We start from the raw sequence: 57,671 nt of genomic DNA, 5'->3' as shown, positions 1-57,671 counted from the left end.
TTGCTTGGCGCTTAATTTCGTTGATTGTAACGCCACTTGGGACTGTATCGTTCGGAGCGCCAATCATGCCTCTTAATAACTGTTCAGCAGAGGAGGTTAAAATAAGCGCCTCAATCCGACGATTAGCCGCCGCAGCAGTATCCGAAGTGATGTAAGGAACCTGATCAGCCATACCCGTCACCTGAATAACCTGATCGCGTTTAACACCGCCACGCTCAAGCACTCTTCGTGCTAATAGTGCTCTTTCACTCGATAATTCCCAATTGGTAAATAAACTGCCCGCATAAGGCGTTGAATCCGTATGACCAGAAATAACCATGCTATTAGTTATATTTTTTAAAATAGGCCCTAAAGATAAAAGTAATTCTTCAAAATAGGGCTGCATCTGTGCACTGCCCCGCGTAAACATAAATTGATTCACATTATCGTGAATTAAGATGCGTATGCCTTGAGGCACAATAGTCACAGAAATGTTCTCAGCCATGCTCGAGCTTTGCACGACTCGATTCAATTCTCTGGCGAGCACAGTTAATTGCGCCTGAGTATCAAATTGCCCGGGGATGAGCGCACCTTCCTCTAATCCTTCTGACTCTGAACCTCTAGGCATAGAATTGGAAGGTATGATTGGAGGAGCAATAGACATATTTCCTTCTAAATCAATAATCGAAGATGACTGACTTAGCTCAAATGGATTCATTGGACCAGTGGGATTCATATCTCCACGTAAATACTGCACTATCATGGTTCGCTCTTTTTGATCAGCGATTTGCATGATCCACAGCACCATAAAGAGCGCCATCATAGCAAGCGTGAAATCGGCAAAAGCGACTTTCCACGCACCACCATGCCCATGATTACGCTTTCCTCGCTTTCGCCGCTTGATAATAATCGGCTCATTTTTATGGAGCATTAGCTTCTCTGCCCTTCCATCCAACGTTCTAACTCGATAAATGAAGGACGATTTTCACTTTGTATTTGTTTCCGTCCCGCATCAATAGCCATCATTGGTGGTTTACCTTTTGAAAAGGTCACTAAAATAGCGGCTATGCACCGAAGCTGTGCCGATTTACGATCAACCAGATGTTCTAATGCCTTTGACATTGGGTCGAAGAAACAATAACACGCGAAAATACCAATAAATGTACCGACTAATGCCGCGGCAACTTTGACACCAATCATAGTAATTGGGCCATCAATATTAGACATAGTAATGATAATACCGAGTACAGCAGCTAAAATACCAAAGCCAGGCATAGCCTCACCCACTTTACTAAAAGCTTCCGATGGCCGTAATCTGTCCTCTTCTATACGATGAATTTCTTCTTCTAGGATATGCTCTAAGTCATGGGGAGATATTTTCCCAATAGACTGCACTCGTAAGTTATCAATTAAAAACTGTAAAACATTTGGGTGATTGAGCACAGCTGGGTACATTAGAAAAATAGAGCTCTGATGAGGATTTTCTAAATGTTCATCGAGCACTTTTAAGCCTTGAGATTGGATCTGAGCCATTAAAGTGCCCATCAAAGGAAATAACTGAGGATATAATTCAGGATCTTCTTTGCCCTTATTAAATAATTCTTTTAACTGCTCAAGCATTTCTTTTAACACTGATTGTGGGTTAGCAATAATGAGCGCTCCAACTCCGGCCCCCATAATGATTAAAATTTCAGCAGGCTGCCACAATGCAGACAAAGCTCCACCCGCCCAAACATATCCGCCAAACACAGAAGCTAAAATGATTAACAGCCCAACTAGTTTACTCATTACGATCTTCTCACTTTTAAACTTTAGCGCTGCAATATTGTTTTTAACTGTGAAATAGCTGATTTATGCAGCTGGCAAATACGCGTTTCAGTCAATCCCAATGCCATAGCTATCTCTTTTAAATTCAGCTCATGATGATAGTAAAGCGACAGAATTAGCTGTTCTCTTTCATTTAATTTTGAAATAACTTTGATCAAAGTTTGCTTCAGCATTAACCGCTCAACATCATTACTTCTGTCTACTGGATGATCACCACCCAATAGCAACTCATCTAAGCTTTTCATCGACTCTGCTTGCGTCGAGTATAAACGTTCCCGATAATCCTCCGCGCTCAGCCCAAGCGCACTGGCCACTTCAAGATCGCTTGGTTCACGTCCCATCTCTCGACTCAAACGTCTAACTACATCATTAAGCTCATGGGCCTGCTGTCTAACAGGTCTAGGACGCCAATCCTGCCGCCTCAGCTCATCGAGTATTGCACCGCGAATCCGTTGCCCAGCGAAGGAAATAAATCCATTATCCAGCTCGCCAGGATACCGACGTGATGACTCAAGCAAGGCCATCATGCCAATTTGCTCCATATCCTCGAGTGATAACATCACGCCGCAGTGACTGCGCATTTGCGAGACTATACGTTTGATTAATGGCAAGTATTGTCGAATAATCTGTTGTTCAGATTGACGCTCTTCGGCTGGATAATCACAGGTTTGTTGATATGCGAGTTGGCCCGCTGCTGTCATGATAAGGCCTCTTACTGGATCACCATGCGAGTAAAGAGTACTTCATCAATATCTGAAGGTAATTGGTTATCTGACAGCACTTTAACCATCAATATCAACGCCTCTGATTGTAAACTGTCAAGCTGATCTAAGTGGTTCAACTGCTCAAATGTTTTACGTGAGAACATCTTCATCATAGCGTTTCGTATAAGTGGATCTGACTCCAGCAACACCGTTTTCATATTGGGATTACGGCTTTTTAATGACATTTCAAGCAGCATGTAATGGGGATACTTATCCCCAGGAATCGATATCACAAACTTTTCTAACGGGTAAAACTTGGCAACTGGTACAGGTTCGACTTCAGGTTCCGATGCAAAAAGCTCTGCTAGCTTCCAATCTCCACTACTTGTCCCAATCCAAAATGCACCTGCGGTCGAACTAATGAGCACAAGTAACGCTAAAATTATCTTTACTAAACGAGATTTTAAAATTGCCATTAAACGACTCCGGCACTTAAGCCAATAAATCTAATTGAGATTTCTCTCTCGCCATCACATCGACTACATTATCCGTTGTAGTTTCAGCCGCTATCGACGAGGAGAATAATGCAGTTTCCTGTTGATGCTGTTGCGATTCTCCTTGGCCAATATCGACATCAATTTGACCGCCATGATCCATTGCTAAATCCACTCTCAAACGATCCAAACCATTGAGTAATGCATCTCGAATTGCCGGATTTACTGCATGCATTTGCACCTGTAAACGATCGCCCTCTAAACGAATATTGAGCTCAATCTTGCCCAGCTCTGGCGGATCTAGCCTTAATTCGGCTTTCTTAATATGTTGATCGACTTGGAAACGAAGATGCTCTCTTAAGGGAGTAAGGATCTCCTGAGAGTGCTGCGCTAAAGAAGCCATGGGAGTGAGAGATACAGGGCCCCATTGAGTAGCACTTGCAGCCTGCGTACCCGCAACCTGCTGAGATCCTATCGCATTAATATCTTTAACTTCATGCCCCCTAAGTTCTGCCAACACACGCTGAAACACTGACGAGTCAGATTTCAAATGCTCAAAATCCCCAGAGAAAGTTGCCAGCGTTGAATCCTGCGTAAATACGCCGCTCATTTTCAAGGATTCGCCACTCATACCCGCAGGCTGAGTACGACTTCCTGCAAGAGCCATAGATGAGGTCATCCCTGAACTAAATAGCGTTCCTCTTTGATCTGTGGCTGAAAGCCCAATTAAAGACGCAGGAGTTCGACCTATCGGATCCGTTTTAACCGTTTCTGCAGGAAAAATCACAGGAACAAACGGCGCGACAGCAGTCGGTGAAACGAGACTGTTCTGAGGCGTGGCGGCTAAGCCATCTTGAATAATAGGCGCTGAGTTAATCTCAGTATTTAACAGTGACGGAGATACTCCTGGTACAACAGGAACAAAAGATACTGAGTCAGATAAATTGCTATTAACATATTGATTTAAAAAAGTATCAGCATCTCTTTCTAAAGCATGTTCGGCATTCTGAGTCCACTGAGTCCCCTCTAACGGGAGAGGCGCTGCAGACAATCCGACTGGCAACCCCAACAAGGTAAATGACTCTGATTTATCTTGATCAACTGCACTTGCCACTTTAGTCGTCAAGCTGGTATTTGTGCCAACAGGACGAGTTGAAAGAAGATCAGAGATCATCCAAAGCTCCACTTACTTGTGTTAATTGATAGGCGGCTAAACCTGGTTGTTGCGCCTTAAAGCGACCCATTTCAGCGGCTAATTCATCACGAGCCAAGATCAACTCTTGTAGCACTTGGGAATGAACCCGCTTTAATTCTGCACGTGCCAATTTCTGCTCAATATCATGAGCCTCACCAGCCTGTTGCAGTGCTTTGATCAAAGCGATGTTCACTTTTCGGACGCTTTCCCAATCCTGAGCATCTGCATATTGGCGTAAAGCATTCGCAAAACGCGCCCACTGCTTAATTGAGATTTGTCCATCCTTCTCTGACATTAGTAATCACCTGAGTCACTGGAACTAGCGCTTCAGCACTGTTTTCGACACTGGCGCTGACAAGCTGACGGCTACAAAAGTCATAGAGACGATGTAAACTCACGGCAACCTCACCACCATTTTCAAGGTCAAGCATAGAGTCCAAGCCATGCACGATATTAAGGCACTTATGGATACTCATTCCTTTCGCCTCAAACCTTTGGTATTCCATATGGCCAGCGGTCCGCTCTAGTTCTTCCAATAAACCATCAAGTAGCATACGCACCATGTCATGGGTTGTTGCTGCCGCTACTTGTGCATCTAAAGCGGTTTGCTTGTAGGCATTAAATGGATCGTACTCATTTAACATTTTTTACTGCTTCCTATGAAAACAACTGACTTGCGGAATTAAACTGATTAATGGTGGATTCCATTGCCGTAAACTGGGTTAAATAAATCTGATACTTTTGATTCATTTGATAATCATGGCGCGCCATACTGTCATTCACACTTTTAATCTGCTTATTTAGCGCTTCCTGCTTTTGATCGATATAGCCATTGAACTGTGTAAAAGGTTTTAGGGTCTTTTCTATGCTTTTGATATAACTGTCAGGACCAGTAAACATGGCTTGTACTTTTTCTGGATCACTTTTAAAGCTATCGGTCAGCTTAGCATCATCAATTTTTAGTTTTCCGTCTCGTCCAATCTCAATCCCGATATCAGACAAACGCATGCCATTAGCAGCCGTTGCAAATACAGAATCACGTAATTTAGACTGGAGAAGGCGAATAGAGGTATCCCCCTTCAACACTCCAATTTGCGCTTCACTCACTGCAGTGGTTTTGTCTTCCTTATCTTTATCGGAAGAGCCAGAGTCAGAGGTCTTAACGCCCATAGAACGAGTTAATTGATTAATTTGCGTCATTAAAGAATTAAATGAATCGACAAAATCCTTAACCGCTTTCTTATTCGCTTCAAAATCGTCTGTGACTTTAATCATGCTGCTTTCACCAACCGCATGCACCTTGACTAATTCGAGGCTTACACCATCAACAACATTTTCTAGATAGTTACTACTGCTGGTAATACTGATACCGTTTAATGTAAGTTCCGCATCTTGTGCTGCACGACGTTCTGTCATGCCCCAATCGGCACCGTTAAACTCAACCTTCACTTGATTCGCGACACCCGATTCCTTTGAAGACAGCATAAATTCGATTTGGTTACCTGTGCGCACTAATGACGCTTGTACACCAGGATTACCCACTTGTTTATTGATCACATCGCGTAACTGAGACACAGAAATAGCCGCACCGCCATTAACCGTTGCCAAATCAATTTCCATGCGCTTAGTCGGATCACTACCAACTTGAATACTGATAATGCCCGACGTTGGCAACAATTCACTTTCAGAGGAATAGGCTTTAGTCAGTTGATGCGCTTGCGCAAGTTTATGCACGCTCAAATCATAGTTGCCCTTAGGCGCATCAGATTTAACTGTCGCGGTCGCATTCTCGCCCGTAACCGTAGCAATTTTGCCTTTAGCTGCATCGCCACCCATTTCACTCAGCTTAGTGGCCATTTTCTTCATATTATTTTCGAGCAACGTATAAGCATCTAACTGTGTTTTGCTGGCAGTTAGCTTACCTTTGTAAAGCGTATCTTTACCTGCGCGGTCTGCGCCAATCAGTTGCTGAGCAAATTGTGCTGCATTCATACCTGAAATCATGACTACCTCCACTCGTTCTAGAGCAAAACGCATGCCAAAAACAAGTTACTGTTTTTAAAGAGATTTAAATAATTAACTGGCCCAAACACAGCTAAATACTTCCGCATGGACACTTAAACAGGAAAACCATCTTCCACTTTGTGTTATCGAAAATTACCCACTAAAACATGAACCTTATAGGTTTCAATCTCGGGTTTAGCGACTACCGCCCAATACATAAACCGTGGCTAAAATAAAAATGCCAGTCAGCGCAACTAACTGGCATTTTAGCTGTGACCAAAACATCACCAGTCCAATAACATTAACGCAATAGACCCATGACTAAACCTGTATTTTGGTTAGCTGAAGACAGTACCGTTGTACCCGCCTGAACTAATAATTGGTTGCGCGTCATATTGGCTGACTCAACCGCGAAATCGGCATCCATAATACGGCCGGCAGCGGCTTTAGTATTTTCAGTTACGCTGGCAAGGTTAGCCGCAGTATGGCCAAGACGGTTAATGTTGGCACCTAAGGTTGAACGTTCTGCACCTACTTTGGCTAAGAAAGAATCAACTGCTGTAATTGCGGTATTGGCGTTTGCAGATGTAGTTAAATCGCCTGTGATTGTTGTATCAATAGCGCCGAGTTCAACCTTCAATGTCTCATCTTTACCAGCGCCAATCTGGAAGGTAACACCATCAGTTTTAACAAGTACGCCTGTAGTATCTTTGAATAAATTATTACCTGCATAAGTTGTATTTTCGAGGATACGGGTAATTTCTTCGTTCAACTGTTTAAACTCAGCATCCAATGCAGTTAAATCATCAGTAGAGTTAACGCCGTTAGCCGCTTGGGTTGCCAATTCTTTCTGGCGATTAGCAATGGTCGTCAACTCTTCTAACGCACCATCAGCAGTTTGCAGCATAGAGGTCGCATCGGAAATATTGCGTGAAGCCGTTTCCATACCTTTCACGTTAGCGCTCATGCGATTAGCGATTTGCAAACCCGCAGCATCATCAGATGCGCTATTGATACGCAAACCCGTCGACAAACGCTCCATGGCGTTAGTTAGTAAGTTATTGCTTTTGTTAACAGCACCTTGTGCAACGATTGAAGCGTAATTAGTGTGAACACCTAACATATCAGTTCTCCTGAAAAATAACGGTTATCTTGGCAATGCCTGAATCTCAGCATCGCTCCATAACTAACTAAGGCGACAGCAACAGCGCAAAACTAAAACTTATTTAAAAATAGATGGGATCACCTCTATAAAAACAGACTTAAATGGCATCCACAAAACGCCATAAAAAATGCCAGTAAGCTAAGCTCACTGGCATTAAAACTAAACTGACTGGCTTAACTGTAATTAGCGCAGTAGACCCATGACTAAACCCGTATTTTGGTTAGCTGAAGACAGTACCGTTGTACCCGCCTGAACTAATAATTGGTTGCGGGTCATATTAGCTGATTCAACCGCGAAATCGGCATCCATAATACGACCAGCTGCGGCCTTAGTGTTTTCAGTCACACTGGCAAGGTTAGCCGCTGTATGGCCAAGACGGTTAATGTTGGCACCTAAGGTAGAACGCTCAGTACCGACTGCTGCTAAAAAAGTATCCACAAGATCAATGGCATCATTCGCAGCAGTATTTAAATCACCAGCAGCCAATGCGGCGGCATCTATGACGGTTGTTTTAACGAGCAATTTTTCACCCGTACCCGTACCTGCACCAATTTGAAAAGTAACACCAGTCTCTAATGTGCTGAATAGGTTATTACCGGCGTAAGTTGTATTATCGAGAATACGGGTAATTTCGGTGTTTAATTGCTTAAACTCATCATCCAGCGCTTTTAAATCAGCTGTTGAGTTAACACCGTTAGAGGCTTGAGTCGCTAATTCTTTCTGGCGGTTAGCAATGGTCGTTAATTCTTCTAGCGCACCATCAGCGGTTTGTAGCATAGAGGTCGCATCAGAAATATTGCGTGAAGCTGTTTCCATACCTTTTACGTTAGCGCTCATGCGATTAGCGATTTGCAGACCCGCAGCATCATCAGATGCGCTGTTGATTCGTAAACCCGTCGACAAACGCTCCATGGCATTAGTCAGTAGGTTATTACTTTTGTTAACAGCACCTTGTGCAACGATTGAAGCGTAATTAGTATGAACACCTAACATATGTAGTTCTCCAGAAAATAACGATTGTTTTGGTTAGGCCTGAATCCAGGCATAACTAACTAAAGCGACTACACAAGCCCACAACTAAAACCGATTTTAAAATGAGTGCATTAGCGCTGTAAAAATCAGACTGAAATGGCATGCTCAAAACGCCATAAAAAATGCCAGTAAGCTAAGCTCACTGGCATTAAAACTAACAAGCTGACTAATTAATTGTAATTAGCGCAGTAGACCCATCACTAAACCTGTATTTTGGTTAGCTGAAGACAGTACCGTTGTACCTGCTTGAACTAATAATTGATTGCGGGTCATATTGGCAGATTCAACCGCAAAATCGGCATCCATAATACGGCCAGCAGCGGCTTTGGTGTTTTCAGTTACGCTAGCTAAGTTAGCCGCAGTATGGCCAAGACGGTTAATGTTGGCACCTAAAGTTGAGCGTGAAGTGCCCACAGTTTTAATAAAATCATCAACTGCAGTAATTGCTAACCTTGCATTATCGCCAGAATCCAGTTTCACAGTAGCGGCCAACGCAACTGGGGCTGCACTTGTCACTGTCATCGTTTCAGCCTTGTCTGCACCAATTTGGAAAGTCACAGTACCAGCTATAGCAGTGAATAAGTTATTACCCGCATAAGTCGTATTTTTTGCGATACGATCAACTTCCAAACTTAGCTGTTGAAATTCAGCATCCAGCGCAGTTAAATCATCAGCAGAGTTCACACCGTTTGCCGCTTGAGTGGCGAGTTCTTTCTGACGATTAGCAATGGTCGTTAATTCTTCTAACGCACCATCTGCAGTTTGTAGCATAGAGGTCGCATCAGAAATATTACGTGAAGCGGTTTCCATACCTTTAACGTTAGCGCTCATGCGGTTAGCAATTTGCAAACCCGCAGCATCATCAGATGCGCTATTGATACGCAAACCGGTAGACAAACGCTCCATGGCGTTAGTCAGTAGGTTATTACTTTTGTTAACAGCACCTTGAGCAACGATTGAAGCGTAATTAGTGTGAACACCTAACATATAAGTTCTCCATTAAATAACGAGTAGCGGGGTTAGACCTGAGTTCAGGGATAACTAACTAAAGCGACCACACAAGCGCTTAACTAAAACCTATTTAAAAATAGAGTGTATGACATTATAAAAACTAGACTGAAATGGCATGCACAAACACCATAAAAAATGCCAGCAAGCTAAGCTTACTGGTATTAAAACTAACACTGACTAATTGAATAAAATTAGCGCAGTAAGCCCATAACTAAACCCGTATTTTGGTTAGCTGAAGACAGTACCGTTGTACCTGCTTGAACTAATAATTGATTGCGCGTCATATTGGCAGATTCAACCGCAAAGTCGGCATCCATAATACGGCCTGCAGCGGCTTTAGTGTTTTCGGTAACGCTCGCTAAGTTAGCGGCAGTATGGCCAAGACGGTTAATGTTGGCACCTAAGGTAGAACGCTCAGTACCCACTGCGGCTAAGAAGGTATCCACAAGAGCAATGGCAGCATTGGCAGTACCACCAGTTAAAGTACCTGCAACCGTTTTAGGAATTGTGCCTAATTTAACAGTCATGGTTTCCGTTGTTCCGGCGCCAATTTGAAATTTAACACCAGTACCAGAGGTCAATACACCAGTATCGAATAATTTATTACCAGCATAAGTGGTATTTTCTACAATACGCGTTATTTCGGCATTCAATTGCGTGAACTCAGCATTCAGAGCAGTTAAATCATCCGCTGAGTTAACACCGTTAGATGCTTGAGTAGCCAATTCTTTTTGACGATTGGCAATGGTCGTTAACTCTTCTAACGCACCATCAGCAGTTTGCAGCATAGAGGTCGCATCTGAAATATTACGTGAGGCAGTTTCCATACCTTTCACGTTTGCATTCATACGGTTAGCAATTTGCAGACCCGCTGCATCATCTGATGCACTGTTGATACGTAAACCTGTTGATAAACGCTCCATCGCGTTAGTCAGTAGGTTATTGCTTTTGTTTACAGCGCCCTGTGCAACGATTGAAGCGTAATTAGTGTGAACACCTAACATATTAATTCTCCAGAAAATAACGGCTATCTTGGTTAAACCTGAATTCAGGCATAACTCAATAAGGCGACACAAATCCCTCAACACTAAAACCCAAAATCGTATTTTCAAAAATTAAATGCGCTAACTTGGGATTCAACTCAAAAAATTAGAGTAGCAATGCGCTAACTTGCTCACGGTTGGTATTTCCCTGCGCCATTAAAGATGTCACTTGATAGGAAAAAGGATAGGGTTGCATAAATTTATGCAAATGCTGGAGTTCAACCTTAGGCTGACTGGATGCGGTCAATTGCTTAACCTTTGCGAGTAATAAGCGATGGGAAGCGTTAATTTCCTCTATTTGTAATGTCACTTTTTTCTCAACCTTAGCGATTTTAGCTAAGGTGATTTTTAACTTTTCAGTATTATCAAAATGCCATTCACGGGGATCTTGCCAACTAAATATCTCTTCAAGTGGAATATTTCTTGGCTCACCAGCAGGGAGTCTTTGGCCCTCACCGACCATTAAAATCCCACCGCAAAGCTTTGTCCAAGTGTCATCCTGCGCCATAAATACAGTGTCATGGGGGGATGAACGATCAATACCAATCCCGATCGAAGCTAATACGGGCCCTATTATCTCTTGTAGCGCTAGGCGATTTTTATTTGCTGGTAAAAGCAAATGCAATGTTTGCTTTTCAGTAAATAGCGTTATGCGTTCATCGCGGTTCTTAGGCGAGGTGAGATCCACCCGCCTAAACTTAAAAAGATGCAAAGCGGCAGGCTGGGATACTGAAATCAAATTGAGATGATGATCGAGTAAACGCTTGCCTTGGTAGTGAGGTTTTATTTCAATAAGTTGACGCCTCACTTCTTCAGCTCTGTTTAAGGTATCCTCAATAATCGTATTCTTATTAAACAGGCAGGTTTGTAACTGCTTATTAAGCTGCCCCATTAACTGCTTAGCTAAGATTAAACTCTGTAATACAACTTGCGAAGCACTGATATTATGCTGCTCTTGAGTCACTTTAGCCCAACGACCATAGGCTTCTAACCTATGTTTAGGGATAGGCCGCGCCTTAGGGATGCTGCGCGGTGAAGCCGATATTGGTGCAACATATTGAGACGTTACCGTCTGACTTTGGTGTAACTGAGTAAGCGACTCACCGATCCCTTTGATCATTTAACTCATTACCTACATATGATTGAAAAGGGACAATTGACTAATCTGCACAAACGTTTGTTGAGTGATTTTTAATGCGGTTAGCTTCACATTAAACTCCGCGGTAGCGGCAGCATAATCAAGCTCCTGCGTTTCACCGATCACTTGCTTGCTAAATAACACCATCTCTTCATGGGAGCTTTTCACTAACGCAAGATTATTCTGCTTGCCACCAAAATCCGTAATGGCTGCGCCTATGCTATCTAAGGTTTCACTTAAGGCGGTTTGTATTCCATTAGCGGCGGCGCTAAAGGCAGGATCGCTTGGCGACAAACTCGGATCCTTCAACACACTAATATAATCCATTGTTTGGTTTAGAATATCTTGCCCTGCATTAGAAAATAATAACTGCTCAGCGGTGACATTAGCCGTTGTCCATGAAGAATTTGAGGTTTGCACTGTTCTCTGATTGGCATCACCTTGATACACATATCGACCAGTAGCATCTTTAACAACGGGGATTTTATCAATCACATTACCTGAAAACAGATAATTACCTGACTCATCTGTAGCATTAATATTATCCACTAAGCCTTTTAAGAGTTCTTCCATTTCAGAAGCATAGGAAGCTCTATCTTCTGCCGAAAGGTTTGAGCTATTGGTGGCAATACTGATCTCTTTCATCCGTTGCTGCGTCTCAACCATACTGGATAAATAGGTTTCAGAGCGGCTCATACTGGTACTTAACGAGTCGATATTTTTAATGTATTGCTGCACTAACGCTAAATCGCGCTGGTTATCCATTACCCTAACAACGCCGATAGGATCGTCAGAAGGCGCTAATATCGAAACGCCTTTAGAAAGCATTTGATTCAAACGTGCGACATCATACGTTGTGTTCTGCAAACTGTTTAAATTATTAGTGTAGAGATTTTGCATTGTTACACGCATGGATAATGTCCTTAAAAGCTACTTAGCATAGTTTGAAACAGCTGATCCGCAGTGGAAATCACCTTGGCATTGGCCATATAAGACTGCTGATAAATGATCAGATTAATCCCTTCTTCATCGGGATTAACACCGCTGGTACTCGCCCACTGGACTTGTGCATCTTTTTGCAAATCCACACTGGTTTTGGCAAATGAAATAGCCTGGCGAGAAGCAGAACCCAATTGGCCGACTTTGCTGGAAAAGGATTCCGCTAAGCTGGTACTACTACCAAGGCTAGTAAAACTCAGTTCCTTATTGGCCAACTGCACTAAGGCTTTCAAGTTTGTGTTATCTCCTTGGGTGCCATCCTGACCAAAGGCAAGTTTATCAGGTGTAAAACCAGCAGTTAGCGATAAACTCCCACCAGGATTATTGGCTTGATACGTAAAGAGATCCTGTGATGGTGTTGCACCATTTAAATCAGTACCAGAAGCGAGAATGGAATTGAACTCGGTTGCCAACATCACCGCTAATTCATCAATATAGGCTTGAGAGTCAGCAAGTTGAGTATCACGATAGTTAAGTAATGCCCCTAAACTGCCGCCCGCAGTCTGATCGACGTTAAACTGACTCGCCCCAAATTGAATCGATACTAGATTATTTTTAGGGTTAGCAGGATCAGGTGCGCTGGTCAGTTTAGCCGCGGTATTTCCAGTCAATAACGGCTCACCTCGGGCCAGCGAGATATTGAGCATACCTTGGCTATCTTCAACGACACGAATATCGATAATAGCGGCTAAGTCATCAATGGCCGCATCGCGGCCATCCTGCAGTGCAGGTGGAATTGTACCTGTCACACTGGCAGCCTGAATATCTCGATTGAAATTAGCAATAATCGCAAGTTGTGCGTTTATCTCTTTGACCGATGTCCCCAGTTGCCCATTGATCTGATTACGCTGCGAGTCAATATTATCGTTAATCGCATTCACTCTTTGAGCGACGGCCTTAGCCTCATTGAGCACACTTTGTCGGTAAGCGATTAAATTAGGCTGCTCCATAGAGGAGTTTAATGCTGCAAATAATTGGTCAAGACCTTTTGAAATATTATTTCCATCTGCACCAAATACTTGTTCAGCCTGACGCAAATAGCTGCTTTGCACTTTAGAAAAGCCAACGGCACTCGTGGTTTGCCACAATTGGGCGACCTCGTACTGATCTGAGATCCGCCGAACACCATCCACAAACACACCCGCGCCAGAGCCATATGCGCCACCACCAACTGAACTTAGCATGACTTGCTGACGTGAATAACCTGCAACCATAGCATTAGCGACGTTATTTGACGTCGCATTCAATGCCGCCATACTTGCCAGTAAGCCAGACTTACCAATATTCAACATGCTCATTTAAAATCCTTCACAATGGGCCGCATTATAAGCGCAGGCTGCATTGCTGTAGTTGTCATCTGTTGAGGATCAAAGGCGACCGGATCTTTCTCGGACTGAAATGAACGTGATAGCTGCTTAGTCATCACTTCAGCTAATCCCATACCATTGACTTGGCTCAAGCGATTTGCCAACTCCGCATCATGTAAGTCTTGATAAAGGCCATTATTACTTTTGGTCGTTAAAGGATTATCTTCATCGGCCATAGCGTCGGTGGCGGAACGCATCTGTTTAAGCACTGTTTGCAGGAACTGGGCTTCAAATTGCTGGCTAACCATCTTTAGCGCGCCCTGCTCACCATTAGCCTTTATCAGCTCATCGGCATTGAGCTTACTTAAGTAACCGTTTGGATTTTCAACTTTCATTAGATCACCACCAAATCAGCTTCTAAGGAACCCGCTTCGGATAAGGCTTCCAGGATAGCCATCAAATCCATTGGAGTAGCACCTAAACTATTAACTGCTCTCACAATCTCCTCGATTGACGTGCCCTCTGGCCACACAAACATCCGTTTATTACCTTGCTCAACCAGCACTTGGCTATCGTTAGTGACGACGGTTTCTCCCGCTGCATTGCCAAGATAAGCGCCATTAGGTTGGCTGACATTTTCCCGTTCAACAATAGTCACTGTCAGATTGCCATGGCTCACAGCGGCTTTACGAACCACAACATCGCCCCCTAATACCACAGTGCCCGTGCGGCTATTAAACACGATTCGAGGTGAACGTCGACCTTGGTCAATCTTGAGTTCTTCAAGCATTGACATAAAAGTCACACGCTCTCGATTCGACTTAGGCGCGTGTATCAGAACCTTGGCATGATCTTGCGCACGTGCAACATCGGGTCCAAATAGTTCATTCACAGCCCGTTCGATATTTCGGGCGGTTTTAAAGTTGGGATCCTTAAGGTTTAATATGATGTCTTCATTATCACTAAAGTTACTTTTGATTGGTGCCTCAAGTAAGGCACCATTGGGGATAGTGCCAACAGTTGGCACATTCACAGTCACAGATGATCCATTACGACCGGCGGCAGAAATACCGCCAACAACTAAGTTGCCCTGCGCTACCGCGTAAACCTCACCATCGACAGCCCTAAGAGGCGTCATTAATAAGGTTCCGCCCTGAAGACTTTTTGCATCACCAAGGGATGAAACCGTCACATCTAAGGATTGTCCTGGGCTCGCCAGAGATGTAATAGTCGCATGCACAGCAACAGCGGCGACGTTCTTTAACTTAGGATCGGTTTTATCATCAATCTGTACACCAAACTGTTTAAGCATATTGACGACAGATTGACTGGTAAATTTAACTTGAGAGCGGTCACCCGTCCCATTTAACCCGACGACTAAGCCATAACCCACGAGTTGGTTATCACGCAGACCTTGCACATCGACAATATCCATCAAGTAGCGGCTTTGCTCTTCCGCTTGCAGTGTACCAGTAGCCAAAAGTAACAATAATAAACAACGTAGCATCAAAATATCCTTTGCTAGAGCGGGAACCATGGACTATTGAAATAGCGAGAAGCCCATCCCATAGCATTACTGTCAGCAATAGCGCCTTGACCACCATAGATAATTCGGGCATCGGCAATACGTTGCGACGATATCGTATTGTCATTACCTATATCATCAGCACGTATAATGCCAAGTAAGCGTAAATACTCATCGCCCTGATTCAATCGCAGCCATTTTTCACCACGGATCAACAAGGTACCATTAGGTAAAACCTTAGAAACAGTTACAGTGATTGAACCTGATAACTGGTTTTGCTGTGTACTTGAGCCTGCACCATTAAACCCTCTCGAAAAAGAGGTTTTACCGTCAGCATTGGCCGTTTTATCACCAATATTGCCCGCAAGCCCCATACCCATATCTTGTTCTTTGTTGGTCTTGGTATCCGCTTTCTTACTCGAATAGGTTTTTTCATCTAACGCGACGGTTAAAATATCGCCCTCACGGAAAGCACGTTTATCCTTAAAAAGTGTCAACATGAAACCGGGACGATAAAGACTGCCATCCTTTGCATCTGGCAGGCTGTAGTCAATCTCAGGCGGTGCCCACTCTTTAGTGCCAGGTTTAGTCTCCTTATCTGGAATATGCGACATACAACCCGATAACAGTGCAAACCATAAAAACCATAACCAACGCATGATTGCCTCTCTAAACCGATTGATTGAGGAACTTGAGCATATCGTCTGAGGCTGACACAACTTTGGCATTCATCTCATATGCTCTCTGCGTGGAAATCATTTCGACCATTTCTTCCACCACGTTGACGTTTGCGCCCTCTAGCGCACCCTGTCTTAAAGCACCTAAAGCTTGATCACCCGCCACACCTTCAACCGCCACACCCGATGCAGCCGTTTCACGGTAAAGGTTGTCACCGCGAGCTTCTAACCCTGCTGGATTAGTAAAGTTAACAAGCGTGATTTGACCTAAATCTTGAGGTTCAGCTTCACCCGCCATTTTCGCTGTGACTACACCATCGTTGGCAATAGTAACGGTTAGCGCATCTTCAGGGATCACGATATTGGGCACTAAAGGTAAACCTTGTGATGTGACCATCATGCCTTCGCTGCTGCGATAAAACTGACCGTCACGGGTATAAGCAAGATCGCCATTTGGCTCTTCTACTTGGAAAAAACCATGACCTTCGATCGCTAAATCCAACTGCTGACTAGTATTTTGCATATCCCCAGTAGTGAATATTTTTTGAGTACCAACGACTCTCGTTCCTGCACCTAATTGCAGACCCGATGGCAGATTATTCAGTGCATCAACCTGTCCACCTGGCTGACGTTGAACCTGATAAAACAGATCATTAAACGCAACACGGTCACGCTTAAAACCAGTGGTATTCACGTTTGCCAAGTTGTTGGCAATCGCAGTCATTTTCGTATCTTGTGCTGTTAGGCCGGTTTTACTTACCCATAACGCTGATTGCATACCAATAACCCTTAAACATTGCCCAGCAGACGATTACCAGCCTCGGCCAGCTTTTCTGCACTTTTCATTAACTTAACTTGAATCTCAAATTGACGACTCAAATCCATAGATGCAATAAGCTCTGACACGGCCTGCACGTTACTCGACTCAAGGAAGCCACTATCCACTAACACACCTTCATCTTGTGGCACTGCTTGGCCATCACGACGATAGAGCAACCCATCTTGCCCTTTTTGCATTAAGGCAAAGTCAGGATTCACTAGCTTTAATCGACCCACTTCCTCAATGATCCCGCCTTCAGAGGGTAAAACACTGACGGTGCCGTCTTCACCCACAAAGACATCTTTATGCTCAGGCAGCGCTATTGGCCCATCAACGCCTAATACAGGCCGGCCATCGATAGTCAGTTGCCCCTCGGCATTTGTCTCAATTGCACCTGAACGGGTGTATGCTTCAACACCGTCAACAGCCACACTGAACAAGCCACGATCGCGAATCGCTAAATCCAATGAACGGCCCGTAGGATTGATCACCCCACTTTGCTGGCTAAAACCACTACTCTCAGTCTGTGCCATAACCCTTGTGTTCAAACTATTACCTTGAACAGCTAAAGGCACGGCATTAACGCGCTCAAGGTCGGCTTTAAATCCTGCAGTTTCAGCGTTAGCCAAGTTATTCGCGCGAATACTTTGCGCCTCAAGAATACGAACTGCACCACTGGCGGCGGTATAAAGCATCTTCTCCATGTCAGTGTCTCTTCTTAAATGGCATTAAGTAATGCTTGTTGCATAGTCGAGTTCACATCAAGAACTTTGGCGTTAGATTGATAATTACGTTGTGCCGACATGAGGTTAACCATTTCAGCGGTCGTATCCACATTCGAGCCCTCTAAATACCCCCCCGTTACAGTGCCCATAGTTCCTGTAGATGGCGCCCCCATAATCGCTTGCCCAGCGGTATTTGTAGCCACCCAAGCATTGTTACTCACGGCCGATAAACCGTTGGGATTACTAAAGTTTGCGAGGACGACCTGACCCTGTAATTGATCTTGGCCGTTAGTATAAGTGCCATACAACATACCATTGTCATCCAGACGCACACCTTTCAATTCACCCGAGGTGTAACCGTCTTGAGATAAGCTGGAGTTGTTATATTTGGCGGCATACTGAGTGCTTTTATCAAAATTGATATCAAATTTAAGCGGTGATGCCCCATTACCCAATGTAAGGTCGAAGGTATCCTTTGTTGTAGTTGGATCTAAAATGCCTTTTGAATCAAATTTTAATGTTGTTTGGTCTGGCAGAAGAGTCCCATCCAGAGTGTAATTAACCGTCCACTCATTCGGCGCTGTTTTTACATAATACTGAGTCACCACATGCTCTGTACCCAAAGAGTCGTAGACACTGGTGGTACCAATAGAGTGATAACTATCAATATTTTTAGGATCAAATGGCACGGCTGGGACCGCTGGAGGAATAACATCGACTCTCGCATCGAGATTTGAAACCATGCTGACATTCGTTGTGGCTTTGGCCGCTAAAGAAGCCGTTTGTACCTGTAAATCACCCGCATTACCAGTTTGCAATCTTCCCGTCGCATTCACAGAATATCCCTGTAAACGATTACCGACTGGATCGGTTATAAAGCCTTGATTGTCCTTATGGAACATCCCTGCTCTAGCATACATGGCGCCGCCATCATTCCCCTTGAGAACAAAAAAGCCTTCGCCTTGGATCCCCATATCAAGCTGACGACCGGTATAAGTTAAGCTGCCACCTTTAGAGAAGTTTTGGCTCGTTGACATCACGCCAACGCCACCCGCCTGACCACCATTATAAATTGATGCAAATTCACTACGGCCACCGCGAAACCCACTCGTTGATGCGTTAGCAATGTTATTACTGATAGTGTTGAGGTCTTGAGTCGTCGCCTGTAAACCACTTAAAGCTATGTTAAATGACATCTTAATATCCTATAAAAATAATTTACGAAACTTCAGAAATATTGAGCACAGAAACAACCCCAACACCATGACCCATTTCAGCCATCATCATGCCGGATGCACTGGAGAAATGGATTCTCTCGATCGGTGCCTTAATATACGTTGGCGCAACTAAACTATTTTCACCTAGTGTCGCCTTAGCTTTGATTTCATATTTGCCTGCAGACAACCCCAGCTCAGCAGGATCGATAGAGAACCGAACATCACCAACATCCTGAGCACCGAGTTGAATAGTGCTAACGACCTGACCTTGTGCATCGATAATTTCAAGATCTAAGCCTTCAGCTGCATTCTCTAAATACACTTTGCCTTCAACCGCTTCACCATCGAGCTGAAACTCAGACACAGGCACCATGGCATTCTTACCAATCAAAGATGCCGACTGTACTATGCCCAAATTTTCCATCATGACCATTTGGCTTGATTGATTCTTCCGCATTCCCTCTAAGCTTTCGACCTGCGAAAACTGCGCTAATTGAGAGATATACTCAGCACTGTTAAGCGGTTTAGTGGGATCTTGATTCTTGATTTGTGCAATCATTAAGGTCATAAATTCATTCTTTAATGACGCAGCATCATTCCCTGGTGCCGCTAATGCACCTGCAGGATTCTGAATCGAGTTGTTACCAGAGCGAGCCAATTCCATTGCTATTTATTCCCTAGTTGCAATAAACCTTGCTGCATAGAACGCGCACGATTCATGATTTCAACACTGGTTTCAAATGAACGACTTGCCGCCATCATGTCAGCCATTTCTTCAATCGTGTTCACATTAGAGTAAGCAACATAGCCTTGTTCATTGGCAAAGGGATGATTCGGCTCATAACGCATATCCAATGGGGCATCCGCTTGGACTATGTCGCTCACTTCAATCGAAGCACCAATCGCACCTTGTTGAGTCGCATCGTAAATAGTCGCAAATACGGGTTTTAATGCTCGATAGGCCGACTCAGGGTTTTCGGCGGCAGTTCCAGCGTTAGCTAAGTTACTCGCGACCGTATTTAAACGTATGGTCTGAGCATTCATGCCAGCACCCGCTATTTGATAAATATCGCCAAATGACATACAGGCTCCTAACGACCTTCAATAGCAGACTTTAGACCGGCTATTTTCATGTTTAAAAATGTCAAACTCGTTTGATAATCCATCGCATTCTGTGAATATCTTGCCTGTTCCTTACCGAGTTCCACGGTATTATCATCGGCAGAATTTTGATAAGGCATGCGATAAGCGAGGCTGTACTCTTGATTCATCTGCATGCCTGCTTCAACTTGCTTCATGGCCGCTTTGAAATCCAAATCTCTCGCTTTGTACCCCGGAGTTTCGGCATTGATTAAATTACTCGCTAATACCTTGCTTCTCTCCACTCTAAAATCGAGTGTCTGAGGATGTATTCCTAATGCTTTATCAAGGTTGATAGCCATCTCAACTCCTAGTACTGTATGCGTAATTAATTTAGATGGCCGAGCAGCTTACAATTAGCATGCCAATATACTTATTCATATAAAACAGTTGGTTAAATGAAATCGCTATTGATATACGGAAAGTTCTTTTCCCTCACTTTCTTACTGAGCATAGGGTTACTTCCGCTCAATGTGCACGCGAAAGGGAAGATCACGGCGACAGAACAAATATCTCAGCAAATGACAAACTCCGTAGCCGCAGAGATAGCTAAGTGGCAACAATCGCAAGAGATAAAAAAAGTCAGCAAAAAAATCACACTGCACATTCCTTCCAGCACTGCCAAGCTAAAAACGTGTAGCACAGCGCTCCAAGTCGAGGCTGCTAAAGGGCTCCCATTCGGTCGGATCCAACGAAAAATAAGCTGTGCCTCTGAAGGCTGGTCACTCTATGTTCGGGCCAAGGTTGCTCTCAGCGCCTACATTCCTGTTGCCAACAAAACGCTTAAGAGAGATGAAGTTGTCACATCAGAAAATCTACAATGGCAAATGTTGCCCTTAACTGCGTCAGATCAAGACATTATTACTGATGAAAAACACATTTTAGGGCAAGCGGTTGCCAGAAAAATAATCAAAAACAAACCCATAAGAGCAAGCAATTTAAGTGCACCAGAACTCGTGAGCATAGGGGATGAAGTGATTATCGAAGCAGTCAGTGCCACCTTTTATGCCAATATGATTGGGATTGCTATGGATGCGGGTAAACAAGGTGATGCCATTAGAGTGAGGAATAGTAGTTCAGGGAAAATCATTACCGCTTACCCCATAGCTAAGGGGAGAGTTGAAACCCGTTTTTAACATTTAAGCCACCTTAGAATAAATTTAAAAATTTATTTTAGATTTATCCTATTTAGGTCGCCTATATCTAATATCTAGCCATTTATGACGATGAACATCTATGGAAATTAATAAAATTAGCAGTGCCTTGAGCACTGAGTTCAGCACGAGTAAGAGCGCTAATACGCCCAGAAAGCCCGTTGAATCAGAAAATCTATCAACGCCAACACGACAAGATATTAGTCACGACTGGCAATTGTTAGAACAAACCCAGAAAGAGTTACATACCATCTCCGACGTTGACACAGATAAAGTTGCTGCTATACGTCAGGCTTTAAGTAATGGCAGCTTTGAGCTGAGCTTAGATAAAATTGCAGATAAGATATTGATACAGCATGGATAATAGTCAAGTAAATAAACGCGAACTTGTTCAAAGTTTAATTCGCGATATTCGTCAAGATCTTGAGGGATATAGTCAATTAAAATCAATGCTTAAGCACCAACGTGAATTAATGCAACGCAGGGATAATGATGCGCTCTTAGCCCATAACGAGCGTCAAACTGCACTGTGTAACAAGTTGGCTTTGAGAGCCAAACAGCGAAGCGAAAATCTCGCGACACTAGGTTTTAATAGTGACAATAGTGGCATGAGACGCTTAATCACGGCGCTACCTGATCACCTAAGACCGCAAATAAAAATGTCATGGGACAACTTGCAGCTGTTAGTTAAAGATAGCCAAACAGCCAATGAAACCAACGGCAGATTGCTCGTAATACAGCAAGAAACGATTAACCGTATCCTGAATCAAGATGGCCAACACCATGAAATTGATTACGGTGCCAAACGCTAATTAAACTGAATTATTGAGAGTTACCAAAGCCCTCGCTAATGGGACATAGTTTAAAAGGTGGCTCTCAGCTGTAATGACACAGCGCCTATTGGCCTTTATTCTTGTAATAGAAACCCGCCATATCATCAACAATTGCCTGTTCACGGCGCGCCACTTGTGCTTGTTCTTGTATATGTGTTTGTTTTTCAAGCCACTTCAAACCTTGCTGACGCCCTAATTGCTTACGCCATAGGCGATCAATACGCAGTTGTTCCTGTTGTAGAAAAACCTCCTTTTGAGCTAACTTCACCCGCATAGGCTCTAACACTTGCGCCATACTTGCGGAATTTTGCCAGAGCAAAACATTTGAGCCCTCTTTCGCACCACGATAAGTCAATATCATTTGGGCTAAGGCTTGATTTTGTTGTTGATTTAGTTGGACGCTTAGGCTGGAATCATCGCGTTTTTGCCCTAGCTGCGCTAATTTCTTTTCAGCTTGAACACGTAACTTAGAGAGATGACGCTGGCTCATATCCCATAACTCCCATCAACTGTTCCAATTGCACTAAACTTTCAGCCAGATTGACTTTACTGTGTGTGGTCTGGCGTAAAAATCGTGCCATTTCTGGATACACTCGCACAGCAAGATCCATTTCAGGATCTTGGCCAGCTTGGTACCCACCTAAAGGTAATAAGTCTCTAACCTCATTGTAACGACTCAAAAGATGTCTAAAGATCTGACTCTGTTCAATACTGCTAGAGGTCGCTATGTGCATGGCTAAGCGGCTCACTGACGCATTAAGATCAATCGCAGGGAAATGTCCTTGCTCGGCCAATTTACGACTTAGCACTATATGGCCATCTAAAATAGCTCTCGCTGCATCTGCAACAGGATCCTGCTGATCATCACCCTCGGCCAATACGGTATAAAACGCGGTTAACGTTCCCGTCGGATGTTCACCATTGCCCGCCATTTCCACCAGTCTAGGTAACTGTGCAAATGCCGATGGCGGATAGCCTTTGGTTGCTGGAGGCTCACCTAAACTCAAGGCGATTTCACGCTGTGCCTGAGCATAACGAGTCAATGAGTCGACTAATAGCAACACTTGCTTACCTTGATCTCTAAAAGCACAGGCAATTGAGTGGGATAACCGCATTGCACGTAATCGCATGAGCGGTGTGGTATCTGCAGGGGCTGCAATAATCACAGCCCGTTTACGCCCTTCTTCACCGAGTGTTTCTTCAATAAACTCCCTGACCTCACGGCCACGCTCACCAATTAAGCCAACCACCACGACATCTGCTTCAGTAAAACGAGTCATCATGCCTAATAACACACTCTTACCCACACCAGAGCCCGCAAAGAGCCCGAGTCGCTGGCCTCTACCGATGGGCAACAAACTATTGATGGCGCGAATACCGACATCTAGCGGCTGCCGAATAGGCTGGCGCAGCAAAGGATTGTAACTCGTGTGAGATTGCGGGACTTGTGAAACACCGGTTAAATCGCCCAGTAAGTCGAGTGGCTGTCCAAGTCCATCAAGCACCCTGCCAAGCAAACCATCACCAATAGCAATTGTTTGCTCATCCGTAATAGGCAGCACTCTGGCACCTGGCATCAAGCCCTGTGTAGGCTCAATCGGCATAAGGCACAATACGTCCCGATGAAAGCCAACGACTTCAGCCTCAATTAAACGACCATTTCGCCCTTCAATCTGGCAACGATCCCCCATGCCAAGCTGACAGCCAACAGCCTCAAGCAATAGACCATTAACTCGAATGAGACGTCCATAAACCCTTGCAACTGGAACCTGAGGCCAATCGTCATGAAATACATCAGACTCCAATCTCAGCCTCATTCAACTTGGTTTCAACCTGCTTCATGCAAGCATCGAGTCGTGTCTCGACTGAAGCATCTGCATCGGATTTATCACTCACAATTCGACAACTGCCCGCTGAAATACTGCTATCAGCGATGAGATTCCAGCCACGGATTTTATCTTCCGAGAGCTCTTTTAATTTAGTCACGGCACTCGGCTCTAAATGGATTTTGATATCCGCTTGGTCATCGGGCAACGCACTCAAGGTTTCTTCAACGAGTTTAAGAATTTGTTGTGGCTGCAGGGTTAGCTCGCAGCGAATCACTTGTTGTGACACTCGGCGTACTAATTCAAGGATCAAATTTTGCTGTTCACGAACCTGCTTTGCATGACCATCTTCGAGTAGCTCTCTCAAAGCACCTAGCGGTACGAGTAAACTGTTGAGCTGCTCATCGATGGATGCTCTACCCGCTGACTGCCCATCTAACCGACCTTGATGAAAACCAGCTGCATGTCCAGCAATGCGCCCTTCTTCTATGCCAGCCTCATAACCCGCACTCTTACCTTGAATAACACCTTCGTCATAACCCTCATCGAATGCTTGTTGATAACTTTGAAAATCACTGCCCGCATCGGAATTTGATTCCACCGCATCGTGTAATGCAGGAAAACGATAACGACGAGCGAGATTGGTATTTAGACGCCAACGAGAATGCTTGTTTTCCATTAAACAACGACCTGTTCTTCAAATAGCTGCAATTCAATTTCACCTTCTTGCATTAATTGCTTCGCCAGTTCCATTATCTCTTTACGCGCCCCACTCGCTCGGCTAACAGGTACACCACCTAACGCTTCAATTTGCGTTTCAATCGCTGACGACATACGTTTAGGCAAGGCATTGAGCAAGGCATCTTTCAATTCAAAATCAATGCCTTTTAATGCTAACGATAGGGTTTCAGAAGGTACTTGTCCTAATAAGGTCTGCAACGTTTCTTGCTTTTGTCGCCCAAGAATAATGAAGTCAAACATGTTATCGGTGACATCAATCGCCATCTGCTTATCATGGAGTTTGATCATTTCCATCAACTGTTCTCTGTCGCCTTCGAAGCGATTGAGGATATCGGCAACCTGTTTGACACCCGCCACTTGCGTGTGACTTTTCTCCATTGCCATCAACATGCAGCGCTCAACCAGTTCTCGCAGTTCCTCAACAACATTACGATCCAATTCGCCAAGTTGCGCGATACGAACGAGCACCTCATCTTGGCTATCACTAGGCAACATTTTTAAGATTTTAGCGGCACTTTCTGGTGGTAATAATCCCAACAATACCGCTTGTAACTGGCAGTGCTCATGGGTGATTTCACGGGCAAGTAATTGGGGGTCAACCCATTCAAGACGCTTAACGAGCACTTTAATCTCATCACCATAAATGCTATCGATAAGACTTTTAGAGACTCTGTCTCCCAAAGCGATATCGAGTGTCTTTTGTAAATAGGACCGTGAGGCTCTGGCGATACCCGATTGTTCTTTATAGCGTTGGAAAAAACGGCTGAGTACTGCCTCGGCTTCTTGCTGGGTAATACTCGATAACCGTGCCATTTTATGGCTTAAGTGTTGCACATCGTTACGATCCAAATGCGCCATGACCATGGCAGCACCTTCTTCTCCCATACTCAGTAATAACATGGCCGCTTGGGCGTAATTGTCCATCTTAATTTCGATTGAATTATTCACCGTCTTTATCGCCTATCCAATGAGCTATCACTTCTGCAACACGCGCGGGTTCTTTGTTTGCGAGCAAGGCTAAATGCTCCATTTTAACGGTCAAAGGTGAGCCAGGCTCGGGTAAACCTTGACTGCCTAGCCAGTCGGCACTCGGTAACTGATGTGCTTGATTTGATAAAGTTTCGGCGGAATGCCCATCGAGTGCAGCAGCGGAAGCGGCACTTAATGCAACGGGCTCAATTCTAGGCGCGGTAATTTGAGCGGTTCGGGTCAAGTGCTTAACCAGCGGCCTTAATACGAACAAAATAAGTCCAAAGCCAAGGATGCCGCCTATGATGTAGCGTAAATAAGCTTGGTAATTTTCTGATTGCCACCAAGGTGACGGCGTAAATTCGGCAGCGACGGTTGGGGTAAACTCAAAGGCATTAATGGTAAAACTATCACCTCTCGCCGCCGAAAAGCCGATGGCATCCTTGACCATATTGCCAAACTTAACCAGTTGAGCCTCTTCATTGAATGCTCCTTGACCCGTAGCACTATTAATAAGCACTGAAACTGAGAGGTTTTCGAGCTGCATTTGTTGATAACGAACATGACGCACAGAACGACCAACGTCATATTGACGACTTTCTTCCTGCTTCAAATTACGGGTCTTATCATTCGTCGCCTCTTTCCCTGCTTGGGGTGGCTTATTACTTAAAGCTCCAGGAATTCCCGCGGCAATAGTATTACTTGAATCATCGACACTCGTGCGCTCTTGAGTCACGACATTTTGCGGATCGAGTGACTCCTTAGTTTCTTCAACCTGATTGAAGTTTACTTTTGCAGTCACCCGCACTTGGAAATTATCTTGACCAAGCACAGGCTCGAGCATAGAGGCGGCATTAGCCACTAAGCTATTCTCAAGTTCACGCGTGTACTGTAACTGCTTGTTTCTAGACTGACTAAGATCTTGATTGCCTGAAATATTCTCACTTAAATATCGACCATCTTGATCGACAACTTTGATATTACTGGCCGTTAGTCCAGTCACACTGCCAGCAACCAAATTAACAATAGCCTCAACTTGTGTTTCAGAGAGTCGAGTATTCGGGTCTAGCTGCAGCATGACGGAAGCCGTCGGCAGTTCAGGCTCCTGACGGATAAACAGAGTTTGTTTAGGTATCGCCAAATGAACTCTTGCGGCACGGACCAACTTTAACGACATGATAGTGCGAGCTAATTCACCTTCTAAACTATGGCGATACTTAGCTTGTTCCATAAATTGACTCGTGCCGAGCGCGGTATTGTCGAGTGCCTCCATACCCGAAGGTACTTTCGCTTTTACCCCTTTTGCGGCCAAAAGCATACGCGCATTACCGACTTGCTCTTCTGCAACGAGGACTGCCCCAGTATTAGCCTCGAGGCGATAATCAATGCCTTCTGCATCCAAGACATTTAACACTTGAGAGGTATCGACATTTTCTTGGCTGCCATATAAAGGTCGATACCCTGCAGTAGCAGTCCATAACATCAACACTATGACACTAGCGACAACCACCGCAAGTAAAGCTAAGGCGATAACCTGACGATCACCACGGTTAAAACGATGCCATTTTTGGGTCATGCCAGCAATGAATCCTGACGAAGATTCAGTCCCGGTAATATCCTGACCTGATTGAACAAAAGTGGTAGACATTCACACAATTCCTTAAATAGGCATCTTCATTACATCGTCAAATGCTTGCACAAGACGATTACGAATTTGGAGCATAGTCGCAAAGGACAAACTGGCCTTTTGCGAAGCCACCATAGCACCGACGAGATCATCGCTTTTTCCACTATCGACAGCCGCCATCGCCATAGAGGATTGGTTCTGATCTTGGTTAACGGCAGAAACTTTACTCTTAATCAAGTCAGTGAATGACCCATAAGCCATACCATTATCGGCAGGATTTGAAGTGATGTTGATCGCCCCTTTAGCCACTTCACGATGAATGTTTAAGGTTTCCATTAACATATTTGAGCTAACAATCGCTCCACTAGACATATTCCATTCCTATTACTTTTTGATTGCTCTAAGCTGCTCGACCCGCTTGCTCTAATAACATTTCGATATCTATACCCGCTTCCCGCATTTGTACGAGGCGATATCTTAAGGCTCTAGTCGTCATCCCTAGCGCCTCTGCACTTAACGTGCGTTGTCCATTAAAACGTTTAAGTACATCAATAATATATTGAAACTCTGCCTGTTGTTTTGACGCTTTAAGCCCATCTGAGGCGCCTAAAGGCTCCAACTCAAGCATCTCTTCTTGAATGTTTAACCCGAGTTCCGCAACTTGAATCGCCTGACCTCTACGCATCACTAATGCACGTTGAATACAATTTTCTAGCTCTCTTACATTTCCGGGCCAATCATAGTTAACGAGCACTTGTCTTGCGTGCTCACTGAAATAACAGCGACTTGAGCAATCAGATTGGCCATATAAATTTAAGAAATGTTCAGCTAGAGGCAGGATGTCAGCCTTTCGTTCTCTTAAAGGCTTAATTTTCAGAGGTAAAACATCTAATCGATAGAACAAGTCCTCCCTAAAATGTCCAAACTCCACGGCTTGTCTTAAGTCGCGATTGGTAGAGGCAATGACTCTGATATCCAGTGGTATAACATGCTGGCCACCAAGTCTTTCGACTTCACGCTCCTGTAGCACCCGAAGTAACTTCGCCTGTAACGGCAAGGGCATTTCACCAATTTCATCGAGTAATAAAGTACCGCCATTGGCCTGCTCAAATTTTCCTGCCTTATCACAAATGGCACCAGTGAAGGCACCTTTGACATGCCCAAAGAGAACGGACTCTAGAATACTTTCAGGGATGGCAGCGCAGTTAATCGCAACGAAAGGCTTATGTGAACGGGAGGAGTGGCGATGAATATAACGAGCAAGCGGTTCTTTACCAGTACCACTTTCACCCAATAATAAAACACTGGCCTCAGTGGTTGCGGCGCGATGGGCCAACATCAACAATTGTCGACTAACAGAAGCCGCGACAACCAAACTAGAATCAGGTAACTCTAAACGGTGTAATCGTTGAATGGAGGCAAGTAACTGCTCAGTTTCTACGGGAATTAATAGATAATCCTGTACGCCAGCTCGCATTGCTGCGGCTGCCAACTCACCTTGCTCTGGTGCTAATAAGGCGACGATATTACGGCCAGGAAAACGGGCAAGATAGGACTTCACATCACAAGGACTACAATCCGATAAGTTAACGATAGTGAGCCAAGGTAATTCCATTGCATCACTCCACAGATAAAAATCCTCATGTGTTATTTTGCATGCAAGTTCCGCAGATATGTTTAACCCTTCAATCCGTATACTTAGGCCACCCACTCACTAACTCCCTTTCGTTTACAGTACATTAAATAACACCTTAATTTAGACCTATAAGTCTTTGTGTTTGAGTGTATATAAAATCTATTACTACTTACTTATCCATCTAGATGAATGAGCAATAAATAACTCAAGCCATTAAGAACAGTAAAAACAAATGCGGAAGCTGAATGCGGAAGATATATTTCCGCATGTAATATCAAAGCCAGCGATAGAGAACTACACACAATGAGTATCCACATTGACAATGGCTAAGGATATGCCCTCAACTAAATAAGGTTAAAACGTGTTCTAGTGCAATCATCGATAAGAAATGTGACCAGCAACAAAGTTTAAGGTATCACCGAATTATATGAATCAATTGCTATCAACCATGAAAGGTCTAAAAGAAAAACCGCAAAAAAGTGATGCATATAACTTAGGACTGACTTATACCAAATATATTTGTAAAATAATATATGACAATGATAAAAATGCACCATCGATACTTTTAAAATAGTGACGAAATTTAACCGCCAATGTTTAATATTAAATAAATCACAAACCATAGCGCACAAAAAACAATGAAAATCAAAGACAAACAGATTTGCAACACAATATCATCATTAATAATCAATATGTAAATGCTGACATAAATATTGCCAGCCAAAATATCGACAAATGTCAAAATAATATCTAACCGCCTTTTTATTGACGCGAAAATGCAAAACCTAAAGCATTAATATCTTCTTACACAATCTCAAAACAAACATTTTGTTTACAAACTCAGTCACCCTAGATTTCTATTCACATATATTTCAGCTTTTCTTATAATTATTATTGAATACTTTAGCCTTATTACCTTATCATCCTCGTCGTTTAAAACAGCTTCCAACCTTATGCCTATGTGATAGGACGCTCAACTGTTTTAAGAAATTCATTAATCCTTAACGATAAAGAAATAAAAAATCAGGCTCTCTGTTTGTGTATATTTTTTATGCACCAACTGAATCGCGGAGGTCGCCAAGCAGTATTCTAGCGGGAAAAATACGTTTAATAGGAAGTAAAATGAAGACGACAGCGAAAGCTAGGCTTATAAAATCAAATTCTGATGAAATAATTAGACCTATTATGCTAGTTCAAGAAAAGCTAGCGAGAACGCGATTATTGCAACAGCTAGAAAAGCTACATCGTCCACTTATCGATGCCATAAATAATATCCTATCTCCGCTACTAAGACAGGGTCATCCCGCTGTTTCGGGGTCAACGTTAACAGAACCTAGAACACCTGTCGTTCCAGAACATTGCTATGCATGGTTTGTATTAAAACATCATCAAAATACCCTCGGTTATTGGAGAATTGATCGCTGTACGCTCGATCAATTGGCGAGTAATTATTACGGTAATACCTCAACACCATTAAGTTCTCCTTTGAGAAACCCCAGCCAATCTGAATTTAGGTTAGCCAAAAAGTTGCTACTTTCCGTAGTGGAGGAGCTACCTAATAGCACGATTGAAACCAATAATCTTGAAGTTGAGCTCATAAAAGGCCATATGCCACTCGCAGTATCGGCAGTATGGTCGTTCAATTTTACCAATGGCCCACTAACCCCTCCAATGCTCTTTTGCTTAACTGAGCATTTACTGGGGCATCTGGCCGAACAGCCTAAGAAATCTGAAGTATCTGCGGATTTACCCGCAAAACTAGCCGTCTGGCTAAAAAGTCTCCCCATAAAAATGCAGCTGACATTAGGGCAACATAGCATCCCGGTGCAATCACTCAGCCAATTAAAAACTGGGGATATTTTACCTATTAATCTCTATCCAAAAACCTTGTTATCAATCGGAAACACACCGCTATTTCATGCCTCAGTGCATAGTCATGAAGGACAGATGGTAGCGAAATTGACCCAAGATATTTATCAGCATGAGGAGCATGACATTGGCTGAACAATCTATTTTATCGGATGATGATTTTCTATTAGAGGACGATATTTTCTCTGAGAGAGCATTTTCAAAGCCGGCCCCCCATAACCGTAAATTGAAAAATAATAATTTTTTTCAACAACTTCCTGTTCAAGTTACTCTCGAACTGGCCAGTGCTGAAATGTCTTTAGGCGAACTGAATCGTATGGGAGAAGGTGATGTTATCGCACTCGACCGTATGGTGGGTGAACCGCTGGATATCAGAGTAAATGGAGCACTATTAGGAAGAGGCGAAGTCGTAGAAGTGGCTGGCAGATATGGCGTACGTTTGCTGGAAATAGAGAGCATTACTCTCGATGGGACAAGTAACGAATGATAGTTCGGGTATTGTTACTGGCGATTCTATTGTTTGCTCCCCAAGCCCTCGCATCGGAAGGACTGACCTTATTCACACTGGATAGCGCTCAAGACAGTCAAGCAGTTAACATTAAACTCGAAATTTTAGCGCTCATGACGGCCATTAGTTTCTTGCCCATCATGCTGATGATGCTAACCAGTTTTACTCGTATTATCATTGTATTAGCAATCCTCCGACAAGCTCTAGGACTACAACAAAGTCCCCCTAACCGAGTGCTTGTTGGGATAGCATTAGTACTCACTATCTTTATTATGCGCCCAGTGGGAGACAAAATTTATAAGGAAGCTTATTTGCCCTATGACCAAGGTAAGATCGAATTGATGGAGGCTGTCTCAATAGCCAAAATCCCTTTAACTCGATTTATGCTGGCGCAGACAAGAGAAACTGATCTTGAGCAAATGCTGAAAATAGCTAACGAACCCACACACATGAAAGCAGCAGAGGAAGTCCCCTTTTTTGTCCTTATGCCCGCATTTGTACTGAGTGAACTCAAAACAGCTTTCCAAATTGGCTTCTTACTTTTCTTACCTTTCTTAGTTATCGACTTGGTTGTCGCAAGTGTCCTCATGTCTATGGGGATGATGATGTTGTCACCGTTAATTATTTCTCTCCCATTTAAACTGATGGTTTTTGTATTAGTCGATGGTTGGGCTATGACGGTAAGCACCTTAACCGCAAGTTTTGGGTAGCTAGATGGACATCAATGAACTGACCTCGCTCTTTGCTGACTCAATGTTTCTCGTCATCATCATGGTTTCTGTGTTGGTGACACCGGGACTCATTCTAGGCTTAATCGTTGCGGTATTTCAGGCTGCGACACAGGTCAATGAACAAACCTTGAGTTTTCTGCCAAGGCTTATCATTACTCTACTTATGGTTCTGTTTTCAGGCCATTGGCTCATACAACAGCTAAGTGATTTATTTGACAGGCTGTTTATGAATATTCCTCATATTATCGGTTGATATGCTTTCCCTCACCTCAACCGAGCTCAGCATGTTAATCGGCAGCCTTTGGTGGCCATTCTGCCGGATCATGGGGGCATTTATGATAATGCCCTTGTTAGGTAATTCTTATGTGCCTGCAACAGTAAGAATTTTTCTTGCCTTAAGTATTGCAGCGCTTATTGCACCTATGCTGCCACCCGTTCCCGCTGTCGATGCGCTCTCGCTTGGATCATTATTTTTAGCCATAGAACAACTACTGATTGGATTTATGCTCGCGCTATTTTTAACCATTTTAATCCATGTGATGACCATGCTTGGCACTATTATGTCGATGCAGATGGGTCTAGCGATGGCGGTGATGAACGATCCTGCTAATGGCGACACCAACCCCATTCTCAGTGAATGGTTACAAATCTTTGGTACATTGATTTTTCTGGCTCTTGACGGTCATTTAGTCGGTCTCAACATCATTGTTGATAGCTTTCGTTTATGGCCAATTGGGAATGGGATTTTTGACTTACCGCTAATGGGATTGGTTAGTCGAATGGGCTGGCTATTTGCTGCATCGCTGATGCTCGCCATACCCGCAGTACTCGCCATGTTAATGGTTAACATCACTTTTGGTGTATTAAGCCGTGCTGCGCCGTCATTAAACATCTTCTCGCTCGGGTTTCCCATGACCTTGTTGATGGGCTTAATTTGCGTCTTCCTTTCGTTAAGCGGCATTCCAACTCGTTACAGTGATCTGTGCTTAGACGCATTAACTGCAATGTACCAATTTATCGGAGGGATCTCATGAGTAAAACGCCCCAACAAGATAAAACAGAAGAAGCTACACCGCAGAAAAAGCGTAAAGCGAGAGAAGAAGGCCAAGTTCCACGCTCTAAAGATCTTGCCTCCGCAGCACTGGTCGTTGGTTGCTCTGCCATGCTGACCAGTAATGCGGATTGGTTTGCGACGAGAGTCAGTGGATTAGCTAAATACAATATGCTGCTCACGCGGGCAGAGTTAGCTCAACCTGACATCATGATGCGCCATCTTGGCGCCAGCCTAGTCGAAATGCTAAGCATCTTAGGCCCACTATTCATCATGGTTGCTCTGTTGGCCGCAGTTGCAGGAGCCTTACCTGGGGGGCCGATATTTAATTTTGGAAATGCTAATTTTAAGTACAGTCGAATCGATCCTCTTGCCGGTGTCGGAAGAATATTTTCCGCTCAATCTCTTGTTGAGTTACTCAAGTCATGCCTAAAAATTGTGTTACTGATCGGAATTATGTTGGTTTTCTTGAATGGTCACTTACAAGAACTACTTAGCTACAATCAACGCCCTATTGATGAAGCGGTTCGTGATGGCATCAATCTACTGTCGCAAGGCATGTTTTATCTTGGTACTGGGCTGCTCGTGATCGCCTTTATTGATGTGCCTTACCAATATTGGCATAACAGCAAAGAATTACGTATGTCACGCCAAGAGGTCAAAGACGAGCATACCCAGCAAGAAGGTAAGCCAGAGATTAAAGCTAAAATCCGCCAAATACAGCAACGAATGGCTCGCTCTCGGGCAGATACCACCATTCCAAAAGCGGATGTTCTCTTGGTTAATCCTACTCACTATGCCGTGGCATTAAAATACAATCCTGACTTAGCGGATGCGCCTTACGTCATCACTAAAGGCACCGAAGAACTCGCCCTCTATATGCGAGAACTCGCTAAAAAACATGATATTGAAATTATTGATATCCCACCGCTCACGCGGGCTATTTATCATTCAACGCAAGTCGATCAACAAATACCCAGTGCCCTTTTTATCGCCATAGCGCACGTATTAAGTTATGTCATGCAAATAAAAGCATCTCGTAAGGGCTTACAGCAGAAACCTGAGCCTTTACCACATTTTTTTATTCCCCCTAATTTACGTCACGATTAAAGGATTGCTTAACCTATGAATTGGCTTTCTCGCACCTTTTCAGGAAATTACAGCTATATCGGCATTCCAGTCATGCTGCTCGCTATTCTGGCAATGGTGATTTTACCGCTGCCTGCATGGCTACTGGACATTTTGTTTACATTTAACATCGTCCTTGCCGTCATGGTGCTGCTGGTGAGCGTCTCGATCAGGCGACCATTAGAGTTTTCTGTATTCCCAACCTTATTGCTCCTTGCGACCTTAATGCGTTTGACCTTAAACGTTGCATCGACGCGCGTAGTACTCATTGAAGGTCATGAAGGAGGCGATGCTGCGGGTAAAGTGATCCAAGCCTTCGGTGAAGTCGTTATTGGCGGAAACTATGTCGTCGGTGCGGTTATCTTCTTAATTCTAATGATTATTAACTTTGTTGTAATCACTAAGGGTGGCGAGCGGATCTCTGAGGTATCGGCGCGATTTACATTGGATGCCCTACCGGGTAAGCAAATGGCAATCGATGCCGATCTCAATGCTGGCACACTCACACACGAACAAGCCAGCCTACGTCGCCAAGATGTCGCCAGAGAAGCAGACTTTTATGGTTCCATGGATGGAGCCTCAAAATTTGTGAGAGGAGATGCCATCGCAGGACTCTTGATCTTAGCAATCAACATTATTGGCGGGATCAGCATAGGCATCTTTATGCATGATCTGAGTACAACAGAAGCCTTTAAAACCTATGCGTTATTAACCATTGGTGATGGCCTAGTTGCACAAATTCCATCATTACTACTCGCCACTGCTGCCGCAATTATTGTGACTAGGGTATCCGACGCAGAAGAAATGCCGACCCAATTGAGTCGACAGTTACTGGCTAACCCGAGAACCTTAGCCACTGCAGCCATTGTGATGGCGATTCTCGGTATCACCCCAGGCATGCCAGCACTGGTATTTTTATCTTTTGCAATACTACTAGGCTTTGCGGCGTGGAAACAAAACCAGAATAAGGCCTCCTTTACTGAAGAGAAAACTGAAGAACTCATAGAAACCAGCCTGACAGAACCTTCAGCGCCAAGCTGGGAATCCCTGCCTTTTACCGACATCATCGAAGTACGATTAGGTTATAGATTGGTTCATCTAGTCGAAAAAACCAAAGGAGCAGAATTACAAAAACGCCTAACAGGGATCAGACGTACTCTTTCAGAACAAATCGGATTTCTGCTATCGGAAGTGAGAGTGCGCGACAATCTAGCTTTAGCACCACATGCATACCAAATTAACTTTATGGGCACTCAAGTGGCTATCGCCGAATTAGAACCTGATCTGCTGCTCGCAATAAAAAGTGGTCCTGTTTACGGTAAAATTGATGGGATTTTAACCAAGGAACCCGCTTACCAAATGGATGCCATTTGGATTGCACCAGAGTTAAAGGCCAAAGCACTTAACTTAGGTTATTCGGTCGTCGATAATGCGACAATCATTGCCACTCATGTCAGTAAGTTATTGCGCGAATCACTGCCTGAATTATTGCAACATGATGATATTATGCAATTAACTGACAGGCTCAGTAAGCAAGCCCCCAAACTGGCGGAATCACTCAGTACCTGTTTAACCCCCATTCAGTTACTCAAAGTTTTCCGCTTGTTACTCAAAGAGCAAGTGCCGCTAAAAGACATACGCACCATAGCAACGACCTTGCTGGAATGCAGCGAGCAAACCAAAGATCCCGTTCTACTCGCCGCCGATGTGCGCTGCGCTTTACGCAATAGTATTTTGCATCAAATCGCAGGCAGCAGTCCGCAGTTGAATGTACTTACGCTGACCGCAGAATTAGAACAAACCTTAATGACAGCGTTAAATCAATCGCAGCAACAGGGCAGAGTTGCATTGGATAGTTTCCCTATCGAACCTAATCTACTGGCGCAGCTACAACAAAGAATGCCCCAATTACTCGCGGAGACAAAAGAGAAAGGCTATAACCCTATCCTACTTGTTTCTCCACAACTCAGGCCTTTCCTCGCGCGTTATGCATTAGCATTCGCCCGTGGACTTCATGTTTTATCCTATAATGAAGTCCCTGAAACAAAAGAACTTATGATTGCGGGACAACTCGGGTAATCAAACGCATTAAGCCCTATCGCTTTATTAAGTTTTCATCGTGCAAGAAGCATCAATGACAGAATGCTAACCAGCGTTCGACATTGGTGCCACATGCACTTAGCACTATTTTACGCAGTCAGGATGAAAAGATTGGGAGCAGAGCTGAGCGCTTAATAAACGTTAGCATTTCGGTATGACCCGACATTGCGCTTATCACTTCATTCATTTTTACATCGATATGTTAATCAAATTTTCACAATAGTATGAGCTGCATCAGGTGCTAGGAGACAAATGTCCTCTTGTATTCACCCTTCCCTCCCTATAATCCACGCCATGACTTCGTAACTCGGTGCTTGAGCCTCTGGTTTTGGCTGCATGGCGGCACCGTTTCCTCTCAGGAGCTAGCTAATGAACATACTCGTGCTAAACGGGCACCCCAACTTAACCCAGTCTGTGGCCAATGCCTGCATACTTGCCCTTGAGGCTGAGCAACCGAGCTGGCGTATCAATTCAGTGGCTCAGTTTGATGGGGATACAGCCACGGAGCAGCAACAGTTGCTCGATGCCGATGTGATTGTGGTGCAATTCCCGCTCTATTGGAGCACCTACCCCGCCGTGCTCAAACATTGGATTGATGAGGTATTTACCTATGGTTTTGCCTTTGGCCCTAATGGTAGCCAGCTCCAAGGTAAACCTGTCCTGTTTTCTATCACTGCGGGGGCGACTGAGGACTCCTACAGCGAAACAGGCTTTAACTTTTTCCCCTTTAACGTATACCAACAAGCTTACGAACACCCATTTCGCGCAGCCGCTGTCGAGATTATCGATACCATTATTAGCTTTGAGATGAACTCCACTGCCGCCGAAGGTGGTAACAAATCCAACACCCTTTCCCTTGCAAAGGCCCACGCTGAGCGTGTGATTGCAGCCATTAATTCATATAAGGACCACTCAGTATGATCCAGTCCATCCTTGGCATTCTTGTACTCTTAGGCATAGGTTTGCTGTTTTCTGAGAACCGCCGTTTGATCAGCTGGCGCGCCGTTATCGGTGCATTTGGCATTATCATCGCGCTCGGTTTTTTTGTGCTGGCAACCAAGATCGGTGCCGATGTACTGCTGGCCGTATCAAATACTGTAGGCAAAGTCTTTGGTTATGGTACTGAAGGGATCAAATTTGCCTTTGGCAGCTTAGTCAATTTCAGCGTTGAAGGCATAGGTTTTGTCTGGGCGTTACAGGTATTACCGCAAATCATCTTTACTGCCGCACTCACCTCTTTGCTGTACTACTTAGGCATTATGCAGTGGTTTGTGTTAATTATTGGCGGCAGCTTGCAAAAGGTACTCGGCACGTCACGGGCGGAGTCAATGAATGCGGCGGGCAATATTATTCTCGGCCAAACCGAAGCACCGTTACTGATCAAGCCCTACCACCGCGTTCTCACCCGCGCGCAAATTTTTGCGGTAATGGTTGGCGGATTGTCTTCGATTGCTGGCTCCATTTTAGCGGGCCTTGCGGGGATGGGCGTTGCGCTTAACTATCTGATTATGGCTTGCTTTATGTCAGCTCCAGCTGGTTTGATGTTCGCTAAGTTGCTTATCCCAGAAACCGAGCCAACCGTTAATGAAGTGCCAGAATTACCCGATGATGAAAAGCCCAGCAGCTTTATTGATGCCATAGCCAAAGGCGCTATTGCTGGTATGGGAATCGCTGCCATCGTCGGCGCAGTCATTATTGCCTGTATTGGCCTCATGGCATTGTTGAACGGCGGATTAGGCGCGATTGGTGAACTGTTTGGCATGCCAACCTTAACCGTAGATATGATCCTCGGCACCTTGTTTGCGCCAGTAGCTTGGTTGATTGGTATTCCATGGGCTGAAGCAAGCACTGCCGGCGCCTTCCTAGGGCAAAAAATCGCCATGAATGAGTTTGTTGCCTTCGCCAATATGGGCAATGTGGAACTGTCTGCACGTAGTAATGCCATTATGACCATTGCCCTTTGCGGTTTTGCCAATATCGGCTCAGTGGCCATGGTGTGTGGCGCCCTGAGTCAAATGATCCCGCAACGCGCGGGGCTGATAGGTCAGCTCGGGATGAAAGTACTGCTAGCGGCGACGTTAGCAAACTTGATGAATGCTGCAATTGTCAGTTTGTTTATCTAAGTTTTCCCTTCGCGGTAGCCCGATACAATTCGGGGCTACCGCCAAGCTAAGTAATTGATAAAGGTCAACAATGAGTATTCAACCCCATATTCTCGTCGCGCCCCATCAAGTCAGTGAAAAAGCCGTCGTCTGCGGCGAACCCAATCGAGTCAACCGCATCGCGGCGCATCTAACGGATGTCGAATCCTTGGCGGATAACCGCGAGTTTCGGTTAATGCGTGGCCGTTATGGCGACACTATAATCACCGTCTGCAGCACTGGCATTGGCGCGCCCTCGGCGATCATTGCCCTTGAGGAACTGTATCAATGCGGTGTTAAACAACTTATCCGCATCGGCTCCGCCGGTGCGCTACAACCGCAAATAGCCATAGGTGATGTGATTATTGCCGAGGCCGCAGTGCGTGATGATGGCGGCTCTGCCAGCTATGTAAAGCCCGGTTTTCCGGCCTGTGCCAATCATCGTTTGGTCGGCAAACTGCAAGCATACTGCGCGCAGTATCATATTATTGCCCATAGCGGCGTAGTGCGCTCCCACGACAGTTTTTATACCGATCAAGAACAGGAGCTCTGCCACTATTGGCATCGCCAAGGCGTGCTCGGGGCCGATATGGAAACCGCTGCGTTATTCACCGTCGGCCGACTGCGCCAACTTGAAGTGGCAGCGATTCTAGCCAACGTAGTGCTATTTGAGCAGGATGTTAAAGCAGGAGTTAATGACTATGTTGCGGCGTCCAAAGCAAGCGCCCAAGGTGAGCAACATGCCATTTTAGCTGCGCTCAACGCACTGTGTGATTAGAGCTTGTTGAGGTTAATTAGCAGTAAGCCTTGCCGCTAAACGCAGCATCCAGATAACCACCAAGTCATCCTCTTAATGGCGCAGCCAATGCGCCATCATTCTCACTAAAGCTCACACTCACACCGACCTGTCATAACACACGTTTGCAGCGTCACAACAACGGCGACACACAATGCGATCGACCATCTACCGCCGCCAAAGTGCCAGCCCGCACGCAGGGATTTACATATTTTATGATCGAATGAGTATCAATCCTGCGGCGAAATGCGTACCTTAATCGCATCAATATCCACAACTATCATCAACATGCAGTTACATCCTGAACTCTCTAGCCGCTTTGGCGACACATTAAGCGAGCAGCGCGAACTCTTTAAGCAGGCCTTATTTCAGTGCCAAACGGCCAGTCGACAATTTTCCCCCGGTGATATCATGTTGCAACAGGGGCAAAATGTGCGTGAGCTTTATGTCGTGTCCGTAGGAAAAGTCGCCATGTATACTAGCGCCCACAATGGTCGGCGCTTTCAGTTAGGTGAGCTAAATTGTGATCAGCATATTTTTGGCGAAATTGAGTTTTTTACCAAACTGCCCTGCCAGTGGACAGTGATGGCCGAAGATCAGATGGAAGCCGAGGTAATTTGTGCCGCCAAACTGCAGCAATGCATAGTCACTCAACCGCAACTAGCGCTCTTTTTTGCCTCAGCGCTGGCATGGGATTATCAAGACTCAATGGCAATCTACACCAACCGCCTATTGCACCCCATCGCCGTCAATATCGCCCTCGATCTGCTACAACGCAGTCAAAACAATATCGCCCTCGGAGCCTTTAACAAAGTCGAGCAAGAAGCCGAACGCTTTGGCACCAGCAGTCGCGTCTACCGCCGCGCACTCAACTCCCTCATTGAACTCGGCCTTGTCGAAAAACGCGATCAGCAGCTGCATATTATCGACCCTAAGGCGCTAGTCACTTTTATTGCGGAGTAGATCAAAAGAATGCTGTATAGGGCTATGCGGGGATTCACAGGCAAACCACCCAATTTGCATCAGCTTTGCCATCGACACACTGCATCCATCAGCGCATTTATCGTTAAGGGCGATAAATCCAATCCTAAATATGGAGACCATAATCCAATCTGATGGATCTAAAAAGTGTTAGATTTTGATAATGAGTGAATCAGACTTGCCTAGTCTGGTTCTCGCACAAAATCCTGCCATTTTGCGCTGGCTTCGGGCTAATGCGCATGCGCACTATATAAATATTAGGGAAGTCAACAGAACTCATGTACTCAAAAAATACACAAAAGCTTGTAGAAATACATATATCTGAAGCTAAAAAACATGCATTACAGTTGTTCGCTTTCACCAGCGCCGTATTCCCAGCAGAGTGGAGTAGCTCTTGGAATGAAGTAGTTACTTTTAGCCTTCTAGAATTTTCATTTCATGCTAGGAAAGTTAACGAGTTATGTGAGTTTAAAAATGAGGCTTTTCCTAGCATTAATCAGTTAATGGTTAAAATATCTGAGAATGACCCTGGGAATTGGGAAACCAATTACCATTTTGCCTTAAATGCTTTTATACATATTAAGTCTTTCATAATTGGCCAAGCGCACGCTGACCATAGAGTTATATTTCCGAGTTCATCGGCCAACTTACAAACAACGTATGTAAAAATTGAAACGGACAAGCATCCAGAAAAAACCATCAGCATTTGTGGTTTAGTCTTTTGTTTTTTAAATCATGTAATACCTTTGCTAAGGAGTAAGTATCCTGATTTAAAGTTTTAATCGCGGCGTTAGCGATAGATTTCCTCATGGTCGTTTAATCCGTGAATCACTCTGTACCAGACTGATTCACGCCAACCACTAACACCCGCCCTCGTGCCTCTTTTTTGGCTCTTTGAGGGCGATTTTCCCCCTTAGGATGAATCAAATCTCCAGCGAACTGATTCAACGAGGTTACAAGGTCAAAATAACGGGCTAGCCATCTTAGCTTCCTGTTGCTTGTAGCTCAGAACAATCAGATAGCCTTCCTTCTATTTGACTACATTTATGTGACTGGCACTGCAAAACCTGACTATTTTAGTCAGGATTAGTTGTCACAAACTAAAGCTGCAAATAATATGAATGTAAATTTATTGCTGCTCTGGAGCTACTCATGTCTGCTACTTCTGTCTCAAAAGATGCACAACTCCCACCCCATGGGTTTAATTCTCAACACAATCATTGGCTAGAACGAAAAATAGGTGAACTAGTGGCAGAAGACTTTCGCCGCGCACATGTGTTTAGTCAATTTGGTATCGATTTTTGTTGTGGCGGGGGTAAATCACTGGCGGTCGCCTGTGAGCGTGCAGATGTAGATCCTGCAAAAGTGGTTGCTGCGCTGAATGCCGCAACACTTACCGGTAGCAAAGAAGATGAATTAAATCAATTACCCTTAGATCAACTTATCGAATATATAGAATCAACGCACCATCAATACGTGCGCGAAAAAGCCCCTTTATTAGTCGAATATTCCGAAAAGATGATTCGCGCTCACGGTGAGCACTATGCCGAAATCGTTCCCTTTGCGGGTTGGGTACGAGCCTTAGTTGAAGACTTAATGCCACATTTAATGAAGGAAGAAAAAATACTGTTTCCGGCGATCCGCGCCATGAGTCATGGAGAGCAGGTTGAGGCTTGCTTTGGCCATATTGGCAACCCCATCAATGCGATGCAACATGAGCATGAAGAAGTCGGTTTGATTTTGCAAAAATTACACGAGCTCACTAACGACTTCACACCACCTGAATATGCGTGCACTACATGGCGTGTTTGTTATGCCACTCTGGCGGAATTTGAGGCGGACTTACATCAGCATATTCACTTAGAAAACAATATTCTATTTCCTAAGGCATTGGGTCTGACTCAATAATTGATTAAATGTTTATCCCGTAGCGGCTCCAAATTACAGATCATCCGCTTAACCTTGAGGCCAGACCTAAGTCTGGCCTTTCAATTGTTGACGTGCTACAACAAGTCATGTGTCGCTGACGGATAAGCTGCCATGACATTTCAATCATTTGCACTCGATGATATTGCCAATTTGCACGAATCGGCCCAAGTAGAATTTAAACTCGCAGGTGGCCGCGATGGCCAAGGTCAATTACCCGAAGACATTTGGGCGACTTATAGCTCTTTTGCCAACACTTTGGGTGGCGAGATCATCCTAGGGGTACGCGAAGAACGTGGCCATTTCAGTATTGAAGGCATTCCCAACCCGCTTCCTGTTCTACAAGAATTTTGGGAAATACTCGATGACCCGAGTCGCACTAGTCACAATCTTTTAGCGATTTCAGATGTGCAGATTATTGAAATTATGAATAAAAAGCTGATTCGTATCCGCGTACCGCTGGCGCCTGAGCAGCTAAAACCTATCTACGTAGGCAGCGATCCTTACACAGGGAGTTATTTTAGAGTGGGAGATGCCGACATGCACGCGAGCCGTCGGCAAGTCAATCTACTGCTACGCCGCGCCCATCTTTGCATGAAGCAACTCAAGGCGCGTTAATCCAGTAAATCTAACATCCTGTTATTACTTTAAAAACCTGCTAATAGATAGCCGCCCATGGCCGCAATCGCCACGCCAGTAACGCGCATTAAATTGCGTTGCCCTGTCATCCGCTGCATTCCAAGGCCTATCATTACGCCGCCTAAATGGATGACTGCTGTACCAAATAAAAATCCTAGGGCATACAGGACTGGGCTGGCCAATTCCGGCATTTCAGCGCCGTGGGCGTGACCATGAAAAATCGCGAATACACCCACAAAGGCCATGGCGAATAACAATGGGATTTGACGGTCGAAGGCGATAGCAAGACCGAGCAACAACACAGAGAGGGCAATACCTATTTCAACAAAGGGAACGGCAATCGCATATAAACCTAAAATCCCGCCCACTAACATAAAGGTGACAAATGCTAAGGGGACAGTCCAAATCGCGCGGCCACCGAGCTGGGTGCTCAACATGCCCACACTCAACATAGCCAGCAAGTGATCGAAGCCCAATACGGGATGATTAAAACCCGACATGAAACCGCCACCTGAATGGATCTCATGGGCCGATACCGGTGCGATCCAACATAAAGAGAGCAGTAATAACAACCCGATACGCGCCATAAAATAGCCTTAGTCAGTGACTTTAGTGATATAAAACTTAACTTTAGTGCAAATTTGGCTGGCAAACCTTGATCTCAATCACCCAAAGATACAGATTAAAAATGCACGCTAAGCTAGTTTGCGTCGATAGCCAATACTTTTATCAAAGCGTCGAGGGAGGCGATTTCTAAATGGGGCAACAAGGCGGCTATCGGTAAGGAATCGACTCGACCAAAACTGGGATTTAGCCACACAGACTGGCACCCCGCCAATCGAGCACCACGAACGTCGGCATTCATGCTGTCGCCAACATGCAGTAAATGTTGCGGTGCAATCTTTAACCGCGAGCAAGCTAATGCGAACATGTCTTTAGCGGGTTTCATATGCACGCCATTACCTGGATGCAACACAAACTCGAAAGTTTCCCCTAAACCAATCCGCTCTGCGTCCACATTGCCATTGGTGATCCCGACTAATCTAAAATGCTGCGATAAGCGCTTGAGTAATAAGAGCACTTCGTCAGACACTTGGAAATGACTGCGGTAAAAATAAAAGCATGCTAATCCTTGCTCGGCGCCGCGTTCGGCTTCAGTCGCTGAATACCCTAATTGTATTAGGCCTTGGCGAAGCGTAGCTAAACGGGCGGCGCTAGTATCGTGGGCGAGCTCACGATTTTGCTGCAAAAGTTGCAGTTTTAGCCTGCGCCAATCATGGGGTTGCCACACCTGCGATAATGGATAAGTCTGCAACAGAAACGTCGCCAGCTCAGCCTCGGCATTTAAAATATGCGGCAGATTGTCGTACAAGGTATCGTCGAGATCGAAACTGATCGCTTGAATATGTTGAGGCCTAAGATAGCAACGCATTATTTATCCTGTGTTTTTTTCGCTCTAGGATGGGCGTTATCATACACCTTCGCTAAGTGTTGGAAATCCAAACTGGTGTAAATTTGTGTGGTCGCTAGGTTCGCATGACCCAATAATTCTTGCACCGCCCGCAAGTCGGCGCTCGCTTCTAACATGTGAGTGGCAAAGGAATGACGCAGCTTATGGGGATGTACTCGCACCGATAATGCCTGCTCTTGACCCCATTTAGCCATGCGCGCCTGAATACTGCGATGGGAAAGTCGCTTGCCTTTTTCTGTCACAAATAAGGCGTTATCTTCACAGGGGATCTGCTTTCGGCAATTGAGCCAATTCTGCAGCGCAGTAATCGCTAAACGACCGACAGGGACGATACGCTCCTTATTGCCTTTACCTAAGACTCGCACTTCTTTCAAATCATATTGCACACTGGATAAATTAAGTGCGGCGAGTTCCGCTAAACGTAAACCACTGGAATAAAACAACTCCATCATGGCTTTATCCCGCAGACTCAGCGGATCTGTACCTTCAATGTCCAGCAAGTGACTGATGGCATCGACATCGATATTCTTCGGCAGAGGTTTGGTTTGTTTGGGGGCACTTAAGCCTTTGGCGGGATTAAGCTCAATCACGCCTTCGCGCAGCAAAAATTCACCCCATTGTTTTACCGCCGATAAACACAGAGAAAGCGATCGTGGGCTTAAACCTTTGCGGTGCAATTTGGCTAACACTTGCTGCCAATGCTCGCGGCTCACATTGAGTAAATGCACGCCTTCGGGCAAGAGATCGCTACCGCGATTAAGCTCGTAAAGGTAATTCCGTACTGTATGGGCCGACAACTGCCGCTCGGTACTCAGATAACGTTCAAAGGTTTGTAACCATTGAGTATTTAATGCCGACACTTCGCCTGTTTGCGTACTCATATCGGTTTCCTCGTGGGTTTTGCCAAGCCTTGGGTGAGCAAAATCGCTCAACGGCCGTTACAGCTTGGCAAGCATATGCGCCAGTAAACGCCGCAACTGTTCCAGCAGCATGTTATCCATATCAGGATGAAAATGGGTGACATCTTGGCTAGCAATGGCAAAAATCACCGGGTTGTCTTCCGACAATTTAGTCAGTGCCACCGAACCCACTTCGCTACCAAATAACCGTTTGGCTTCTTGTTGCGTTAGCCGACCAAAATAGTGACCTTTATGCAGCCTTTGATCCCATATTGCCTTCATATCGGCATCGAGAACGCTGATCAAACGCACATGACTGAAATTAAACTGTAATTTTAAACTGTCGGCCAACACTTCTTTGAGTGACACAAGATCGGCACAATTCAGTAGCTGGAAGGATAACTCAGTATTGAATTGGTAAATTTTCTCGTTGCGCGCCGCCATCGTTAACAGACAGGTGATCTCTTCTTCCAACTGGCTGACTCGCTGGCGCAGCATTTCTTGACGACGTTCCACCAAAGAGATGGCGCCACGCTCCAGATGGGGCAGACGCATTGCCAGCAATAGCTCAGGATAGCGATTGAAAAAATCAGGATTATCCAGCAGATACTCGCGAATAATCAACTCATCAAAGGGCACATTCGTCTGCGGCATCAAAGGCTCTGTCATAACTGAATTTGTCCATCGTAAACATGCTGCGCTGGGCCCGTCATCCACAAAGGTTTCCCCTCGCCTTCCCAGTTGATGGTTAAAGTACCGCCGGGTAAATCCACCCGCACTTGCTGGCCGAGCTTCCCTTGCACTTGACCTACAACCACAGCTGCACACGCGCCAGTGCCACAGGCCAAAGTTTCGGCCGCACCACGTTCATACACCCGCAGCTTAATGTGGCCCGAATCCACTACTTGCATAAATCCCACATTCACACCACGGGGAAAGCGCTCATGCTTAGTGAGCATGGCACCAATTTCAGCAACAGCGGCGCTCGCCACATCTTCAACGTCGAGCACACAATGGGGATTGCCCATAGAAGCCGCGCCACATAAAAAGGTTTGCAGTGGTGTTTGCAGTAAATAGGTTTTTTCGGCTTTCTTGGCTTTAAAGGGGATCAGACTTGGTTCAAGAATAGGCACGCCCATATTCACGGTAACTGTGCCATCTCGCTCTAAACGCAGAGTCATCTTACCTGATGAAGTACTAACACGGATTTTACTCTTATTGGTCAATCCTTTATTGCGCACAAAACGGGCAAAACAGCGGGCGCCATTACCGCATTGTTCGACTTCAGTACCATCGGCATTGAAGATGCGATAATGAAAATCTAAATCGGGATCATAGGGTGGCTCAACCAACAGTAATTGATCGAAACCTATGCCAAAGTTACGGTCGGCTAAACGGCGGATCTGCTCAGGCGAAAAGAACACGTTCTGCGTGACCCCATCGACCACCATAAAATCGTTACCCAGTCCGTGCATCTTAGTGAATTGGATCAAGATACTTATCCTTTAAGCCGAGGCGCCGCTCATTAAGTATGAAACCAAGCGCCTGAATCAATATAATTTTTCTAGTTTACGGCAGGAGTTGCTCACCTTGCCAGAGCTGAGACAATTTTTCTCGCTCACGCACTAAGAAAGCGTGCTCACCATCGACCATGACTTCGGCCGCACGAGGACGCGTGTTGTAGTTAGAGGCCATCGCAAAACCATAGGCACCACTCGAACGCACTGCCAGTAAATCCCCTGCCACTAAAGCCAGCTTGCGATCTTTACCTAAAAAGTCACCTGTTTCGCAGACTGGACCAACAATATCAAACTCATAGGCCTCAGAGTCCCTTGGCACGACTGGGATAATATTTTGCCATGCGCTGTAAAGTGCTGGGCGAATTAAGTCATTCATCGCGCCATCGACAATCGCAAAACGCTTGTCGCTGTTTTCTTTCAGATAAAGCACCTGAGTAACAAAAATCCCCGCATTGGCGGCAATCGCACGGCCCGGTTCGAAGATCAGCTTAAGTTGACGGTCGCCCAAACGCGCTAATATGGCGGCGGCATACACATCAGGGTGCGGCGGGGTTTCAGCATCATAGGTCACACCTAAACCGCCACCCACATCAAAATGCTCGATGACGATACCTTGTTCAGCCAGACGATCGATCAACGCTAGCATACGATCCATTGCATCGAGGAAAGGTTGAATTTCTGTCAATTGCGAACCGATATGGCAATCGACACCTTTCACTTTTAAATGTGGCAAAGCATGGGCACGGGCGAAGACGGTTTCGGCCTCATCCATAGCGATACCGAATTTATTTTCTTTAAGACCAGTCGAAATATAGGGGTGAGTACCCGCATCCACATCGGGATTGACTCGCAAGGAAACTGGCGCCACTTTACCTAAACGACCTGCGACCAAATTTAACTGCTCAAGCTCGGCGCTCGACTCGACGTTAAAGCAATAAATGCCCAGATTAAGTGCCTGTTCCATTTCGGCCGCAGTTTTACCCACGCCAGAGAACACCACTTTAGCGGGATCGCCGCCCGCTTCAATCACTCTTGCTAACTCGCCACCCGAAACGATATCAAAACCACTGCCTAAACGTGCTAACACATTCAGTACGGCCAAGTTCGAATTAGCTTTAACCGCGTAACAAATCAAATGTGGATGATCTGCCACGGCGTTATTAAAGGCATGCCAATGGCGCTCTAGCGTGGCGCGGGAATAGATATACAGCGGCGTACCATAGGTTTGAGCTAAGTCGGCGACCTGGCAGCCTTCTGCGTGCAGGGCATTTTGTTGGTAGAGAAAGTGATCCAATGTCTGATTCCTTACTGCGCTTTATCGCTGCGATAGTGATGATAGTTATAGCTGCTATTATTGTTGTGTTTTTTGTACTTCGATGGCTCGAATTTCGGTTTTAATCTCTTCTACTTCAGGCTCAGGTTTAGACGCCTCAACCTTTTTAGGCTGATTCACCTCTGTGGCCGGAGATCGATAGAGGGGGCCCTTCTGGCCGCATGCAGTAATGAATAGGCTACCAAGCAATAACAATAAAAACAGTCTCATTTTTCTCAACATCTGTGCATCTGGTGACTAATGGCCTTATAATCGCACCCATCTTGACGAAAGCAAAGGACAGAAATGCATGGCCATGACAGATACAGAATTTCACCAGCTCGCCGATGACATGTTCCAAGCCATAGAAAATGCGATTGAAACTGCGATTGATGATCAAGATGCCGATCTTGATATCGATGCCAGTGGCAACGTATTGCAATTAGAATTTGTTGATGGCTCTAAGATAGTGATCAACAAGCAAGAACCTTTGCATGAGATTTGGGTCGCCACACGCTTTGGTGGATATCACTTTGGTTTTGTTGAAGGTAAATGGATGGACGGACGAAATGGCGGCGAGTTTATGCCATTCGTGCAAGAGTCTATCGAGCGCCAAGGCGGCATTAAGCTTAGCTTCTAATCTAAGCCTGTCGTAGTGCAAAACAATAATGGGAGCCTTGGCTCCCATTATTTATGTTAAAAACCAGCTAAAACTCAGTGTCTTGATCGCTAACATCGATACCGAAAGGCGCCACCGTTAACTCTCCGGCTACCCGCACTAAATGGAAAAATTGCGGAATATTAAACCGCGCCCGTGAAGCATAATGCTCATCGAACACATAGTGATGGCTCACTTTATTTACCAACTCGGCCATATTTGATCCCGCCTGCACGTAATGGCTTAGTTGATTTTCCTCATCGAGGATAAATACATCCAAGTTATCGACCCGTTGGCGTAGAAAATACTGAATCGCGCCTTTAGCCGCATAGTTTTGCACCACTTTCGGCATACTCGAAAAGGGATCGTCACCTAATTCAGGCCGCGGCAATAGTACAAGATGACTGCGGGATAACTGTTGATAAAATGACTTGGCATCGCTCAAGTCCTGATAAGCCATACCTAAAGGATTAAAAAAGATCCCATAGCGAGTACGACTTATCTGCAGTGGCTGCACTAAGGTGCTGGATTGCTGCACTTGTTGGCACAAACGCATGGTTTGTTTTAGTAGATTTTTCACTGCTAATTTAAGCTGTGGGCGTAACTTCTGTGAACAGCTGATCACATCCATATCCACAGGTAAACTGGCCCGTCTTAGCCCCGGCGTTACAAAGGCTAAAGCTTGCAATACCGCGGTATCGCCTTCGAAGCGATGACACTGCCATTCACCCCAACTATTCAAGCAAATCGCATCTAACGCACCAAGCATATTGGCTTTTTTACGCCCGAGTGAGAACACGTTCGCATTCATCACATCGACCATCATTTCCTGTCCTTGCCATTCAATGGTGGGATCGCAATCCAGATTGAGCACGAAAATCAGCTTACGAAAATGCCATGGCTGACATAAGTCACGTTTAGATACACGCCAATCGTGGTCGATAAAATTCAGTAACCGCTTAGAAGCTTCGGTAAGCCGTTTCGACTTTGCCTTACTCTGACCATATTCATGCCATTGAGTACTCGGCGTCGAGATCCCATTTAAACATGCCCAAATAATTAAAGCTGAAGGGGTTTTTCCCTTACATATTGCCGACTCGCCTAACAAATTTTGTGGCTGAGGCCCTTGTCGATACAGATAATATTGGCGCTCGCGGGAGCTTGAGACCATAGTCACTTCGGACTCAGCGACTGAAGCACTCCACAGCAGATTCAGCTTAGCGATTTGGTCTTCATCTTGACTAAAATAGGTATGCAACTTGCGTGTCAGCATTCCCAAATCTTCGATCCGCAAACCTTCATTTAACTCATGTGTCGATGCGAAGCGTAATAAGGTTTGGTAGCTCGCTAATAACAATTCATTCAGTTGCTCGTTAAACCAATTGAGCTGGCCACTATGCCAATGTTCACAATTGTCTAAAGTGCTAATCAGACTATCTGGCCATTGCCAATCCTGCACCAGCTTTTGCAATTTAGGATAACGCCAATCTTTGCCCTCTTGGGTTCGACTCAAGTGCACGCCACATTTTAAATAGAAGCAGCGCCGCACTATCTCTAGTCGGCGAGTATCATTCTGCTTAAGTAAATAGGTTTCGATAATCTCATAGATAGAGTAATAGGCATCATTCGACGTCGAAAAATCACCGGCGAGCGTTTTCTGCCATAAGTGATCACAAAGCAGAGTTGAATGGGGATAATCACTGGCATAAGCCTCGAGTAGCAATACTTTAATCAGCGCCTTATGGGGCTTTTCTAAGCCCTTATAGAGCTGCCATAACGAAGCACCAAAGTACTCACTCGCAGGTAATTCATGTACATCGCCTAGAGACAAGAGCGCAGGATTGAGTTTAGCGTCTGGCCACCATGCAATCGTTTTACCCGCCAAACGAATTTGGCTGCGATAAAACTCTTCAAGTAATAACCAATGTTGCATACTACCGCTATGCTCATGGGCCATCGCTGATTGACATCCACGAACGGCTTTACCGCCACAAAACTGCTGCGGATGAACTAAGTAAAAATTCACCTCAAACTGATACTCGGCAAACCAAGCAGTCAATCGAGTCGCTTTAATCTTGATTAGCGCCAAATCCTCAGCACACAGATCGGCCCTATGTACTAACCAAACATCGACATCGCTCTTGGCATTTTGACCAAAACTGCCAGTACTCCCCATCGCATAAACGCCTTCAAAGGCATTGATATCCGCTTCTTGAGTAGTAAAAGGCAGCGAGAACACATCGCAGGCCTGGGACTCTGTCTCACCAACCTGATACTCGTTGATTCCACAGGGCGTATTGGCGGCATGATAGCCAGGATACTGAACACCGTTCTGGTGAATTAAAAAAGGGATCAAATGGAATAAGTGTTTTTGTAGCGGCGATAGCAAAGCTAGGGCGCGTGCAATACGTACCTTATTAAGTCTTTCTGCTATATCAGGAAACTGTATTTGCCGATCCATTCAAAAACACAACACTTAAGCACTTATGGGAAATGTGCTCATGTTAACACTTTTACAAACTCGAGCAACTAAACGTGAAGCCCGTCACACTTTCACGGTATCTAGAACATCGCCAACTTCAAAGAATCGATACGGCTTCCTTACATAAACGATTTGCCAATGTTAGCATTGGCGCAACTAAGATCTTTGATGGAAACTAGGCATGTCTGAGAACCGCATACGTATCGCAACCCGCAAGAGTCCGCTGGCCATGTGGCAAGCTGAATTTGTTAAAGCCGAATTAGAACGCATTCACCCCGGTATTGTGGTGGAATTGCTGCCAATGAGCACTAAGGGCGACGTTATCTTAGATACGCCGCTAGCCAAAGTGGGCGGTAAAGGGTTGTTCGTCAAAGAGCTTGAAGTCGCCATGTTAGACGATCTTGCCGATATCGCGGTGCATTCAATGAAAGACGTACCCGTCGACTTCCCAGAAGGCTTAGGCCTTGAAGTTATTTGCGAGCGCGAAGATCCCCGCGATGCCTTTGTATCGAATTTATATAAAACGATCAGCGAATTACCATTAGGCGCAACTGTGGGCACCTCGAGCCTACGTCGTCAATGCCAACTGCGCGCATCACGCCCTGACCTTATTATCAAAGATTTACGCGGTAACGTAGGCACTCGTTTAGCTAAACTTGATAACGGCGAATACGATGCCATTATTCTTGCCGCTGCTGGCTTAATTCGCCTGAAATTGTCTGAGCGGATTGCTAGCTTTATCTCTGCTGAAGAATCCTTGCCCGCCAACGGCCAAGGTGCTGTGGGTATCGAATGTCGCACCAATGACGAACGCGTTAAGGCCCTACTGGCACCATTAGAACATTTAGAAACGCGCTACCGTGTGATTGCCGAGCGCGCGATGAACACGCGCCTAGAAGGTGGATGCCAAGTGCCGATTGGCGCATTTGCCGAAATCAATGGTGATGAGATGACATTACGCGGCCTAGTCGGTAACCCTGATGGTAGTGAAATCATCGAAGGCGTGATCACAGGTCCAAAAACCGACGCCACGCAATTAGGGGTTGCCCTTGCCGAAGAGCTATTGAGCAAAGGCGCAAAAAGCATACTCGACGCTGTTTACGCTAAAGCATAAGTCGATGAAAGTCTTACTGACGCGCCCAGAAGGGCGCAATCAGTCCATGATCGATGCCTTGAATCAACAAGGCATTAGCCATTGGGTTACACCTCTACTGTGTGTCGAAGCAACGCCGCCCATCACAACGAATAACTCGCACCCACTGGCACACGCCGATATGATTATCTGTATCAGCGCTAATGCAGTCAGCTTTGCCGACTATGCCTTAACAACCGCTCATTCTCGAATAAAAGGCTGGCCTCAAGCTCAATATTTCGCCGTAGGTCATGCGACTTGGGAAGCATTAAATCAGCTCGGCATTGAAGCCCTCGAAGCCCCAGATGATTGTCAGCAGACCGAAGGTCTACTCACGCTCGCGCCTTTGCAAGATATTAAAGGTAAGCAGATTACGATCATACGTGGCGTTGGTGGCCGTGAAGCCTTAGCTGAACGACTGGCTGAGCGCGGGGCAACAGTGCGCTATTGGGAAGTATATCAACGGGCTTGTCCACCACTCAATGGACAACAGATCGCACAACAATGGCAAGAGTTTGGCATCGACACTATTGTCGTCACCAGCGGTGAAGTACTGGATAACCTGATTAATCTAGTGCCAAAAGAGTTATTTGCATGGCTGCGCTCATGTCATATCATAGTCCCAAGTAACCGAGTAGAAGCTCAAGCTCACGCCTTTGGTATAACCCAAGTCACCAATGCCAATGCCGCCAACAGCAAAGCCGTGCTAAACGCCCTTAAACTCTAAGCGCTATTTAGCCCGATTTAACTCGAATTTCGGCAGTAGCATGTTTTCAAGGACTGTTAAATGGATAACAACAAGCACGACGCAAAGAGCCCTGAATTACAGGCTACCTCTATTATTGAACCATCAATAACGACTGATGACACGCCCGTAACTTCAGCGCCATCTTCTGAATCCCAAACAGCCAAAGCCACACCTTCAAGCACGCCGAGTCAAACGCCAGCATCCAATAGAAGCTCGTGGGCGATTCGCTTTGGGGTGTTATTAGCGCTGGGTTTAACCGCTTGCACCCTTGGCGGTGGTTTTATGCTGTACCAACAGATGCAACAGCAACTGCTGGCGCAGGATGCGAAAAATATCGCCCTGCAGGACCAATTACAGCAAGCCCTGCTACAACCCAACCAACGTATTGGCCAGCTTGAACAGCAACAACTGAATGATGCTAAGACCTATCAAGAATTAACAAAATTGGCAGAAGACCAAAATCAACTGCAGGACAGGATCAATAAACTTGCCCAACGCAGCCCAACGCATTGGATGGCGTCAGAAGCCGAATATCTAGTAAACATGGCGGGCCGTAAACTTTGGTTAGAAAAAGATCCCCGCACCGCCACCGATCTATTAAAATCGGCGGATGAAACCATCGCCGCCATGAACAATCCCGCTTTGCTACCTATTCGTAAGGCTCTAGCAAAAGATATCGCCGCGACTGCAAGTATTAAAACCACAGATATTGATGGTAGTGTATTAGCCCTCGATGCCTTAATTGAGCAACTCGATAAGCTGCCACTTAATCGCACCGATGCAGAAACCGATGCCCCTGAAGATACAAACATTACTGGCGATTTAAATGACTGGCAGAACAACTTAGGGAAGACGTGGAAAGCGTTAACCCAAGACTTTATCACCATACGCCATAGAACAGCCGATGCACCCGCTTTACTTGCTCCTGAGCAACAGTGGTATCTGATTGAAAATATTCGTCATAAACTGCTGCAATCTCAACTTGCGTTATACCGCTACGACAGAGCCGCTTATCACCAATCATTAATGATGGTGCGTAAGTGGATTCAAACCTATTTTGATACTCAAGATCACAGCACTGCTGAAGCCATCGCCAAAATCGATAAATTGGCGACATTAGAACTTGATCCTATTACTCTGAAATCCTTTGCCGCAAAACCTCTGCTATTACAGCTGACAAGCTATGGTGAGCTGACCTCATCAGAGGATGTGCCATTATGATCAAGATATTAATTTTCTTAGGGATAATATTGATAGGGCTCTGCATTAGCCCTTGGTTGGTGGGCAACACAGGTTATGTATACATTGCGGCAGGTGACTACCAGATTGAGACCAGTTTAGTCTTTGGGATCATTGCCTTAATTGTATTTTATGCCATGTTCCAAGTACTAGAATGGTTGGTGATTAGCGTCATTAATCTCATGCTGCGTAGCCGTTTTATTCCTCGCCACTGGCGCCGTCGCTCCGCGAAAAAGCATACCTTAATGGGTGCATTGGCTCTGGCAGAAGAAGATTGGCCAGCAGCAGAACGCGCTATGATAAAAGGCGCCGACAATGGCGAACTCCCTGCACTTAATTTACTTGCAGCGGCTCGTGCTGCCCAATATCAACAGAAAATAGCAGAGCGTGATCAATATCTTGACCGTGCAGCAACACAACCGCTGGCCGCGAATGCCGTCGCAACCACGCGTACTCGATATCTGTTAAAACAAGGAGAGTTAGCTTTAGCCCGCGCCGAGCTCGATAAATTAGCCCCCACAAGTAAGAGCAAAGCACCGGTACTCAAACTCGCCCTCGAGTTATATCAAGCACAAGAGGATTGGGATGCGCTCAAGCTATTGTTACCTATTTTGAAGAAGCGCCAGATCCTAGATGACACCCAGCTAAATGAACTCAATGTAATCACTCACTGCGCTTTACTCAAAGCCGCAACCATTAAAGGCGAAGAAGCCTTAGAAGAATGCTGGCAGTGGTTATCTCGCAGTGAGCGCAATCAGTCTGAGTTTTTGGCGATTTATGCTGTGGGTTTATGCCGCTTTAATCGCAAAGAGCAAGCGCTGAAGCTACTCTCGAAAAAATTACGTACTGCTCCTGAATCAGCGCTTTTAGAAGTCATTCCAGAAATAACGACAGCCCAAGATACAGAAATCCGTAAGCAGTTACTCAAGCATGAAATCACCCATGAGAATAATGCCGACTACCAGATGTGCTTAGCTAAACTTTATCAGCAAACACGGGATATGAAAGAAGCCAGAACCTGCTGGCAAAATGTTTGCCGACTCGAACCCACAAAAGCCTCTTGGTTGGCGCTTGCACGGATTCAAGAACAGTTAGGTGAACAAGGTAACGCAAATCAAAGTTATCGTCAGGCGGTTAATCTGTAGTTCTACAATGCCTGCAACCTAGTCGCCGTGATTTGAGTAACGAAAGATCACGGCACTTGCCAATGCAGACATATTAAAACCCACTTAACTTGCCAAAATGTTAAAAACTAGATTGTGTCGCTTCTTTTCCGTAAAAACCACTCCCCCAATCCAGATTAATTTCTTATAACGATGCTTAATCTTAGAGTTAAAAAGTACTAAATACGGCCCTTTTTATAGATATAGCTACTACATCTAGTTACAGGTCTAAAAATTGTCACTTTTGCGTATTAAGATCCGTAAAACCGCATAAGAACAGGCGACACAAGCGCGTCAAAAAATTGACTTAAGTCGTTTCGTTAGCTAAAATTCCACCACTTGTATCACAGTGCGACATATTTGTTGGACTTGTGCGTCTATGGATTAACACACTTTGGCTGTTGGGAGCTTACTATGGGATCGGTAATTACATCAAAGAAAGGTTTGCTTAAGTTAGTAAAAGGGCAAATCAATGTCGAAGTTGATGGTTCAAATCAACCCGCTAAGGATGGCGAACAACTCCCTAAAGGTGCTGTGCTCCATATTGGCGAAAACGCAACCTATGAAATTACCTTCGATGATGGCACTAAGCTATCAAATGAAGTCGCGCCCAGTGAAACTACTGCAGCAGCCTCTGGCACGGCTAACGAAGCAGCCCTAGATGAAATTCAAGCATTACAAGATCTTATTGCATCCGGTGAAGACCCAACTCAGAACCTACCAGAAACCGCAGCAGGCAACACACCAGGCAGTGATGGTAACTCGGGCTATGTCACTCTAGCCCGTAGCGGCACAGAAACCATTGCAGCTTCAGGCTACTCAACAAGCGGCCAAGCACTGACTGGAACGACGGTCAATATTCCACAATTCACCATTGCAGCAGACTCACCTTCAGCACTTGCTAATGACAGCAACACTTCCAATGAAGATACTGTAGCGACTGGCAATGTGCTCGATAACGACACTGATGTGGATTCTACTCTAAGTGTTGTGAGCTTCGAAATCAGCGGTACCACCTACGCAGCAGGCACAGAAGTGACTCTCGAAGGTGGTGTTTTAGTTTTAAATAGCGACGGCTCTTACACCTTCACACCGAATGAAAACTGGAATGGCCAAGTACCTGTCATTACCTACACAACCAACACGGGCTCAACTGCGACGCTAACCATTAATATCAGCCCTGTCGATGATCCTTCCATCCTTGCAAATGACAGCGCCACAGTTGCAGAAGACACTGCAGCAACAGGCAATGTGCTTGATAATGATTCCGATATCGACAGCACCCTGTCCGTTGTCAGCTTCACCGTGAATGGCGATACCGTTACCGCAGGCACCACGGTCGTCTTAGAAGGCGGCAGCTTAGTCATCAATGCCGATGGCTCTTACACCTTCACGCCTAATGAAAACTGGAATGGCCAAGTACCAGTCATTACCTACACCACTAACACGGGTTCAACGGCCACATTAACCATTAATGTGACCCCTGTTGATGATGCCTCTGCGTTAGCCAACGATACTAATACCGTTGATGAAGATACCGTTGCCACCGGTAACGTGCTCACCAATGACAGCGATGTGGATAATGAACTATCTGTGGTCAGCTTCACCGTGAATGGCGATACTGTTACAGCGGGCATCACCGTTTCCTTAGAAGGCGGCGACTTAGTCATCAATGCCGATGGCTCTTACACCTTCACACCCAATGAAAACTGGAATGGCCAAGTACCAGTCATCACCTACACCACTGACACTGGTTCAACAGCCACATTAACCATTAACGTCACCCCGGTTAGTGATCCTGCTTCCATTTCAGTCGGCGACAGCGATACTGGCACCGTCACCGAAGACGGCGATACCGACACCCTGCCAGGCACAGTACAAACGGTGGCCGGCACCTTAACCGTCACCGACGTCGACAACGGCGAAGCGGTMTTCCAAGTGCAAACCAATGTCGCCGATGGCAACTACGGTTTCTTCAGCATTGATGCCGACGGTAACTGGACCTACACCTTAAACAACAGCCACAGCGACGTGCAGTCACTCAAGGCRGGTGAAACCCTGACCCGTGACATCACGGTCACCAGTGCCGATGGCACCGCCAGCCACACCGTGACCATCACCATTGTCGGCGCGAACGATCCCGCTGACATCACGSTCGGTAACGGCGACAGCGATGCYGGCACCGTCACCGAAGACGGCGATACCGACACCYTGCCAGGCACAGTACAAACGGTGGCCGGCACCTTAACCGTCACCGACGTCGACAACGGCGAAGCGGTMTTCCAAGTGCAAACCAATGTCGCCGATGGCAACTACGGTTTCTTCAGCATTGATGCCGACGGTAACTGGACCTACACCTTAAACAACAGCCACAGCGACGTGCAGTCAC

General features: G+C 45.3%; 62 protein-coding genes (1 of these 62 running past the window's edge). 23 read left to right on the top strand and 39 right to left on the bottom strand.

Going from position 1 to position 57,671, the window contains the following annotated elements:
- From L5L97_RS17485 to flgB, 24 genes are all read right to left on the bottom strand, one after another.
- On the bottom strand, positions 1-910 hold the 5' portion of the coding sequence (locus L5L97_RS17485; RefSeq protein WP_263164600.1) for a flagellar motor protein MotB. It extends 11 nt beyond the left edge of the window; only the first 910 of its 921 coding nucleotides appear in the window; the start codon lies at positions 908-910; its stop codon lies off the left edge, out of view.
- Positions 910-1,767, bottom strand: coding sequence for a flagellar motor stator protein MotA (motA, locus tag L5L97_RS17480; protein ID WP_113940807.1), 858 nt, complete (start codon positions 1,765-1,767; stop codon positions 910-912). The genes L5L97_RS17485 and motA overlap by 1 nt, the downstream gene beginning before the upstream one ends.
- A gap of 23 nt (positions 1,768-1,790) precedes the next feature.
- The gene (locus tag L5L97_RS17475) at positions 1,791-2,507 is read right to left on the bottom strand and encodes an RNA polymerase sigma factor FliA (protein WP_263183118.1); all 717 of its coding nucleotides are present in this window, start codon (positions 2,505-2,507) and stop codon (positions 1,791-1,793) included.
- An 11-nt stretch (positions 2,508-2,518) separates the two neighbouring features.
- On the bottom strand, positions 2,519-2,986 hold the full coding sequence (gene fliL, locus L5L97_RS17470) for a flagellar basal body-associated protein FliL (RefSeq protein WP_131523400.1): 468 nt from the start codon (positions 2,984-2,986) through the stop codon (positions 2,519-2,521).
- Between the two features lie 16 nt (positions 2,987-3,002).
- Complete coding sequence (locus L5L97_RS17465; protein ID WP_263183115.1) at positions 3,003-4,178, bottom strand: flagellar hook-length control protein FliK; 1,176 nt, start codon at positions 4,176-4,178, stop codon at positions 3,003-3,005.
- Positions 4,168-4,494 carry a hypothetical protein gene (locus tag L5L97_RS17460; RefSeq protein WP_113940811.1) on the bottom strand — a complete coding sequence of 109 codons (327 nt, stop codon included), beginning with the start codon at positions 4,492-4,494 and terminating at the stop codon, positions 4,168-4,170. The genes L5L97_RS17465 and L5L97_RS17460 overlap by 11 nt, the downstream gene beginning before the upstream one ends.
- Positions 4,463-4,843, bottom strand: a complete 381-nt coding sequence (fliS, locus tag L5L97_RS17455; RefSeq protein WP_113940812.1) for a flagellar export chaperone FliS — start codon at positions 4,841-4,843, stop codon at positions 4,463-4,465. Before fliS ends, L5L97_RS17460 begins: the two co-directional genes overlap by 32 nt.
- A gap of 13 nt (positions 4,844-4,856) precedes the next feature.
- Complete coding sequence (gene fliD, locus L5L97_RS17450; RefSeq protein ID WP_168825873.1) at positions 4,857-6,203, bottom strand: flagellar filament capping protein FliD; 1,347 nt, start codon at positions 6,201-6,203, stop codon at positions 4,857-4,859.
- Positions 6,204-6,504: 301 nt separating this feature from the next.
- A complete protein-coding gene (locus tag L5L97_RS17445) occupies positions 6,505-7,326 on the bottom strand; it encodes a flagellin (RefSeq protein WP_263183113.1) in 822 nt (273 codons plus the stop codon).
- A 225-nt stretch (positions 7,327-7,551) separates the two neighbouring features.
- On the bottom strand, positions 7,552-8,361 hold the full coding sequence (locus L5L97_RS17440) for a flagellin (RefSeq protein WP_263183112.1): 810 nt from the start codon (positions 8,359-8,361) through the stop codon (positions 7,552-7,554).
- Between the two features lie 219 nt (positions 8,362-8,580).
- Complete coding sequence (locus L5L97_RS17435; RefSeq protein WP_263183110.1) at positions 8,581-9,387, bottom strand: flagellin; 807 nt, start codon at positions 9,385-9,387, stop codon at positions 8,581-8,583.
- A 215-nt stretch (positions 9,388-9,602) separates the two neighbouring features.
- Positions 9,603-10,415 (bottom strand): flagellin, encoded by an 813-nt coding sequence (locus L5L97_RS17430; RefSeq protein WP_263183109.1) that lies wholly within the window; start codon positions 10,413-10,415, stop codon positions 9,603-9,605.
- 145 nt (positions 10,416-10,560) lie between these two features.
- On the bottom strand, positions 10,561-11,574 hold the full coding sequence (locus L5L97_RS17425) for a hypothetical protein (protein WP_011787870.1): 1,014 nt from the start codon (positions 11,572-11,574) through the stop codon (positions 10,561-10,563).
- A 12-nt stretch (positions 11,575-11,586) separates the two neighbouring features.
- On the bottom strand, positions 11,587-12,504 hold the full coding sequence (gene flgL / locus L5L97_RS17420; protein ID WP_011920049.1) for a flagellar hook-associated protein FlgL: 918 nt from the start codon (positions 12,502-12,504) through the stop codon (positions 11,587-11,589).
- Positions 12,505-12,515: 11 nt separating this feature from the next.
- Entirely contained in the window at positions 12,516-13,889 is a 1,374-nt protein-coding gene (gene flgK / locus L5L97_RS17415) for a flagellar hook-associated protein FlgK (RefSeq protein ID WP_248068752.1), read from the bottom strand.
- Positions 13,886-14,293, bottom strand: coding sequence for a rod-binding protein (locus L5L97_RS17410; RefSeq protein WP_248068764.1), 408 nt, complete (start codon positions 14,291-14,293; stop codon positions 13,886-13,888). The genes flgK and L5L97_RS17410 overlap by 4 nt, the downstream gene beginning before the upstream one ends.
- Positions 14,293-15,405 carry a flagellar basal body P-ring protein FlgI gene (locus L5L97_RS17405; protein ID WP_263183106.1) on the bottom strand — a complete coding sequence of 371 codons (1,113 nt, stop codon included), beginning with the start codon at positions 15,403-15,405 and terminating at the stop codon, positions 14,293-14,295. Before L5L97_RS17405 ends, L5L97_RS17410 begins: the two co-directional genes overlap by 1 nt.
- Before the next feature lie 14 nt (positions 15,406-15,419).
- Positions 15,420-16,082 (bottom strand): flagellar basal body L-ring protein FlgH, encoded by a 663-nt coding sequence (gene flgH / locus L5L97_RS17400; protein WP_113940821.1) that lies wholly within the window; start codon positions 16,080-16,082, stop codon positions 15,420-15,422.
- A 10-nt stretch (positions 16,083-16,092) separates the two neighbouring features.
- Entirely contained in the window at positions 16,093-16,878 is a 786-nt protein-coding gene (flgG, locus tag L5L97_RS17395; RefSeq protein ID WP_006083393.1) for a flagellar basal-body rod protein FlgG, read from the bottom strand.
- Positions 16,879-16,889: 11 nt separating this feature from the next.
- Positions 16,890-17,624: a flagellar basal body rod protein FlgF gene (locus L5L97_RS17390; protein WP_131523393.1), complete on the bottom strand. Its 735-nt coding sequence runs from the start codon at positions 17,622-17,624 to the stop codon at positions 16,890-16,892.
- A gap of 14 nt (positions 17,625-17,638) precedes the next feature.
- Entirely contained in the window at positions 17,639-18,841 is a 1,203-nt protein-coding gene (gene flgE / locus L5L97_RS17385; protein ID WP_113940823.1) for a flagellar hook protein FlgE, read from the bottom strand.
- Between the two features lie 22 nt (positions 18,842-18,863).
- Complete coding sequence (locus L5L97_RS17380) at positions 18,864-19,526, bottom strand: flagellar hook assembly protein FlgD (protein WP_263148206.1); 663 nt, start codon at positions 19,524-19,526, stop codon at positions 18,864-18,866.
- A 2-nt stretch (positions 19,527-19,528) separates the two neighbouring features.
- A complete protein-coding gene (gene flgC / locus L5L97_RS17375) occupies positions 19,529-19,945 on the bottom strand; it encodes a flagellar basal body rod protein FlgC (protein WP_113940825.1) in 417 nt (138 codons plus the stop codon).
- Positions 19,946-19,953: 8 nt separating this feature from the next.
- Entirely contained in the window at positions 19,954-20,304 is a 351-nt protein-coding gene (flgB, locus tag L5L97_RS17370; RefSeq protein WP_113940826.1) for a flagellar basal body rod protein FlgB, read from the bottom strand.
- Between the two features lie 96 nt (positions 20,305-20,400).
- Between flgB and flgA the strand changes: the two genes are divergently transcribed.
- From flgA to L5L97_RS17355, 3 genes are all read left to right on the top strand, one after another.
- Positions 20,401-21,138, top strand: coding sequence for a flagellar basal body P-ring formation chaperone FlgA (gene flgA / locus L5L97_RS17365; protein ID WP_131523391.1), 738 nt, complete (start codon positions 20,401-20,403; stop codon positions 21,136-21,138).
- 100 nt (positions 21,139-21,238) lie between these two features.
- On the top strand, positions 21,239-21,520 hold the full coding sequence (gene flgM / locus L5L97_RS17360) for a flagellar biosynthesis anti-sigma factor FlgM (RefSeq protein WP_113940828.1): 282 nt from the start codon (positions 21,239-21,241) through the stop codon (positions 21,518-21,520).
- Positions 21,513-21,968, top strand: coding sequence for a flagellar protein FlgN (locus tag L5L97_RS17355; protein ID WP_028761850.1), 456 nt, complete (start codon positions 21,513-21,515; stop codon positions 21,966-21,968). The genes flgM and L5L97_RS17355 overlap by 8 nt, the downstream gene beginning before the upstream one ends.
- Positions 21,969-22,053: 85 nt before the next feature.
- On the opposite strand, the gene L5L97_RS17350 is transcribed toward L5L97_RS17355, so the two are convergent.
- The 7 genes from L5L97_RS17350 to L5L97_RS17320 are packed head-to-tail and all read right to left on the bottom strand — an operon-like array spanning position 22,054 to position 28,863.
- Positions 22,054-22,479: a hypothetical protein gene (locus L5L97_RS17350; protein WP_131523390.1), complete on the bottom strand. Its 426-nt coding sequence runs from the start codon at positions 22,477-22,479 to the stop codon at positions 22,054-22,056.
- A complete protein-coding gene (locus L5L97_RS17345) occupies positions 22,457-23,806 on the bottom strand; it encodes a FliI/YscN family ATPase (protein ID WP_113940831.1) in 1,350 nt (449 codons plus the stop codon). The genes L5L97_RS17350 and L5L97_RS17345 overlap by 23 nt, the downstream gene beginning before the upstream one ends.
- Complete coding sequence (gene fliH, locus L5L97_RS17340) at positions 23,784-24,494, bottom strand: flagellar assembly protein FliH (RefSeq protein ID WP_113940832.1); 711 nt, start codon at positions 24,492-24,494, stop codon at positions 23,784-23,786. The genes L5L97_RS17345 and fliH overlap by 23 nt, the downstream gene beginning before the upstream one ends.
- On the bottom strand, positions 24,494-25,480 hold the full coding sequence (locus tag L5L97_RS17335) for a flagellar motor switch protein FliG (protein WP_049821660.1): 987 nt from the start codon (positions 25,478-25,480) through the stop codon (positions 24,494-24,496). The genes fliH and L5L97_RS17335 overlap by 1 nt, the downstream gene beginning before the upstream one ends.
- 16 nt (positions 25,481-25,496) lie before the next feature.
- The gene (gene fliF / locus L5L97_RS17330) at positions 25,497-27,173 is read right to left on the bottom strand and encodes a flagellar basal-body MS-ring/collar protein FliF (protein ID WP_263183104.1); all 1,677 of its coding nucleotides are present in this window, start codon (positions 27,171-27,173) and stop codon (positions 25,497-25,499) included.
- Between the two features lie 12 nt (positions 27,174-27,185).
- Positions 27,186-27,524: a flagellar hook-basal body complex protein FliE gene (gene fliE, locus L5L97_RS17325; protein WP_131523386.1), complete on the bottom strand. Its 339-nt coding sequence runs from the start codon at positions 27,522-27,524 to the stop codon at positions 27,186-27,188.
- A gap of 28 nt (positions 27,525-27,552) precedes the next feature.
- Positions 27,553-28,863: a sigma-54 dependent transcriptional regulator gene (locus L5L97_RS17320; RefSeq protein ID WP_113940835.1), complete on the bottom strand. Its 1,311-nt coding sequence runs from the start codon at positions 28,861-28,863 to the stop codon at positions 27,553-27,555.
- A gap of 1,047 nt (positions 28,864-29,910) precedes the next feature.
- On the opposite strand from L5L97_RS17320, the gene L5L97_RS17315 reads away from it, so the two are divergent.
- The 14 genes from L5L97_RS17315 to L5L97_RS17250 all read left to right on the top strand — a co-directional run bounded on the left by L5L97_RS17315 (position 29,911) and on the right by L5L97_RS17250 (position 42,637).
- Positions 29,911-30,792 (top strand): FliM/FliN family flagellar motor C-terminal domain-containing protein, encoded by an 882-nt coding sequence (locus tag L5L97_RS17315; protein WP_263164614.1) that lies wholly within the window; start codon positions 29,911-29,913, stop codon positions 30,790-30,792.
- Positions 30,785-31,144, top strand: coding sequence for a FliM/FliN family flagellar motor switch protein (locus L5L97_RS17310; RefSeq protein ID WP_263164617.1), 360 nt, complete (start codon positions 30,785-30,787; stop codon positions 31,142-31,144). The genes L5L97_RS17315 and L5L97_RS17310 overlap by 8 nt, the downstream gene beginning before the upstream one ends.
- Positions 31,141-31,875, top strand: coding sequence for a flagellar type III secretion system pore protein FliP (gene fliP, locus L5L97_RS17305; protein WP_131523383.1), 735 nt, complete (start codon positions 31,141-31,143; stop codon positions 31,873-31,875). The genes L5L97_RS17310 and fliP overlap by 4 nt, the downstream gene beginning before the upstream one ends.
- Before the next feature lie 4 nt (positions 31,876-31,879).
- Positions 31,880-32,149, top strand: coding sequence for a flagellar biosynthetic protein FliQ (locus tag L5L97_RS17300; RefSeq protein ID WP_006083412.1), 270 nt, complete (start codon positions 31,880-31,882; stop codon positions 32,147-32,149).
- Between the two features lies 1 nt (position 32,150).
- On the top strand, positions 32,151-32,930 hold the full coding sequence (fliR, locus tag L5L97_RS17295) for a flagellar biosynthetic protein FliR (RefSeq protein ID WP_168825895.1): 780 nt from the start codon (positions 32,151-32,153) through the stop codon (positions 32,928-32,930).
- Entirely contained in the window at positions 32,927-34,057 is a 1,131-nt protein-coding gene (gene flhB, locus L5L97_RS17290) for a flagellar biosynthesis protein FlhB (RefSeq protein ID WP_173496194.1), read from the top strand. Before fliR ends, flhB begins: the two co-directional genes overlap by 4 nt.
- A gap of 15 nt (positions 34,058-34,072) precedes the next feature.
- A complete protein-coding gene (gene flhA, locus L5L97_RS17285; RefSeq protein WP_168825899.1) occupies positions 34,073-36,154 on the top strand; it encodes a flagellar biosynthesis protein FlhA in 2,082 nt (693 codons plus the stop codon).
- Positions 36,155-36,544: 390 nt separating this feature from the next.
- Positions 36,545-37,096, top strand: a complete 552-nt coding sequence (locus tag L5L97_RS17280; RefSeq protein ID WP_263183101.1) for an NAD(P)H-dependent oxidoreductase — start codon at positions 36,545-36,547, stop codon at positions 37,094-37,096.
- Positions 37,093-38,298: a NupC/NupG family nucleoside CNT transporter gene (locus L5L97_RS17275; protein WP_219235557.1), complete on the top strand. Its 1,206-nt coding sequence runs from the start codon at positions 37,093-37,095 to the stop codon at positions 38,296-38,298. The genes L5L97_RS17280 and L5L97_RS17275 overlap by 4 nt, the downstream gene beginning before the upstream one ends.
- 70 nt (positions 38,299-38,368) lie before the next feature.
- A complete protein-coding gene (locus L5L97_RS17270; protein WP_263183100.1) occupies positions 38,369-39,094 on the top strand; it encodes a nucleoside phosphorylase in 726 nt (241 codons plus the stop codon).
- A gap of 264 nt (positions 39,095-39,358) precedes the next feature.
- Complete coding sequence (locus tag L5L97_RS17265) at positions 39,359-40,075, top strand: Crp/Fnr family transcriptional regulator (RefSeq protein WP_248068817.1); 717 nt, start codon at positions 39,359-39,361, stop codon at positions 40,073-40,075.
- A 296-nt stretch (positions 40,076-40,371) separates the two neighbouring features.
- Positions 40,372-40,875: a hypothetical protein gene (locus L5L97_RS17260; protein ID WP_198573127.1), complete on the top strand. Its 504-nt coding sequence runs from the start codon at positions 40,372-40,374 to the stop codon at positions 40,873-40,875.
- 370 nt (positions 40,876-41,245) lie between these two features.
- Positions 41,246-42,001 (top strand): iron-sulfur cluster repair di-iron protein, encoded by a 756-nt coding sequence (gene ric, locus L5L97_RS17255; RefSeq protein ID WP_131523376.1) that lies wholly within the window; start codon positions 41,246-41,248, stop codon positions 41,999-42,001.
- Positions 42,002-42,133: 132 nt separating this feature from the next.
- The gene (locus L5L97_RS17250; protein ID WP_105250431.1) at positions 42,134-42,637 is read left to right on the top strand and encodes a helix-turn-helix domain-containing protein; all 504 of its coding nucleotides are present in this window, start codon (positions 42,134-42,136) and stop codon (positions 42,635-42,637) included.
- Between the two features lie 29 nt (positions 42,638-42,666).
- Here the strand turns inward: L5L97_RS17250 and L5L97_RS17245 are convergent, their stop codons facing one another.
- The 7 genes from L5L97_RS17245 to lptM form a co-directional block, all read right to left on the bottom strand.
- On the bottom strand, positions 42,667-43,245 hold the full coding sequence (locus tag L5L97_RS17245) for a HupE/UreJ family protein (protein WP_113940843.1): 579 nt from the start codon (positions 43,243-43,245) through the stop codon (positions 42,667-42,669).
- A 113-nt stretch (positions 43,246-43,358) separates the two neighbouring features.
- Positions 43,359-44,090, bottom strand: coding sequence for an HAD-IA family hydrolase (locus L5L97_RS17240; protein WP_263183098.1), 732 nt, complete (start codon positions 44,088-44,090; stop codon positions 43,359-43,361).
- Positions 44,090-45,010 (bottom strand): tyrosine recombinase XerC, encoded by a 921-nt coding sequence (gene xerC / locus L5L97_RS17235; protein WP_131523372.1) that lies wholly within the window; start codon positions 45,008-45,010, stop codon positions 44,090-44,092. The genes L5L97_RS17240 and xerC overlap by 1 nt, the downstream gene beginning before the upstream one ends.
- Before the next feature lie 57 nt (positions 45,011-45,067).
- Positions 45,068-45,697 carry a DUF484 family protein gene (locus tag L5L97_RS17230; RefSeq protein WP_263183097.1) on the bottom strand — a complete coding sequence of 210 codons (630 nt, stop codon included), beginning with the start codon at positions 45,695-45,697 and terminating at the stop codon, positions 45,068-45,070.
- Positions 45,694-46,521, bottom strand: coding sequence for a diaminopimelate epimerase (dapF, locus tag L5L97_RS17225; protein ID WP_105250436.1), 828 nt, complete (start codon positions 46,519-46,521; stop codon positions 45,694-45,696). Before dapF ends, L5L97_RS17230 begins: the two co-directional genes overlap by 4 nt.
- A gap of 76 nt (positions 46,522-46,597) precedes the next feature.
- Entirely contained in the window at positions 46,598-47,842 is a 1,245-nt protein-coding gene (gene lysA, locus L5L97_RS17220) for a diaminopimelate decarboxylase (RefSeq protein ID WP_131523370.1), read from the bottom strand.
- A 57-nt stretch (positions 47,843-47,899) separates the two neighbouring features.
- Positions 47,900-48,091, bottom strand: a complete 192-nt coding sequence (lptM, locus tag L5L97_RS17215; protein WP_168825920.1) for an LPS translocon maturation chaperone LptM — start codon at positions 48,089-48,091, stop codon at positions 47,900-47,902.
- 79 nt (positions 48,092-48,170) lie between these two features.
- Between lptM and cyaY the strand changes: the two genes are divergently transcribed.
- Complete coding sequence (cyaY, locus tag L5L97_RS17210) at positions 48,171-48,500, top strand: iron donor protein CyaY (RefSeq protein WP_131523369.1); 330 nt, start codon at positions 48,171-48,173, stop codon at positions 48,498-48,500.
- Between the two features lie 67 nt (positions 48,501-48,567).
- On the opposite strand, the gene L5L97_RS17205 is transcribed toward cyaY, so the two are convergent.
- On the bottom strand, positions 48,568-50,979 hold the full coding sequence (locus tag L5L97_RS17205; RefSeq protein WP_263183093.1) for a class I adenylate cyclase: 2,412 nt from the start codon (positions 50,977-50,979) through the stop codon (positions 48,568-48,570).
- A gap of 202 nt (positions 50,980-51,181) precedes the next feature.
- Here L5L97_RS17205 and hemC point away from each other — a divergent pair, with 202 nt between their 5' ends.
- The 5 genes from hemC to L5L97_RS17180 form a co-directional block, all read left to right on the top strand.
- Complete coding sequence (gene hemC, locus L5L97_RS17200; RefSeq protein WP_105250441.1) at positions 51,182-52,114, top strand: hydroxymethylbilane synthase; 933 nt, start codon at positions 51,182-51,184, stop codon at positions 52,112-52,114.
- A gap of 4 nt (positions 52,115-52,118) precedes the next feature.
- Positions 52,119-52,859 carry a uroporphyrinogen-III synthase gene (locus L5L97_RS17195; protein WP_263142975.1) on the top strand — a complete coding sequence of 247 codons (741 nt, stop codon included), beginning with the start codon at positions 52,119-52,121 and terminating at the stop codon, positions 52,857-52,859.
- A 60-nt stretch (positions 52,860-52,919) separates the two neighbouring features.
- Positions 52,920-54,101 (top strand): uroporphyrinogen-III C-methyltransferase, encoded by a 1,182-nt coding sequence (locus L5L97_RS17190; RefSeq protein WP_263183090.1) that lies wholly within the window; start codon positions 52,920-52,922, stop codon positions 54,099-54,101.
- Positions 54,098-55,264 (top strand): heme biosynthesis HemY N-terminal domain-containing protein, encoded by a 1,167-nt coding sequence (locus L5L97_RS17185; RefSeq protein ID WP_263142979.1) that lies wholly within the window; start codon positions 54,098-54,100, stop codon positions 55,262-55,264. Before L5L97_RS17190 ends, L5L97_RS17185 begins: the two co-directional genes overlap by 4 nt.
- Before the next feature lie 432 nt (positions 55,265-55,696).
- The coding region (locus L5L97_RS17180) for a retention module-containing protein (protein ID WP_263187176.1) at positions 55,697-57,671 on the top strand (1,975 nt) is incomplete at its 3' end.

Source organism: Shewanella sp. SM71 (assembly GCF_025653905.1).
Taxonomy (GTDB): Bacteria; Pseudomonadota; Gammaproteobacteria; order Enterobacterales; family Shewanellaceae; genus Shewanella; species Shewanella oncorhynchi.
Note: the sequence above shows the minus strand (reverse complement) of the source record. Positions and strands in the feature narration are given on the sequence as shown.

Excerpts from the sequence above, each read along its gene's own strand:
- L5L97_RS17425 (WP_011787870.1), bottom strand. The coding sequence starts at position 11,574 with ATGATCAAAGGGATCGGTGAGTCGCTTACTCAGTTACACCAAAGTCAG.
- ric (WP_131523376.1), top strand. The coding sequence starts at position 41,246 with ATGTCTGCTACTTCTGTCTCAAAAGATGCACAACTCCCACCCCATGGG.
- L5L97_RS17270 (WP_263183100.1), top strand. The coding sequence starts at position 38,369 with ATGAGTATTCAACCCCATATTCTCGTCGCGCCCCATCAAGTCAGTGAA.
- flgM (WP_113940828.1), top strand. The coding sequence starts at position 21,239 with ATGGAAATTAATAAAATTAGCAGTGCCTTGAGCACTGAGTTCAGCACG.
- L5L97_RS17300 (WP_006083412.1), top strand. The coding sequence starts at position 31,880 with ATGGACATCAATGAACTGACCTCGCTCTTTGCTGACTCAATGTTTCTC.
- fliF (WP_263183104.1), bottom strand. The coding sequence starts at position 27,173 with ATGTCTACCACTTTTGTTCAATCAGGTCAGGATATTACCGGGACTGAA.
- cyaY (WP_131523369.1), top strand. The coding sequence starts at position 48,171 with ATGGCCATGACAGATACAGAATTTCACCAGCTCGCCGATGACATGTTC.
- flgK (WP_248068752.1), bottom strand. The coding sequence starts at position 13,889 with ATGAGCATGTTGAATATTGGTAAGTCTGGCTTACTGGCAAGTATGGCG.
- xerC (WP_131523372.1), bottom strand. The coding sequence starts at position 45,010 with ATGAGTACGCAAACAGGCGAAGTGTCGGCATTAAATACTCAATGGTTA.
- fliH (WP_113940832.1), bottom strand. The coding sequence starts at position 24,494 with ATGGAAAACAAGCATTCTCGTTGGCGTCTAAATACCAATCTCGCTCGT.
- flhA (WP_168825899.1), top strand. The coding sequence starts at position 34,073 with ATGAATTGGCTTTCTCGCACCTTTTCAGGAAATTACAGCTATATCGGC.
- L5L97_RS17435 (WP_263183110.1), bottom strand. The coding sequence starts at position 9,387 with ATGTTAGGTGTTCACACTAATTACGCTTCAATCGTTGCTCAAGGTGCT.
- L5L97_RS17345 (WP_113940831.1), bottom strand. The coding sequence starts at position 23,806 with ATGAGGCTGAGATTGGAGTCTGATGTATTTCATGACGATTGGCCTCAG.
- hemC (WP_105250441.1), top strand. The coding sequence starts at position 51,182 with ATGTCTGAGAACCGCATACGTATCGCAACCCGCAAGAGTCCGCTGGCC.
- L5L97_RS17195 (WP_263142975.1), top strand. The coding sequence starts at position 52,119 with ATGAAAGTCTTACTGACGCGCCCAGAAGGGCGCAATCAGTCCATGATC.
- flgE (WP_113940823.1), bottom strand. The coding sequence starts at position 18,841 with ATGTCATTTAACATAGCTTTAAGTGGTTTACAGGCGACGACTCAAGAC.
- L5L97_RS17245 (WP_113940843.1), bottom strand. The coding sequence starts at position 43,245 with ATGGCGCGTATCGGGTTGTTATTACTGCTCTCTTTATGTTGGATCGCA.
- L5L97_RS17465 (WP_263183115.1), bottom strand. The coding sequence starts at position 4,178 with ATGATCTCTGATCTTCTTTCAACTCGTCCTGTTGGCACAAATACCAGC.
- L5L97_RS17335 (WP_049821660.1), bottom strand. The coding sequence starts at position 25,480 with ATGGACAATTACGCCCAAGCGGCCATGTTATTACTGAGTATGGGAGAA.
- L5L97_RS17475 (WP_263183118.1), bottom strand. The coding sequence starts at position 2,507 with ATGACAGCAGCGGGCCAACTCGCATATCAACAAACCTGTGATTATCCA.
- L5L97_RS17405 (WP_263183106.1), bottom strand. The coding sequence starts at position 15,405 with ATGCTACGTTGTTTATTATTGTTACTTTTGGCTACTGGTACACTGCAA.
- L5L97_RS17440 (WP_263183112.1), bottom strand. The coding sequence starts at position 8,361 with ATGTTAGGTGTTCATACTAATTACGCTTCAATCGTTGCACAAGGTGCT.
- L5L97_RS17380 (WP_263148206.1), bottom strand. The coding sequence starts at position 19,526 with ATGGAATTGGCTCGCTCTGGTAACAACTCGATTCAGAATCCTGCAGGT.
- L5L97_RS17350 (WP_131523390.1), bottom strand. The coding sequence starts at position 22,479 with ATGAGCCAGCGTCATCTCTCTAAGTTACGTGTTCAAGCTGAAAAGAAA.
- L5L97_RS17410 (WP_248068764.1), bottom strand. The coding sequence starts at position 14,293 with ATGAAAGTTGAAAATCCAAACGGTTACTTAAGTAAGCTCAATGCCGAT.
- L5L97_RS17280 (WP_263183101.1), top strand. The coding sequence starts at position 36,545 with ATGAACATACTCGTGCTAAACGGGCACCCCAACTTAACCCAGTCTGTG.
- L5L97_RS17430 (WP_263183109.1), bottom strand. The coding sequence starts at position 10,415 with ATGTTAGGTGTTCACACTAATTACGCTTCAATCGTTGCACAGGGCGCT.
- L5L97_RS17260 (WP_198573127.1), top strand. The coding sequence starts at position 40,372 with ATGTACTCAAAAAATACACAAAAGCTTGTAGAAATACATATATCTGAA.
- flgH (WP_113940821.1), bottom strand. The coding sequence starts at position 16,082 with ATGCGTTGGTTATGGTTTTTATGGTTTGCACTGTTATCGGGTTGTATG.
- L5L97_RS17315 (WP_263164614.1), top strand. The coding sequence starts at position 29,911 with ATGAAGACGACAGCGAAAGCTAGGCTTATAAAATCAAATTCTGATGAA.
- flgL (WP_011920049.1), bottom strand. The coding sequence starts at position 12,504 with ATGCGTGTAACAATGCAAAATCTCTACACTAATAATTTAAACAGTTTG.
- flgB (WP_113940826.1), bottom strand. The coding sequence starts at position 20,304 with ATGGCTATCAACCTTGATAAAGCATTAGGAATACATCCTCAGACACTC.
- L5L97_RS17460 (WP_113940811.1), bottom strand. The coding sequence starts at position 4,494 with ATGTCAGAGAAGGATGGACAAATCTCAATTAAGCAGTGGGCGCGTTTT.
- flgA (WP_131523391.1), top strand. The coding sequence starts at position 20,401 with ATGAAATCGCTATTGATATACGGAAAGTTCTTTTCCCTCACTTTCTTA.
- fliP (WP_131523383.1), top strand. The coding sequence starts at position 31,141 with ATGATAGTTCGGGTATTGTTACTGGCGATTCTATTGTTTGCTCCCCAA.
- L5L97_RS17390 (WP_131523393.1), bottom strand. The coding sequence starts at position 17,624 with ATGGAGAAGATGCTTTATACCGCCGCCAGTGGTGCAGTTCGTATTCTT.
- L5L97_RS17185 (WP_263142979.1), top strand. The coding sequence starts at position 54,098 with ATGATCAAGATATTAATTTTCTTAGGGATAATATTGATAGGGCTCTGC.
- L5L97_RS17250 (WP_105250431.1), top strand. The coding sequence starts at position 42,134 with ATGACATTTCAATCATTTGCACTCGATGATATTGCCAATTTGCACGAA.
- L5L97_RS17190 (WP_263183090.1), top strand. The coding sequence starts at position 52,920 with ATGGATAACAACAAGCACGACGCAAAGAGCCCTGAATTACAGGCTACC.
- L5L97_RS17240 (WP_263183098.1), bottom strand. The coding sequence starts at position 44,090 with ATGCGTTGCTATCTTAGGCCTCAACATATTCAAGCGATCAGTTTCGAT.
- L5L97_RS17230 (WP_263183097.1), bottom strand. The coding sequence starts at position 45,697 with ATGACAGAGCCTTTGATGCCGCAGACGAATGTGCCCTTTGATGAGTTG.
- fliS (WP_113940812.1), bottom strand. The coding sequence starts at position 4,843 with ATGTTAAATGAGTACGATCCATTTAATGCCTACAAGCAAACCGCTTTA.
- L5L97_RS17445 (WP_263183113.1), bottom strand. The coding sequence starts at position 7,326 with ATGTTAGGTGTTCACACTAATTACGCTTCAATCGTTGCACAAGGTGCT.
- L5L97_RS17265 (WP_248068817.1), top strand. The coding sequence starts at position 39,359 with ATGCGTACCTTAATCGCATCAATATCCACAACTATCATCAACATGCAG.
- lptM (WP_168825920.1), bottom strand. The coding sequence starts at position 48,091 with ATGAGACTGTTTTTATTGTTATTGCTTGGTAGCCTATTCATTACTGCA.
- flgC (WP_113940825.1), bottom strand. The coding sequence starts at position 19,945 with ATGTCATTTGGCGATATTTATCAAATAGCGGGTGCTGGCATGAATGCT.
- fliR (WP_168825895.1), top strand. The coding sequence starts at position 32,151 with ATGCTTTCCCTCACCTCAACCGAGCTCAGCATGTTAATCGGCAGCCTT.
- L5L97_RS17355 (WP_028761850.1), top strand. The coding sequence starts at position 21,513 with ATGGATAATAGTCAAGTAAATAAACGCGAACTTGTTCAAAGTTTAATT.
- fliE (WP_131523386.1), bottom strand. The coding sequence starts at position 27,524 with ATGTCTAGTGGAGCGATTGTTAGCTCAAATATGTTAATGGAAACCTTA.
- flgG (WP_006083393.1), bottom strand. The coding sequence starts at position 16,878 with ATGCAATCAGCGTTATGGGTAAGTAAAACCGGCCTAACAGCACAAGAT.
- motA (WP_113940807.1), bottom strand. The coding sequence starts at position 1,767 with ATGAGTAAACTAGTTGGGCTGTTAATCATTTTAGCTTCTGTGTTTGGC.
- flhB (WP_173496194.1), top strand. The coding sequence starts at position 32,927 with ATGAGTAAAACGCCCCAACAAGATAAAACAGAAGAAGCTACACCGCAG.
- fliD (WP_168825873.1), bottom strand. The coding sequence starts at position 6,203 with ATGATTTCAGGTATGAATGCAGCACAATTTGCTCAGCAACTGATTGGC.
- L5L97_RS17205 (WP_263183093.1), bottom strand. The coding sequence starts at position 50,979 with ATGGATCGGCAAATACAGTTTCCTGATATAGCAGAAAGACTTAATAAG.
- L5L97_RS17275 (WP_219235557.1), top strand. The coding sequence starts at position 37,093 with ATGATCCAGTCCATCCTTGGCATTCTTGTACTCTTAGGCATAGGTTTG.
- fliL (WP_131523400.1), bottom strand. The coding sequence starts at position 2,986 with ATGGCAATTTTAAAATCTCGTTTAGTAAAGATAATTTTAGCGTTACTT.